A 57671-nucleotide genomic window follows, 5' to 3' on the forward strand; every position below is an offset into this window, starting at 1 on the left:
CCAGCTTTGCGAAGCTCGCGTTAAACGCCAGCGCCCTTTGATTTTTTGAATGATAAAATAAGTTTTGTGCGATGGCTAGCAATGTGGCAGCTTAAGACTGCTTTTTGGTGATGTAACTCACAAAAAATGAGGTTTTAATTTGCGATACGAAATAATTTTTTTACACTCCGCATGAAGAGACTGTATCCCAGCATTCAGCTCAGTGGGATACCATCTGTTACGTGCCAGGCGTTATTTAATTTCTAAAAGGTAGTGAGTTATTCTCAATAAACTACCAATAGGGTCCGTCCGCGGACGAATAGGGGGAAAAGGTGAACATTCTTAGTTATTTGCAAAAGGTAGGCCGGGCCTTGATGGTTCCGGTCGCCACGTTACCTGCCGCCGCCATCTTGATGGGCGTCGGGTACTGGATTGATCCTGTGAGTTGGGGCGGAGATAACGCTCTGGCAGCATTGTTTATCAAATCCGGTGCGGCCATCATCGACAACATGGCAGTGCTGTTCGCCGTGGGTGTGGCCTATGGTATGTCAAAAGACAAAGACGGTGCCGCTGCGCTGACCGGTTTTGTTGGTTTCCTAGTGTTAACTACCCTCTGTTCGCCGGGTGCGGTGGCCATGATCCAGAAAATCCCGGTCGATCAGGTGCCTGCTGCGTTCGGCAAAATTCAGAACCAGTTCGTCGGTATTCTGGTCGGTATCATCTCAGCTGAGGTTTACAACCGTTTCAGCGGCGTTGAGCTGCCGAAGGCGCTGTCGTTCTTCAGTGGCCGTCGCCTGGTGCCGATCCTGATCTCCTTCCTGATGATTCTGGTGGCTTTCATCATGATGTACATCTGGCCGGTAGTCTTCAGCGGCCTGGTGAACTTTGGTGAGCACATCCAGAAACTGGGTTCCGTTGGCGCGGGTATCTACGCGTTTTTCAACCGTTTGTTAATTCCGGTGGGCCTGCACCACGCGCTGAACTCCGTATTCTGGTTCGACGTTGCCGGTATCAACGACATCCCTAACTTCCTGGGTGGGCAGCAGTCCATCGAATCTGGTAAGGGCATCGTCGGTATCACCGGGCGTTATCAGGCTGGTTTCTTCCCAATCATGATGTTCGGCTTGCCGGGGGCGGCACTGGCGATTTATCACTGCGCTCGTCCAGAGAACAAAGCTAAAGTGCTGGGGATTATGCTGGCAGGGGCCTTTGCGGCCTTCTTTACCGGTATCACCGAGCCGCTGGAGTTCTCCTTCATGTTCGTGGCTCCGGTACTGTACGTGATCCACGCCGTGCTGACCGGTATTTCCGTCTTCATCGCCGCCAGTATGCAGTGGATTGCCGGTTTTGGCTTCAGTGCCGGTCTGGTGGATATGGTGCTTTCAACGCGTAACCCGTTGGCCACCCAGTGGTATATGCTGATCCTGCAAGGCCTGGTGTTCTTCGTTATCTACTACGTGGTGTTCCGTTTCATCATCAGCAAATTCAACCTGATGACTCCAGGCCGTGAACTGGCGGTTGCCGGTGACGAAACCGACGGTTATGACGTGAATGTGAACAGCGACTCAGGTAAAGAAGAAAGCGAAACCACAACGCTGGCTCGTCGCTATATCGGCGCTATCGGTGGTTCCGACAACCTGACCGGTATTGATGCCTGTATTACCCGCCTGCGCCTGAACGTGAAGGACTCTGCGTTGGTTAACGATGCCGTTGCCAAACGTCTGGGTGCTTCCGGTGTGATCCGTCTGAACAAGCAAAGCGTGCAGGTTATCGTCGGCACCCGTGCCGAACTGATTGCCAGCGCAATGCGTAACATCGTGGCTGCAGGCCCGGTTGCTGCCACGGCTGCTCCTGCCGCAGTTGCTGCTGCAGAAGTGAAGCCGCAGGCCGTGCCTAATGCACCGAAAGCGTCTTTCCAAGTGCTGGTGGCACCAGTAACCGGTGACGTCGTCGCGTTGGATCAGGTACCGGACGAAGCCTTTGCCAGCAAGGCGGTGGGTGACGGTGTGGCGATTCGCCCAACCGACAAGACTGTTGTTGCGCCAGCCGATGGCACCGTGGTGAAAATTTTCAACACCAACCATGCTTTCTGCCTGGAAACGGACAAAGGTGCGGAAATTGTGGTGCACATGGGTATCGACACCGTTGCGCTGAATGGCCAGGGCTTTAAACGCCTGGTGGAAGAGGGGGCAGAAGTGAAAGCAGGTCAGCCGATTCTGGAAATGGATCTGGAATACCTGAATGCCAATGCACGCTCAATGATTAGCCCGGTTGTGGTCAGTAATGCCGATGATTATGCAGGTCTGACGGCGTTGGCAACCGGCCACGTGGTGGCTGGCCAGACCAAGCTGTTCGAGATTCAAAAGTAAGCCTGTTTCCCCCGAGTTATTTCGGGGGGTAAACGAGCCGTAACCTTGGCGGGAAAAGAGCGATCTTTTCCCGCTTTTTTGTTTTTGTACGGTGCGGCTTATTTTCGTGAAACTAACGGTTGTTTCCGGACGTGGCTTGTTGGAACATAGGCGGTTATGTGTAGCGCTTTGCATTAGAGGAATAATGACATGAGTGAGGCAGAAGCCCGCCCAACCAATTTTATCCGCCAGATCATTGATGAAGATCTGGCATCTGGGAAGCATACGTCAGTACAGACCCGCTTCCCTCCAGAGCCGAACGGCTATCTGCACATCGGCCATGCGAAATCCATCTGCCTGAACTTTGGCATTGCGCAGGATTACCAAGGTAAGTGTAACCTGCGTTTTGATGATACCAACCCGGCAAAAGAAGACATCGAATATGTTGATTCGATCAAACACGACGTGGAGTGGTTGGGGTTCAAGTGGAGTGGCAACGTTCGTTACTCTTCGGATTATTTTGATCAACTGTACCAGTATGCGGTTGAACTGATCGGCAAAGGCTTGGCCTATGTCGATGAACTGACGCCTGAGCAGATCCGTGAATATCGCGGCACCCTGACCGCGCCAGGTAAGGACAGCCCTTACCGTAACCGCTCGGTGGAAGAGAACCTGGCGTTGTTTGAAAAGATGCGTAACGGCGAGTTTGCCGAGGGCAGCATGTGTCTGCGTGCCAAAATCGACATGGCTTCACCGTTCATCGTGATGCGCGATCCGGTGATCTACCGTATCAAGTTTGCTGAGCACCATCAGACCGGCAACAAATGGTGCATCTACCCGATGTACGATTTCACCCACTGCATTTCCGATGCGCTGGAAGGGATCACCCATTCGCTGTGTACGCTGGAGTTCCAGGACAACCGCCGCCTGTATGACTGGGTGTTGGATAACATCACTATTGCTTGCCATCCACGCCAGTATGAGTTCTCGCGTCTCAACCTTGAGTACGCCATCATGTCAAAGCGTAAGCTGAGCCTGCTGGTGAGCGAGAAAGTGGTGGAAGGCTGGGACGATCCGCGTATGCCGACCGTTTCCGGTCTGCGTCGCCGCGGTTATACCGCAGCCTCTATCCGCGAGTTCTGCCAGCGTATTGGTGTGACCAAACAAGACAATAACGTTGAGATGATGGCGTTGGAGTCCTGCATTCGTGACGATCTCAATGAGAATGCCCCACGGGCCATGGCCGTGCTGGATCCGGTGAAAGTCATCATTGAAAACATGACGGATGATGTACAGAGGGTCACCATGCCTAATCATCCGAACAAGCCGGAAATGGGCAGCCGCGAAGTGCCATTCAGCCGTGAAGTGTACATCGATCGTGCCGATTTCCGTGAAGAGGCGAACAAGCAGTACAAGCGCCTGGTGCTGGGTAAAGAAGTGCGTCTGCGTAATGCCTATGTGATTAAGGCCGAGCGCATTGAGAAAGATGCAGCGGGGGAAATCACCACCATCTTCTGTACTTACGATCCTGAGACACTGAGCAAGGATCCGGCCGACGGCCGCAAGGTGAAGGGCGTGATCCACTGGGTGTCTGTAGCACATGCACTGCCTGCGGAAATCCGCCTGTACGATCGCCTGTTCAGCGTGGCGAACCCGGCAGCGGCAGAAGACTTCCTGTCGACCATCAACCCGGAATCGTTGGTGATTAAGCACGGCTTTGTCGAGCCGAGCCTGGCGGCAGCACAGCCAGAGAAAGCCTATCAGTTTGAGCGTGAAGGCTATTTCTGCGCAGATAACCGCTACTCTTCATCTGAGAAACTGGTGTTTAACCGCACCGTAGGCCTGCGCGATACCTGGGCTAAAACGGGCGAGTAAACGCTCATTCACGCTTCGGCGTGGAGCGCAGCTCAGGCTGTAATGCTTGTTAGTTAAGACTAACCAGTTCCCTCTCCTTAGGGAGAGGGAGCGACTCCTTTGGCAAGGGCGGCGGGATTATGCAGTTTTGCGCTTAACCGATTGGTATTACAGCTCAAGTTGCGCTTTTTTTATTTTTTAACTGATCCGACTTTTCATCTCCGACACCTCCTTTTGCAACCTTTCTTTTTTGCCTATAACGTGGCTTTTTTTCTCGTTTCTCTCTGCAAATCATTCCTGTATTGATATTTTGTACTGCCGAAATAACTTTTTGTTATATATTCGCGATGCGAATTAATATCATTTATAGAGCGCTCTCATTTTTTCTATAAGTAATTGTTTTTTTCAGGCTGAAACCTTTCTTGTCTCGAGGGATTTACTGAGATATCGACAATTATTCTGATTTTATTGAATTTTTTATTCAAAAAAGGAAGATTGCTGATTCATGTAACAAAATCTCATCGATATGTGCTCTTTGTCATACTTTGACAATTCTCTCTCACTTTTCATTTGATAATTCGCGTCGCGAAAAATAGTCTAGCGATAGCAATAAAGCTGAATGGAATTTTCTCCTACCAGCAGAATTTTTACCCGATTGGGTTTTTATTAGCGTTCGCGCAGGGCTGTGGTGAATACCGGCGGACGCACTTTTAAAGTCAAGTCAAAGAGGAATTTTCATATGGGTACGCATGGTGCTCAGCGTAAAACGCTGGTACTCGCTATCGCGGGTGCTTTGTTAGGAACCGGGTTTGCTATGGCGCCTGAAGCGCAAGCGGCAGGGTTTATCGATGATTCAACGATGACCGGTGGGGTTTATTACTGGCAACGTCAACGCGATCGCAAAGATCTCAACGAAACGAAAGAAGAAACCTTACCCGATGGCACGAAAGTGACGGTGAAGAACCCTAACTACAACTCTTATACTACCAACTTGTCGCACGCCACAGCCAACCTGAGCCTGGATTTTACCTCCGGCTATGCCATGGATATGTTCGGCCTGGATGTTGGGGCCTTCAGCGCCATTGAAATCGCCGAATCCAAAGAAAGTGGTCACCCTAATGAAATCGCCTTCTCTAGCCGTAACCGTACCTATGATGAAGACTACTCAGGTGATAAAAGCGGCATCAGTCTGTATAAAGCCGCCGGTAAATTCAAATACGGCCCGATGTGGGCTCGTGCGGGTTACATCCAGCCAAGTGGGCAAACGCTGCTTGCACCACACTGGAGCTTTATGCCGGGCACTTACCAAGGGGCTGAAGCGGGGGCTCACTTTGACTACGGTGATTCCGGTGCTCTGAGCTTCTCCTACATGTGGACTGACAAGTACAAAGCGCCTTGGCACCTGGAGATGGATGATTTCCGTCAGAATGACAGAAAAACCAGCGTTTCCTACCTGCACTCGCTGGGCGCTAAATACGACTTCAAAAACGATCTGGTGCTGGAAGCCGCTTTCGGTCAGGCACAAGGCTACGTGAATCAGTATTTCACCAAGGCTTCCTACAAATTTGATGTGGCGGGCAGCCCGTTGACCACCAGCTATCAGTTCTACGGAGCTGAAGATCGTATCAGCAACCAGAACGATCCAAACAGCATCTACGACGGCCTGGCATGGTTGCAAGCGTTGACCTTCGGTTATACCACCGGCCAGTTCAACTGGCGTCTCGAAGGCACCATGGTTAAAGCGGAGGGTAACCAGGGTTATTTCCTGCAGCGTATGACCCCGACTTACGCCTCTTCTAACGGCCGTCTCGATATCTGGTGGGATAACCGTTCCGACTTCAACGCCAACGGCGAAAAAGCGGTTTACGGCGGCGTGGTGTATGACCTGAGCAAATGGGATCTGGCTGGTATGTCTGTCGGTGCCTCTTATGTTTATGCCTGGGATGCGAAGCCAAGCTCCAACCCGATTTACGATCAGAGCCAGCGTCTGCGTGAGAGCGCTTACAGCCTGGATGCCATGTATACCCTGCAGGACGGCCGTGCTAAAGGCACATCCTTCAAGCTGCACTTCACGCAATACAACAACCATTCCGATCTGCCTAGCTGGAGTGGTGGCTTCGGTAACGTTTTCCAGGATGAAAAAGACGTTAAGTTCATCGTTATTGCGCCATTCACGATCTTCTAATGCTTTCCCCGGCGGCAATGCTGCCGGGGAAATAACGCTTTAACGCGAGTCTCATTATTGGCTGCTGTGGCCTGATCCAGCGCCCATTGTTACTCGTCGTAGCCAGAGCAGAAATGCTTTCAGACGGCGCGCAGCGGCAAACTCTGCATAGAGATTCGCGATAATAATGACTGATAACCGAAGAGGTTGAAGATGAACAAGTTCAAGATGAGTGCTCTTGCAGCCCTGACCGCTACCGTCGGGCTATTTGGTAGTGTGGGCTCAGCTATGGCTAACCAGCAGGTGGTTGATCAACTTAGCCAGTTAAAAGTGAATTTGAAGATGCAGGACAATCGTGCTGCGGATAATGGCGTCGATTGCGCCAAGTTGGGGGCTGATTGGGCATCATGTAATAAGGTGTTGATTACCCTGACCAACGCAGGGCAGGAAATCAAGGATAAAGACTGGGCGATTTATTTCCACAGCCCACGCCAGACGCTGAAAGTGGATAATGAGCAGTTCAAGATTACCCATATCACCGGCGATCTGTACAAGCTGGAACCTACCGATAAATTTAACAGCTTCCCGGCTAATCAGGCGGTTGAAATTCCGATTATTGCTGAATACTGGCAAGTGTTCCGCACTGACTTCCTGCCGCGCTGGTATGCCACTTCTGGCGATGCCAAGCCGAAGATTCTGGCGAATACCGATACCGAAGATGTGCACCAGTTTGTTGCGCCATTTACCGGTGACCAGTGGAAACGCACCAAGGATGACCATAATATTCTGATGGTGCCTGAAAGCCGTTTCACCAAGAACCAGGATCTGAAAGTGCTGCCAGCGGCGGCATTGCGCGGCCAGATCATCCCTACGCCGATGGAGGTTAACGTTCATAAACAGGATGTTGATCTGAGCAAAGGCGTGGCGCTGGATCTGAGCGCTTTGACCAAACCGGTGGCTGATGCGGCAACCCAGCGTTTTGAACTGTTGGGTGTGGCAAACCATGCTGGCGGTTATCCGATCAAAACCGATATTCAGCCGGGGGCATTTAAAGGCGATCTGGCCGTTTCTGGCGCTTACCAACTGAAGATTGGTGAGAAAGGGGCGGTGGTTACCGGTTTCGATCAGGCAGGGGTGTTCTATGGCCTGCAATCTATCCTGTCGCTGATCCCGTCTGATGGCAGCAAGAAGATCGCCACATTGGATGCCAAAGATGCACCGCGCTTCCAGTACCGCGGCATCTTCTTGGATGTGGCGCGTAACTTCCACCATAAAGATGCGGTGCTGCGCCTGCTGGATCAGATGGCGGCCTATAAGCTGAACAAATTCCACTTCCACCTGACGGACGATGAAGGCTGGCGTATCGAGATCCCAGGCTTACCGGAACTGACCGCGGTGGGGGGGCAGCGCTGCCACGATCTGAGTGAAACCACCTGTCTGCTGCCGCAATACGGTTCAGGCCCAGAGCCGCACGGTGGGTTCTTCTCCCGTCAGGATTATATCGACATCGTTAAATATGCTCAGGCACGCCAGATTGAAGTGATCCCTGAGATCGACATGCCTGCGCACGCCCGTGCAGCGATTGTTTCCATGGAAGCGCGCTACAAGAAACTGCTGGCTGAAGGCAAAGAGAAAGAGGCGAATGAGTTCCGTCTGGTGGATCCGACCGATACCTCTAATACCACCTCGGTGCAGTATTTTAACCGCCAAAGCTATCTGAACCCGTGTCTGGATTCATCCAAGAACTTTGTAGATAAGGTGATTGGCGAAGTTGCCCAGATGCACAAAGAAGCCGGTCAGCCGCTGCAAACCTGGCATTTTGGTGGCGATGAAGCGAAAAACATCCGCTTAGGTGCCGGTTATACCGACGTGAAGAAGCCGGAAGCGGGCAAGGGCATTCTTGATCTGAGCAAAGAAGACAAACCATGGGCCAAGTCTCAGGTTTGTCAGGCGATCGTTAAAGAAGGCAAAGTGGAAGATATGGAACACTTGCCAAGCTACTTCGGCCTGGAGGTCAGCCAACTGGTGAAAGCGCACGGCATTGACAGAATGCAGGCGTGGCAGGATGGCCTGAAAGATGCCAAAGACTCAAAAGCCTTCGCCACCAAGAATGTTGCGGTGAACTTCTGGGATACCCTGTACTGGGGCGGTTTCGACTCGGCTAACGACTGGGCGAACAAAGGCTATGACGTGGTGATCTCTAACCCGGACTATGTCTATATGGACTTCCCGTATGAAGTGACCCCAGACGAGCATGGTTACTACTGGGGCACGCGTTTCAGCGATGAGCAGAAGATCTTCAGCTTTGCGCCAAACAACCTGCCGCAAAATGCTGAAACTTCGGTTGACCGAGATGGCAACCACTTCAGCGCCAAGAGCGACAAACCGTGGCCGGGTGCCTATGGTCTCTCCGCCCAGCTGTGGAGTGAGGTTGTGCGTACCGATCCGCAAATGGAATACATGATCTTCCCACGTGCGCTGTCTGTCGCAGAACGTGCCTGGCACCGTGCGAGTTGGGAGCAGGATTATAAAGCGGGTCGTGAGTATAAAGGCGGCGAAACCCACCAGGTCGATACCAAGACCTTGGAGAAGGATTGGCTGCGTTTTGCCAACCTGATCGGGCAACGTGAACTGGCCAAGCTGGATAAAGGTGGCGTGAGCTACCGTCTGCCAGTCCCAGGGGCACGCATTGTCGATGGTAAGCTGGAGGCCAATATCGCCCTGCCAGGCCTAGGGATTGAATATTCTACCGACGGTGGCAAACAGTGGCAGCGTTACGACGATCGTGCACGCCCGGCCGTAGCGGATGATGTTCAAGTTCGTGCAATCAGCCCAGATGGTAAACGCTTCAGCCGTGCTGAGCCAGTAAAAGCCTAAGCTAAAAAACAGCCCATCTGTGTGTCGGCGGATGGGCTGTAAATGTGTCCTGTGTCTGAAAGAAGTGTTGCTAGTGAGTTATATTTAGCCGTTGTTTTTCCCCGGCAGGTCCGGGGATTTTTTTGCTCGTAAATTACGGGTATAAAAAAACCGCCTTTGCGCGGGCGGTTTCTCCATTCAGATCGGCCAGAGTTATCTTTTGTCGTGCAGCGTATCGTTCTCGCGGCAGTCACCCACGTCACAATGGCCATACAGATACAGGCTGTGATTGGTGAGTTTGATGCCGTGCTGCTTGGCGATATCGCGCTGGCGTGCTTCGATAGATTCATCGCTGAATTCGATCACTTTGCCGCAATCCAGGCAAATCAGGTGATCGTGGTGATGCTGTTGGGTGAGTTCGAACACGGATTTCCCGCCTTCAAAATTGTGACGTGTCACAATGCCCGCATCATCAAATTGGTTCAGCACGCGGTAAACCGTTGCCAAGCCGATTTCTTCACCCATATCTATCAGTTTTTTGTACAGATCTTCCGCACTGACGTGATGGCATGCCGGATCTTGCAAGACCTCCAGGATTTTGAGTCGCGGAAGCGTGACTTTTAAGCCAGCCTTCTTCAATGCGTTATTGTTGTCAGTCATGCGGATTCAGTCCTGTTACTATGCTAATCAAGTTGAGGCGTTTTCGCCTATGGCATCGGTCGGCACAAAAAGAGTTAATTGCGTCTCATTATAGAACCGCTTGCCCTAAATAGAAACCGTCGGTTGTTAACAAAGGTATATCTGCACTGTTGCATAGGGTACATGCAACGTCTTGATGGATGGGATAAACCGATGCCTCAGTCTACCGTGATGGTGCGGGAAGTTACAGACTTGTAGCTTCTATTGCTCTAATACGTGATGCCAATGGCAGCCCTGCTGCCAATACTATGCGCTTTGCAGGGCTTTGTACAATATCTGGAGGGCTTAGCCGACGATATCGGCCAGGCTCAGCTCTTCACTGATTTGTTTGACCCAGGCATCTACGCGGTCATTGGTCAGTTCTGGCTGACGATCTTCGTCAATCGCCAGGCCGACGAAGTGATTGTCATCTGCCAAACCTTTAGAGGCTTCGAAGTGGTAGCCTTTTGTTGGCCAGTGGCCGACGATCGCGGCACCACGTGGTTCAATGATGTCACGGATGGTACCCATCGCATCGCAGAAATACTCTGCATAGTCTTCTTGGTCACCACAACCAAACAGAGCGACCAACTTACCGTTGAAGTCAATGTCTTCCAGGGTTGGGAAAAAATCATCCCAGTCACACTGTGCTTCACCGTAGTACCAGGTTGGGATGCCGAGCAGCAGGATGTCGAAAGCTTCCAGATCTTCTTTGCTGCTTTTGGCAATGTCGTGAACTTCAGCCACCTCTTTGCCATACTTTTGCTGAAGATTTTTCTGGATCATCTTGGCAATGTTTTCGGTATTGCCAGTATCGCTGCCAAAGAAAATGCCTACATGAGCCATAGTACAAATAACCTTTTAATTCAATGAAATGCCTGGATTTCGCCGGTTGCTTACCTGCAACAACGAACTCTTTGGGGATCGTATTACGTAAGATCAAGGCAAGAGTTCAACCTGGGGACTCTCTCTTACCAGTAAATGTCTATCATGCCAGAAATTTGCTCTGGGGTTTTATCGCATTTATGCGATGCCTGGGGAATGACTGCAAGCGGTGTTGATCTGGCGTCATCCTCGACGCCGCGCCGCGCGTGCGGCTGCCAAGATCATCGTTCTGGTTGTTCTTCCGCCAGTTTTGCCAGCAGCATTTGTTCAATCAATTCGCTGCGGCTGATGTTGCGCTGGTCCGCCAGCCTGTTCAAAGCATCTACGGCGTCTGCGTTGATTTTCAGCTCCACGCGCCGCAATCCACGCACTTTGTCACGCCGTAGCTGATTGCGCTTATTGATTCTAAGCTGCTCATCACGGGAAAGCGGGTTGGTTTTTGGGCGCCCCGGACGGCGTTCATCTGCGAACAGATCCAGCGTCGTGCGATCCGTTTGTTCTTTTGCCATTGTTGCGGACTACTGCAAGGGAGTTTGTATCCAAAAGCGCGTTTGCGCTTCAAGACGCTTCAGTTAACACCATTCGGGCTAATAAACCCTAAGCCAAATTTACCCCCAGCCAAGCACAGATTTGCTCGTTGGACAGGGTGGCAAAATTATATCCCACAGGATTTCAGGCCATATGCAGCCCACGAGGTTGCAGCCTGAAAGGCGTCGGAAATAGCGCGCCATATTACCCCAGCAGATGGAGCAACGACAATGCCTAACTTAGGCAGAAACGTGCTAACTCATTCTCTTTAGCACGTTTTTTCACCATTCTGACTCAGGCATCATCCAGGAAGCGATGGATAGCCCGCAACACAGCGTCCGGTTTTTCCGCATGCACCCAATGGCCGGTGCCCGCAACGACGTAAGCCCGGGCCTGAGGGAATTGACGGGCAATGCTTTCGCGGTATTGATCCTGCACATAAGGCGAAAGCCCACCGCGGATAAAAAGCGTTGGATGTGGCCAGGCAGGGACCTCTTGCCAGCCGATAATGTTTTCGTATTGTGCGATCAAGGCTGGCAGGTTGAAGCGCCAGGTTCCAGAATTGAAAGACTTCAACAGGAACTGGATTACGCCTTCTTCGTCCAGATATTCGCGCATGAGCTGCGCTGCCGCTTGCCGCCGGGTAATACCGGCAGCGGTGACCGCCTGCAAAGCGGCAAAAATCTTGTCGTGGCGGCGAACGTCATACGCCACCGGGGCGATATCGATGACGATCAGCTGTGCAATGCGCCCCGGCGCTATCGCGGTCAGCGCCATAGCGGCCTTGCCCCCCATGGAGTGGCCGATAACGATGGCCTTATCCACCTGCAGGTCGTCCAGCAGCTTCAGCAGATCTTGCGCCATTGCCGGGTAGGTCATCTCTTCAGCGCGCGGCGAAAGGCCATGATTGCGCAGATCGACTTTGATGACCCGATGCTGTTGATTCAGGTCGCGAGCCAGTACGCCAAGGTTATCCAGATTGCCGAACATGCCGTGGATCAACACCACCGGGAGCGTGGGAGCGTCAGAAGCTAATAGTTGATAATGTAGTTTCATGGTGAGTTCGTGACTTAAAGACATCTCGCTAGAATATCATGATTAAGCAGAGCTCGGCCTGTCTGATGAATGTCATGGTGATCTTGCAAGCCGCGCGTTATTGAGGCTAATCATTGATTTTGTTCAGGGGAAAGCCACTGTGAAAGCAATGCATGCAGCTGCGAGGGTTCCAAGGGCTTGGATAACACCAGGTAGCCTTCTTTTTCCGCTTGTTGCAATATCTCCGAATTAAACTCGCCGCTGACCATGGCGCCACAGGCCTGTGGGAAGCGGTGGAGTAACTCCTGCAAAATATCGAACCCACTCTCACCCGAGCGCAGGCGCTGATCGCACAAAATCGCCTGTGGAGAGAAGCCACTTTCAAGCAGGGTAAAAGCTTCGTTGGCAGAAGCAACGCAGCGTACCGTTACCCCCCAAGCCTGCATCAAGCTGGCCCAGGCGGCGGTGACCAGCGGATCATCGTCGACGACCAGACAGGTTCCGGTAAGCGATCGCTGTGGTACGGATAACGATTTCTGCGGTACGGCTAATGGAGCCCGGGCCGTCACGGTGTCGCTGGCCGGCAGGCGCATCCAAAAACGTGAGCCTTTTCCCTCTATCGAGCTCATTCCGCACTGTACTTTCATCAGTTTCGCGCATCTTGCTACCACCGCCAGGCCAAGTCCATGCCCGGCACTGTCTATACGCCAGGCAAGCTCGGGGCGATAGAACGGGGAGAAAATCTGGCTTTTTTCAGCGTCCGCAACGCCGATCCCTGTGTCCCAGACCTCGATCAACCACTCTTTACCACGTGGGCGAACAGAGAGCAGCACTCCACCTTTGGGAGTGTACCTGAGTGCATTATGCGCCAGGTTAATTAACGATTGTTTAAGTAACGAGAGGTCGCCTAGCGCCACGCAGCGCCGTTGTGGGAATCGGGCACGCAGCGTCAACCCCCTGTTATTCGCCTCTTCACGAAACAGAGTGACGATAGAGTTGATTAATGGCACTAATTCCACTTCTGTTGCCGGAACATTGACAGCATTATTTTCTATGATTGTCAGGTCTAACAGTGAGTTGAACATTAAGTGTAATGAACGCACACTTTCTTGCAGATCATGGAGTTGCGGATTCAGCAGGGGATCGCGATTCTTGTGTACGATCGCTGCAATCAAAAATCCCATCGCGTGAATCGGTTGGCGAAGATCGTGGCTGGCCGTGGTGAGGAACAGGTTTTTATCATGTAATGCTTGTTCCGCTTCTTCCTTTGCCACGCGGAATTTCTCAGCCAATAAGATGCTGTCCTCTTCCAGCCTCACCTGCTGAAGGAAGAAGGCATGTGAGGTCAAGGCATGACGATAAATAGCAAAGGCATACAGCAGATTAAGCAAGAAAGTGATTGGCCAGATCTCACCGTATCGCCAAGGGAGCAGAATAACTAACATTCCCCAACAACTGATAAAGAAACGCTGGAATGCGCCCAGTAATGGCGTTAGGTGTGTCGCGTTGGCGGCGATGATAGCGGCAATGCTGATATTGAGCAGCAGAGTGAAATCAAAAGATTGGCTCATGGCTGTCACGATCATCAGCGAAGACAGGCCGATACCGTGCAGCAAAGCTACCCGATTCACCCAAGGTAACCACTGAGCCAGCATAGCGGTGTCAGCCGTTGTACTCAGTTTCTGGCGATAGCGGTAATGCCAAATCCTGACGAGTACGGCGGCAATAAGGTAGAGCACAATCCAACAGATGATAGGGGTTAAAGGGAGTTGTAGTTTATAGAGCCAAATAGCAAACACTATTCCGACAAAAGGCACAGCATTGATGCTAAAAACCAATCTTGCTAGGACATTGTTTAATAAACGGAGCTGCGAGTGCGGCTTGATGCCCTGAGGAGCTTTATCACTGAGGATATTTATCATACTGTGAAGCGTCGTCCCTGAAGTAACGTGATAGCCTCGACCCTGTTGCTGACGCCAAGCTTGCTGAGAATACCGGTAATGTGTTCTTTGATCGTCTGTTCAGACACGGCCAAGGTCATGGCGATCCTTTTGTTTGAAAATCCCCGGAGCATCATTGTCAGTACTTCTGCCTGCCGTTGGGTCAGCCCAAACTCCTGATAATTAAAGGTTGATGAGGATAATGACGATGGTTCTGAGGTATCAGGGAACCAGAGTTGCCCGTTTTGCAACGCAGTAACGGCTTGGTTGAAGATCTGTGGTGAGTCGTGCTTATGAAAAAAGCCGTGTGCTCCCATTTCACGGGCTTTGTGTTGAACATTGTTATTTTCATCCCCGCTGATCACCAGTAGACGAATATTAGGATTTTCCTGCGGAAGTTTTCTGATTAATTGAAGAGCTGTCCCATCCGCTAACCAGAAATCCAAGACCAGCAATTGTGGGGGACCCTTCTGTTCGATCAAATCATCACACTCCTGGCGGCTGGTGGCGACGTAAACATGTTGGTAACCACAATGTGTGCCTAAAAATGCCGCTATGCCCCCAGCCACCAACGGATGGTCGTCAACGACTAAAGCGTAAGGTTTACTCACGTCACTCTCCTTTTGTCACCAATGTAACGTTCGCGTTGACTTAGGCATGTCATGGTTCACTTTTATCTGAGGCATGCCGACTCGTTACGATACACGAGTGGCAGCATTTTGTGTGTTTAATAAGCAGAACAAATAACAGGCCCGTCCAACAGGCTCAGCGCAGATAAAACCTACGCCAGTACCCTAGTAAATTCAAATTGCAGGTAAGAGTGCGACGCAGTGAGTCTTCAGTAACTGATTCCAGCCAGTACTGAATAAATCAAGGAAGGCTCACATGTAACTTGAAGTAAGTGGGTATAGGATGGCACAGATATTCAGGCTAAAGTTGCAGCTAGATTAAAGGTACTCTTGCTTCAAACAAACCCTACTTCAGTAGGGTTGTACTTTTGGGATTATGTTCGTACCATTTCAACGCGTTAATAATAGCCTGCTCTAATAAGCGAGTATTTGCTCATATTATTGAAATAAAATGGCTGTATATGGCGATTCTATTCTGTTGATGTTATCCGTTCAGTGCATTTGGGTTTTTATACATAAATATAGATTTGCTAGCTTACAGTCATTAATGCAAAGAAAACAGCTGATGACTTCGGTTATTAGCATTAATAAATAGTTTATCAAATGGATTAAGATATGCGCATGTATTTATGGAGTGTGATGGTGGTCTTGCTGCTTGTTGGCTGCAGTTCCATGGGGGAAGATAAATTTAGTGCTTCGTATGTAAAGGCACATGTTATAGCCAAGCAGACAACCAAGGCGCAAGTACAGGCAATTTACGGTGTACCCGATGATCAGACCGTTCGTTCTGATGGTACTGTGTCATGGGAATACGAAGTGAGGGGCAATCTGAGCACTGCCTCTTCGATTGTCGGTTATATCCCTGGGGCAAATGCAGTCTCCAGCGCTCTGGGCATGGCTAACACGGCATCGAATGCTTCAGATAGCGCCACCAAGGCATCCGCAAAAATGTCAGGAAGTACGGAATACCATGCAAATCGTCTTTATATTGATTTCGATAGCGCTGGTGTGGTTAAACATTGGTTTATGTAGCTCAGAAAATTACGCTCTCATTATAACACCAGGTATTAAAAATAGCGGATTTCGTGAATGATTATATTGAGGAAAGATTGCTTGTTGTTAATGCCCTCGATAAGTAATATGAGCGAGTATGAAAACGAACTCCGCTTCCTATAAAAAGCACTTAGGCAATAGTGGCGCGCAGACGCATAAATTGCTTAAAAGTTAAGGGCATTGAGTGAAGGCTTCCTTATTGGGAGCTTTTGTATTTCTGTGGTTGTAAAAATAATTAATCTAATAACATCTGAACATTTTATTAAACTCATTGGAGGAGTTGTTCTGTATGAATAAAGTTTATCGTCTGGTACGCCACCGCCGCACGGGTTCTCTGGTGCCCGTTTCTGAACTCTCCCGCAGTGGCGGAAAATCCCCTCAAAACCGCAAAGTCGCTATTGCCCCCGGCCTGCTTCTGGCCATGGCCGGTATGGTCGGTTCCGTAGGCTGCGCCAGTGCAGCAGAAATCGTGATTGACGGCGGTATAGAAGAAACCGTACCGGGCACTAAGCCAGACGGTTGGAAAACAGGTAATCGAGTTGATCTGGTTATTGGTGACTCTAGCTCAGGCAAGCTCACCATCAGTGAAGGGGCCAAAGCGACTACGGTCGGTGCTGGCTATCTGGCAAGGCAAGCCGGTTCTGTAGGGGAGGCTTCCATTTCAGGAGCGAACTCCCGTTGGACTCTCTACAACTACGATCCTCTTTATGGTCAGAATCTTAAAGTTGGTGTCGCCGGAGAGGGCAAGGTTTCGGTGTTTGATGCCGCGACGCTGGACGTTTCATTTATTGAATTGGGGGTAAATGAAGGCGCCAAAGGCACTCTGAATATCATGGGGGCTAATTCCCAGCTCCTGGGCCATCAGGTAATGGTTGGTAACCAAGGAGTCGGTGAATTCAACATTTCTGACGGCGGTAAGTTTGTACTGGATACCTTCGACAAGGTGATTGTAGGCAATGGCGCCACTGGTCAGGGGACGGTTAATGTTGACGGCGCGGGGAGCCAGCTTTATTACAACAAGTACGGTTCCTCGAGCATGTATGTAGGCTACGGTGGCAAGGGGGTGATGAATGTGTCCAACGGTGCCAAGGCTGGCGCAGCCGAGATACATTTGGGAACCCAGGCCGGTGCCTATGGCGAACTGAATATTTCCGGCGTGGGATCGGTGGTGTCTTCCCCTAGTGGAGTGGTTATTCGGGCGGGTGAACAAGGAGAGGGCAAGGTCAGTATTACCGACGGTGCCGTGTTTGACGGCGGTTCTTACAGAAATTATCTGGGGGACAGTGCGGGCGGAAAAGGGACGCTGCTGGTTTCTGGTACCGGTTCTACCTGGAAGTCCTCAGTGTTGACGGTGGGTAATGGAGGGGAAGGGCAACTACAGGTCATCAATGGCGGAAGCCTTGAGGCCGCAGGGCTTGATATCGCTTCGAGGGTTAACAGCCAAGGCAGCGCCGTGGTAAGCGGTGCAACCTCTTCAATTAAGGTTGGTGTACTGAATGTCGGCGTATATGGTATCGGCAGCCTGACCATCGCTGATGGTGCTCAGGTGACCAGCACGGGTTCAGATAAATACAGTGGCGTTTCCATTGGCACTTCGCCTGCCAGCGGTAGCATTCTGGTCAAGGATCAAGGGTCGTTACTATCGGCCGGATATATCAATATTGGTGGGGCTAACGGTGACGGCACCTTGACCATCGCCGACGGTGGTTTGGTGAAGGTAAACAGTGCTGGGGAAGTTCGAATCGGTGACGGTTCGATTAAGCAGGCTGTGCTCAACATCGGTACGGGCGGCAAAGCGGGCACTCTGGAAGCCCCCAGCGTTTTTCTTCACAGCCGCGGTATTTTAAATTTCAACTACTCGGATAATCAGGATTTCGCCCCCAAGCTAAGCGGCATGGGCACCATCAATCATCTAGGAACCGGGGTTACACGCCTGATGTCCAAAGATAATATGATCGGTGGTCAAGTGAACGTTGTGGCGGGAACTCTGCAGGCGGGGGTAGCAAATGGTTTTGGTGCCAACCTTTTTAGCCCCGCCGTTTTCAGCGTTGGGCAGGCAGGAACGCTGGATCTGGCGGGTTTCAGCGCCTATTTCAGTGGGCTGAATAATGCGGGGGTGGTCAATCTGGGCAGGGCTGACAAAGCTGGGATGACACTGACTCTGTCTAATGCCACTTTCTTTAGCGGCGGCGACGGCAGCTATAAAGGCGAAGGAGGCACGCTGAGGCTGAATACGGTACTTGGGGGCGATGACTCGGTTACCGATCGTCTGGTGATCACCGGCAGCAGCAGTGGTCAATCTTGGTTACAGGTCAATAACGTCGGGGGGCAAGGCGCTAAAACGGTTGAGGGGATTGAGGTTATCAGCGTCGCTAAAGAGTCCAACGGCGTATTTAACCTGCAAAAACCGGTTGTAGCGGGCGCTTACGAATATCTGCTGCATAAAGGGGGGACGCAGGATCCTGCCAACGGTAACTGGTACTTGCGTTCAGAGGCCGTGAGTACGCCACAACCGCCTAAGCCTATAGTTCCTAAACCTGAAGTACCCACACCAGAAGCACCCGTTCCCTTGGTGCCACCTCAGCCTGAAACTCCTGCGCCTGGGGCTACAGATCCATTGGCTCCACAGTCAGGAAACTCGCCCTCTTTACTACGCGTTGATGCAGCTGCCTATCTGAATAACCAGAATGCAGCGGTGCATATGTTCGATCATACTCGTTCCGATCGTATGGGTGAGCCTGGGTTGGGCGCTGTAGGGAAAGAGGGCAACGGGGCGGTTTGGATCCGTGGGCATCGTAATAATCTGGATGTAGGCAGGGTTGGCGAGCAACTGTCGGTTGAGACGGATCTGGATGTGATGCAGATTGGTGGTGAATTGCAGCATGCTCTTGGCACAAGCCGGTTGCACACCGGGATCATGTTAGGTTATGGCAGCGCCGATACCCAAGCGATTTCCGAACTGAGCGGGCGTAATGCTAAAGGCAAAGTTACGGGAACCAGCTTTGGTGCTTACGGTACCTGGTACCAGAATGCCTCATCGCCAGTTGGGCTCTATCTGGATAGCTGGTTGCAGTATGGTCGCTACGACAACGACGTCCAAGGCAGTGGACTGGCTCGCGAAGAGTATAAGTCCAACACCTGGAGCGGATCGTTGGAACTGGGCTATGCATTGCCATTGTATGAGGGCATGAGCCGCGGTCTGTATCTGGAACCACAGGGGCAGGTGATTTTTACCCGCTACAATGGTGATGGTCATACAGAGGAAAACGGTACCCGGATTGCGGAACAGCGTAAAAATCAGACCACTACCCGTCTTGGCGTGCGGTTGTTCAGCAATGCACTGGCTCCCAAGGCTAATCAGATTCAACCGTTCTTACAGTTGAATTGGTGGTCAGGGGGTAACGACGCGACCGTTGAGATGAATGATACGCAAGTTAACCATAAACTGGCTAACAATGTGTATGAAGCTAAAGCTGGCGTTCAGTTTGTGCTGGGCAAAGGTTGGAGCGCTGCGGGTAATATTGGGGTCCAGCGGGGCAGTAATGACTTCCGTGACGTTAATGGTCAACTGGGCCTGAGGTACAGCTTCTGATCAATAACCAGCCCTGAAATCAGGGCGGTTAACGCTAACAGAGTCTTTTAGCCCTGAGCTGAGTATGCCGGGGCTATAATGGGGCACCCACTGGTGCCCCATTTTTCGATCTGTACAGCGTTGCGGCAACGTTATCAAAGCGCATCCTGCCCCTATCTTCAGCCAGCACAAAGAAGAGTTCATTTTGTGGTAGTGCGATATGCCAGATAAGAGCAGAACAGTGATATTTTTTACTGCCGCGGGTTAGCACTCGTATTCTTGTGTGGAAACGTGTGCTGACCACCCAATGTCGCAGCGGGGGAAGTTGGCTGGCCCTCTAGAGTCTGTTAATCTACGCCAAAGCAGTGAAATATCGTAAAACCAGATGGTTGGAAAAATGTAGGTCAGCATTGAGATTTTCTTTAATGACCGTCAAACATTATAAAAATCAATTGAATTATTGTTTTGGATAAAGATGAAAACTATAGAAGTCGACGAGGAACTTTACCGCTATATTGCCAGCCACACGCAGCATATAGGTGAAAGTGCGTCCGATATTTTACGGCGTATGTTGAAGTTTACCGCTGGTCAGCCGTCGGTGCGCGTTGCTCCCGCTGCTGCGGGTGCCAAGGCGCTGGAGCCTGCCGCTGTGGGGCAACCTCCGCGCGATCGCGTACGTGCCGTGCGTGAACTGTTGCTGTCCGATGAATACGCCGAACAGAGCAAAGCTGTAAATCGTTTTATGCTGGTACTTTCCACACTGTATACGCTTGATGCAGAGGGCTTTACCGCAGCGACCGATGCATTGCATGGCCGTACCCGTACTTATTTTGCCGGCGATCAGCAAACCCTGCTGGCGAATGGAACGCATACTAAACCGAAACACGTTCCGGGCACGCCTTACTGGGTAATTACCAATACCAATACCGGCCGCAAGCGCAGCATGATCGAAAATATCATGCAGGCGATGCAGTTCCCGGCGGAACTGATCGAGAAAGTTTGCGGTACTGTCTAATTTAGCAAACAGCCCGTAACGGTGGCCGTCAGCGACACATTGCCCGGCTGCAGTTCGGGCATTAGGGAGAGAGTCGATGGCGAATGACCCACGTGCCGGGCAACCTGCTCAGCAAAGTGATTTGATCAACGTAGCCCAGCTAACATCACAATACTACGTGCTGCAGCCGGAAGCAGGCAATGCAGCTCATGCGGTAAAATTCGGCACCTCAGGCCATCGCGGCAGTGCGATGCGCCAAAGCTTCAATGAAGCCCATATTCTGGCCATCGCTCAGGCGATTGCTGAAGTGCGCCGCCAGCAGGGCACCACTGGCCCATGCTATGTTGGTAAAGATACCCATGCCTTGTCTGAGCCTGCGTTCATCTCTGTGCTGGAAGTGCTGACGGCCAACGGTGTAGATGTAGTAGTTCAAGAGAACAACGGTTTTACCCCAACGCCAGCGGTGTCACACGCAATCCTGTGTTACAACCGCAAGGGCGGTGCACATGCCGATGGCATCGTCATTACCCCTTCACACAACCCGCCAGAAGACGGCGGCATCAAATATAACCCGCCTAACGGCGGCCCGGCCGACACCAATCTGACGTCGGTGATTGAAAAGCGTGCCAACGAGCTGTTGGAGCTTAAGCTGCAGGGAGTGCAACGCCAGACGCTTGCGCAAGCCTGGAGTAGTGGTCATTTGCATGCGCAGGACCTGGTGCAGCCGTACGTTGAAGGTTTGGTTGAAGTGGTTGATATGCCTGCCATTCAGCGTGCTGGCCTGAAACTGGGGGTCGATCCGCTCGGGGGTTCCGGGATTGCTTACTGGCAGCGCATTGCTGAGCATTACAAGCTGGATCTGACGCTGGTGAATGATGCCATCGATCAGACCTTCCGTTTTATGCACCTCGATCACGACGGCATTATCCGTATGGACTGTTCGTCGGAGTCAGCCATGGCTGGCCTACTGGCGCTGCGCGATAAGTTTGATCTGGCGTTTGCCAACGATCCTGACTACGACCGCCACGGTATCGTCACGCCAAGAGGCCTGATGAACCCGAACCACTATCTGGCCGTTGCCATCAATTACCTGTTCCAGCATCGTCCACGCTGGGGTGCGGACGTTGCCGTGGGCAAAACGCTGGTTTCCAGCGCGATGATTGACCGCGTGGTGGCGGATCTGGGCCGTAAGCTGGTGGAAGTGCCGGTCGGCTTCAAATGGTTCGTTGATGGTCTGTTCGACGGCAGCTTCGGCTTTGGTGGTGAAGAAAGCGCTGGTGCATCGTTCCTGCGGTTCGACGGTACGCCGTGGTCCACCGATAAAGACGGGATTATCATGTGCTTGCTGGCGGCAGAAATTACCGCCGTAACCGGTGATAACCCGCAACACCACTATGATGGGTTGGCCGAGCGTTTTGGGGCACCAAGTTACAACCGCCTGCAGGCACCGGCCACTTCTGCACAGAAAGCGGCATTGTCCAAGTTGTCACCCGAGATGGTCAAAGCCAGCATGCTGGCTGGCGATCCGATCACTGCGCGTTTGACCGCGGCACCGGGTAACGGCGCTTCGATCGGCGGGCTGAAAGTGATGACTGACAACGGTTGGTTTGCTGCCCGCCCTTCAGGCACTGAAGAAGCTTATAAGATCTACTGCGAAAGCTTCCTCGGCGCTGCGCACCGCGAGAAGATCGAACATGAAGCGGTTGAGATCGTCAGTGCGGTATTAGCTTCAGCCAAATAATCTCTTGCCCTGATGCTGAAAGGCGCTGTTGTTACAGCGCTTTTTTCATGCATGTGGTTTCAGGGCATAAAGCGATAACCGACGCCGGTTTCAGTCAGCAAATGTCTGGGCCGCGCCGGATCGGCCTCCAGTTTCTGCCGCAGGTGGCCCATATAGATACGCAGATAATGGCTGTGCTCAACGTAATTAGGCCCCCAAACGTGGCTCAATAACTGGCGCTGGGTGATCACTTTGCCTGAGTTGGCCAGCAGTTCGGCCAATAAACGGAATTCGATGGGCGTCAGGTGCAGGTCTTCATCGTTGCGCAGCACGCGGCGGTTGATCAGATCGACGGTAATCTCAGAGAAAGTCACCAGCGGGCTCTCCTGCTGGCTGCTGGAGTGGCGGCGCAATGCCACTCGCACCCGGGCCAGCAGTTCACCAATCCCGAAAGGCTTGCTGAGATAATCATCGGCCCCGGCATCCAGCGCGGCGATCTTGTCTTCTTCCGCATGGCGGGCTGAAAGTACGATCACCGGAATAGCGCTCCATTGCCGCAGATCGCGGATATAGTTCAACCCGTCACCGTCTGGCAACCCCAAATCGAGGATAATCAGATCCGGTTTGCGCGTGCCGGCCTCGATCAGCCCCCGCTGCAAGGTCTCGCTTTCAAATACCCGCCACCCCTCACTTTCCAGCGCAGTACGCACGAAACGACGGATCTCTTTCTCATCTTCAACAATCAGAATATTAGTTGGCGTTGTGGTCACAGTGCCTCATCATCTATAAGTCAAAGCCTTCACCTTCCAGCTCGGGTGGGGTTTCCAGCGGTAGCACAAAGTGGAAACTGGCACCGCCATTCTCGCCGTTTTCCGCCCAAATACGGCCGCCGTGCACTTCAATAATGGCACGGCAAATTGCTAACCCCAAACCGACACCCGGAATAGCAGATTCTTTATTACCTCGGGAGAACTTATCAAAAATAAGCTGCTTCTGCTCTGGTAGGATGCCTGGGCCATTGTCCCACACTTCCACTTCCAGCCATTCTGGCAGAGTTCGGGCGCGAATACCGATAGTCGCATTCGCCCCCGCGTATTTATTGGCATTTTCCAATAGGTTAGTGAATACCCGCTCCAATAGGCTGCCATCGCAATTGATCAGCACCATGTCTGCTGGCAGCTCAACTTTGATTTCGTGCAGGGTCAGCAGCGGCTCCAGCATATGCAGCGATGCGCCGACGATCTCTTCTAACGACTGCCACTCTTTGCGCAGGTTAAAACCACCGGACTGAATACGCGCCATATCCAGCAGGTTATTCACCAGCCGGGTGGTGCTCAATACCTGCTGGCGGATTTGGCTGGCCTGTGATGCGTGGCTGGAACCTTCGGCGGCGAGATCCAGCGTCAGGATTTCTGCCTGGCCGAACAGCACGGTGAGTGGCGTACGCAAGTCGTGCGAGAGCGCGGCCAATAGTGAATTACGCAGTTGCTCGCGTTCGGCATCCAGCTTGGCCGCTTCGGCACTGCGCGCCAGATGCAGGCGTTCCAGTGCGCTGGCGATCAGCACGGCAAAGGTTTGCAGCAGGCGCTGTTGCTCCGGCACCATCAGTTGGCGCAGGTTGGTGGGTTCGATCGCCAGCAGGCCGAAGGTCTGCTTTGACGTCCTGAGCGGTATCAACTGGTAAGGCACGCCGGGCAGCGTATCGGTACCGGCACCCGCTGGCAGGCCTTTGTCGTAGCTCCAGCGGGCGATGGCCTCGTCTACCGACAGCGTGCCGCCTTCTTTTCCCACCATTTGTTTCAATGAGCCGTCCTCCTGCGGCAATAGCAGCAGGGTTTTTGCCTGGAAACTGCTGGAAAGGAAATGGCTGCTGGTTTTGGCGACATCTTCACTGTTCAGCGCCTGGCTGAGCCCGCGAGACATCTCATACAAATGTCGGGCCCGCTGTTCCCGATAGCGCGCTACCCGGGCCTGATAGCGCACTCCGGCGGTTAGATTACCGATGGTGATACCCACGCTCAGCATCACGGCAAACGTTAGCAGGTATTGCACATCGCTAACGGCGAGTGACCATCTTGGTTGCACAAAGAACAGATCGAAACTGGCGACGTTGATTATCGCCGCAAACACCGATGGCCAGCGGCCAAAGAACAGGGCGATGATGGCAACACCCAGCAGATAGACCATCACCAGGTTGGCTGAGTCAAAACGTGGCAAGAGACACTGGGAAAGCAGCGTAATGGTGGCACATAGCGCCACGGCGACTGCGCAGCCACGCAATTGGAAGCGCCATTTATCACTAAAGGTGCGGTTATCATGTTCTTTGCTTGACGGCAGTGGGGCATCGTTTTCCAAGGCGACGATCACCAGATCGAGATCGGGGCCGAGGTGCCCCAGGCGATCGGCAAAGCTGCTGCGTATTTTCCAGCGTTGCTCACTGCGGCGGCCAATAATGATCTTGCCCAGGTTATGTTCACGGGCATAGCGCAGCACGGCACGTTCCTCTGAGGGATCGGAGAGGGTGGCGGTTTCTGCCCCGAGTTCCTGCGCTAACCGTAACGCACGCAGAATCGCCCGACGTTGGTTTTCCGGTAAGCGGTGTAACTTGGGGGTTTCCACATACACCGCATGCCAGTGACAGCCGAGCCGGGCAGCCAGCCGTGCGGCGATGCGCACCAGCTTTTCGCTGCCACTGTTATGGCCGACGCACAGCAGGATGTTATCGCGGGTATGCCAGACTTTTTCCTGCCCTTGGCTGTCGCGAAAGGCACGCATCTGATCGTCAACGCGATCGGCCGTGCGGCGCAGTGCCAATTCGCGCAGGGCGATCAGGTTACCTTTACGGAAGAAGTGCTCAATGGCCCGTTCGGCCTGGCCAGGAATATAGACTTTGCCCTCTTTCAGGCGCTGGCGTAGATCGTCCGGTGGCAAGTCGACCAGCACCACTTCGGTGGCTTCATCAAAGACGTGATCGGGCACCGTTTCTCTGACGTGCACTCCGGTCACGCCGCCCACGATGTCGTTAAGGCTTTCCAGATGCTGCACGTTAACTGTGGTCAGCACATCAATACCGGCATCCAGCAACTCTTCCACATCCTGCCAACGTTTCGGGTGGCGTGAACCATGCGCATTACTGTGCGCAAGTTCATCCATCAGGATCAGGGCCGGATGGCGAGCCAGCGCTGCATCGAGATCGAACTCATGTATTAACCGGCCCCGGTGCTGGATACGCTTTTGCGGCAGTGTAGCCAGCCCCTCCAGCAACACGGCGGTTTCGCTGCGGCCGTGTGTTTCCACCACTCCAATCAGCACATCCAGCCCCTGGGCGCGTTGGCGCTGCGCTTCTTGCAGCATCGCATAGGTTTTACCTACCCCGGCGCAGGCCCCGAAAAAAACTTTCAGCTTACCGCGCGGTTTTTCATTGGCTAACGCTAATAGGCTGTCGGGATCGGGGCGTTGCTGTTCTTCATCCACCATCAGAGTTTCCTTGTATACCGACGCAAAGCGGGTTCGGCATGCCGAACCCTGACAGGAAGTTTTTACACGCCTGCGGTTATTTCAGCGCATCCAGTGCCAGATTCAGCTTCAGCACGTTAACCACCGATTCCCCCATAAAATTGGGGGTGGCGCGTTCGGTGGTTTCCTCAATCAACTTGGCGATCTGCGCTTCTGTTAATTGGCGGGCGCTGGCTACGCGAGTTAACTGATACCGCGCGGCGGCCACGGAGATCTGCGGATCCAGCCCGCTCCCGGAAGCGGTTAACAGATCGACCGGAATAGGGCCACTCATGGCCGGGTTCGCCTGACGCAGTTGTTTCACCCGCTCGGCAATGGCTTTATCCAGCGCCGGATTGGTCGTCGCCAGGTTGCTGCCACCGGATGCCATGGCATTATAGGCCGAATCGGCAGTCGCTGAAGGGCGGCCCCAGAAATACTCCGGTTTGGCGAAGTTCTGGCCGATCAAGGCTGAGCCGACCACTTTGTCACCTTGGTATAACAGCGAGCCGTTGGCAGTACTGCTGAACAACAGCTGTGACAGCCCGGTGGTCAGCAACGGGTAAGCGATGCCGGTGATCAGCGTCAGCAGGATCAGCATTACCAGTGAAGGGCGTAAGTAAGACATTATCATTTCCTCATTATCTTAACCGGCCATGTGCAGCGCGGTTAGCAGCAGATCGATCAGCTTAATGCCTACAAACGGCACCAGCAGGCCGCCCAAGCCATACAGCCACAGGTTGCGCCGCAGCAGTGCCGCTGCGTTCATCGCTTTATAACTCACCCCTTTCAGCGCCAGTGGGATCAGGAACACGATCACCAGCGCGTTGAAAATTACCGCCGACATAATGGCGGATGACGGTGAATGCAGGTTCATGATGTTCAGCGCATTCAGTTGTGGATAGGTGGCGGCAAATGCTGCCGGAATAATGGCAAAGTACTTTGCCACGTCGTTGGCGATACTGAAGGTGGTCAGCGAACCGCGCGTCATCAGCATCTGTTTGCCGATATGCACCACTTCGATCAGCTTGGTGGGGTTGGAGTCCAAATCCACCATATTACCTGCCTCTTTGGCCGCCTGGGTGCCGGAGTTCATGGCCACCGCCACGTCGGCCTGTGCCAGCGCTGGGGCATCGTTGGTGCCGTCACCGGTCATGGCAACCAGGCGTCCTTCGGCCTGATATTGACGGATCAGCGCCAGTTTGGCTTCAGGGGTGGCTTCTGACAGAAAATCGTCCACGCCTGCTTCGGCGGCAATGGCGGCGGCGGTCAGGCGGTTATCCCCGGTGATCATCACCGTTTTGATGCCCATCTTGCGCATTTCAACAAAGCGTTCTTTGATCCCGCCTTTGACGATATCTTTCAGCGCCACAACGCCCAGCACGCGCGGCCCTTCGGCCACCACCAGCGGTGTGCCGCCGGTGCGTGCCACGCTTTCCACCAGATCGTCAACGGCGCGCGGGAAGTGGCCGTTATTCGATTCCACATGGCGGCGAATGGCGTCGACGGCACCTTTACGGATCATCCGATCCTGTACGTTGACACCGCTCATGCGGGTTTGCGCAGAGAAGGGCACGAAGGTGGCGTTCAGCGCCTGTAAATCGCGCTCACGCAGGTTGAAGCGCTGCTTCGCCAGCACCACAATGCTGCGGCCTTCCGGGGTTTCATCCGCCAGTGAAGAGAGCTGCGCGGCATCCGCCAACTCCTGCTCTTTAACGCCCGGCGCAGGCAGGAATTCGGAGGCCTGGCGGTTACCCAGCGTGATGGTGCCGGTTTTATCCAACAGCAACACATCGACGTCACCCGCCGCTTCTACCGCCCGGCCGCTGGTGGCGATCACGTTTGCCCCAAGCATGCGGCTCATCCCGGCCACGCCGATGGCGGACAGCAAGCCACCAATGGTGGTAGGGATCAGGCAAACCAGCAACGCCACCAGTACCGTGATGGAGACCACGGTGCCGCTACCTGCCGCTTCCACGCTGTATTGTGAGTAAGGGAACAGGGTGGCGGTTGCCAACACGAAGACGATGGTCAAGGCAATCAGCAGAATAGTCAGCGCCACCTCATTGGGGGTTTTACGGCGTTTAGCCCCCTCTACCATGGCGATCATACGATCGAGGAAGGTCTCACCCGGGTTCACGCTGCACTGTACCACCAGCCAGTCAGACAGCACGCGTGTCCCACCGGTGACCGAAGAGAAGTCGCCGCCGGATTCGCGGATCACCGGTGCGGATTCGCCGGTAATGGCGCTTTCATCCACCGAGGCCCCGCCCTCCAGCACTTCACCGTCGCATGGGATGGTGTCACCGGCTTCTACCAGCACAATATCCCCTTTACGCAGGCTTTCGGCAGACACCTTCTCGCTGGCAGAATCGCGTTTCGCGCTGGCAAGTTTCTTCGCCCAACTGGTTTTTTTAGTGCCTTTCAGGCTTTCGGCCTGATCTTTGCTGCGCCCTTCGGCCAAGGCTTCGGCAAAGTTGGCAAACAGCACGGTAAACCACAGCCACAGTGAGATACTGCCGGTGAAAGCCGCGCTCCCGTCGGTTTTCCCGGCCAGAATCGTCAACCAGATGGCGCTGGTCAGGATACTGCCGATGTACACCACGAACATTACCGGGTTGCGCCATTGCACACGCGGATCCAGCTTTTTCGCTGCATCAATCAGCGCGGTTCGCACCAATGCTGGCTCAAACAGCGCACGTTGTTTACGAGTCATCGTTTTATTCTCTCTATGACTGTGAGTTTGCCAACCAAAGCTGCAAATGCTCGGCTACCGGGCCCAGCGCCAGCGCTGGAACAAAGGTCAATGCACCGACCAGCAGGATGGTGCCGATCAGCAGGCCGATAAACAACGGCCCGTAAGTGGGCAACGTACCGTTACCCGCAGGTTGGCGTTTTTTGACGCACAGCGAACCGGCAATGGCCAACACCGGCAGGATCACCCCAAAACGGCCGACGAACATGGCGAAGGCCAGCAGCAGGTTATAGAACGGTGTATTGACGCTTAAGCCTGCAAAGGCGCTACCGTTGTTGTTGGCGGCAGAAGACAGGGCATACAGCACTTCGCTGAAACCATGTGCGCCAGGGTTGAGAATACCGGCACGGCCTGCGTCGGTAGCAATCGCCAGTGCGGTTCCCAGGAGTACCAGCGTCGGAGTGACCAGGATCGCCAGCGCGGTCATCTTCATGTCATAGACATCGATCTTCTTGCCCAGGTATTCCGGGGTGCGGCCAATCATTAATCCGGCAATAAACACCGTCAGCAGCACGAACAGCAGCATGCCATACAGGCCAGAACCGACACCGCCAAATACCACTTCACCGATCTGCATTAACCACATCGGCACCAAGCCGCCCAGCGGGGTGAAAGAGTCATGCATGGCGTTAACGGCACCGCAGGACGCTGCCGTGGTGACCACCGAGAACATGCTGGTGGCAAGAATACCGAAGCGTGACTCCTTACCTTCCATGTTGATGTCACTGGCGCTGCCGAGTGCACTCAGATGCGGATTACCTGCCAGTTCGGCGTTCATTACTACGATCACCGCCAGCACGAAGATCAGCGCCATTGCCCAAATCAGCGCATGGCCCTGGCGGTTTTCACCGGCCACCTGACCAAAGGCAAAGCACAGTGCGCAAGGGATCAGGAAGATCGCCAGCATCTGCACGAAGTTGGTCAACACCGTCGGGTTTTCGAACGGATGTGCGGAGTTGGCGCCGAAGAAACCACCGCCGTTGGTGCCGAGCATTTTGATCGCTTCTTGCGAAGCCACCGGCCCCATTGGCAGCGTTTGCTGCGCGCCTTCCAACGTGTGCAGATGCAGATAAGGCGAGAGGTTCTGTAGTGAGCCTTGGCTGACAAAAAATAGCGCGATGAGCAGCGCCAGCGGCAACAGCACGTACAGGGTAATGCGCAAGATATCGATCCAGGCGTTACCGATAGTGGTGCTGGAGCGGCGGGCAAAGGCGCGGATCAAGGCAAAGGCCACGGCAATGCCGGTAGCCGCAGACAGGAAGTTTTGCACCGTCAGCCCAGCCATCTGGCTGAGATAGCTGAGGGTGTTTTCACCGCTATAGGCTTGCCAGTTAGTATTGGTGACGAAACTGACGGCGGTATTGAGCGCCAGATCCCAAGACAGCCCGGCGAACCCTTGCGGGTTAAGCGGCAATGAGCCCTGAGCCATCAGCAACGCAAATAGCAGCACCAAACCCAGCAGGTTGAACCACAGAATAGCCAAGGCATATTGCCACCAGTTCATTTCTGCCGTGTCATTACCACAACAGCGCCAGACGGCATGTTCAACGTGACGCAGCACCGGCAGCGGTTCACCTTCGATCAGGCGTGCGATAAAGCCGCCCAGAGGGCGAGCTAACAATAGAAGCACCAGCATAAAGCTGGCGATCAGTAAGAAGGCTGAAGCTGCCATTAGAAATCCTCCGCATTAAACAGGGCATAAATCAGATAGCCCAACAGCAGCAGAACCAGCAGCGCACCACCAATAACGCTGAAACTCACGGGACACCTCCAGAGGTGTGGTTTTTGATAGCCTGAGTGTAGGGAGTAGGGTGGAAAGAAGATGAAAAAATAGCGCCGGGCGGTGTAAAAAAAGTATAAAAATGGCTGAAATTAAAGCAAAAAAGCAGAGGGTAATGCAGGTTACGATCGCCATCGTCCGCTTTGCGGTTGTTCTTTTCGAGGGGAAAACCCGTTATCGAGAGGTAACCATTAAGTAACCGGCTTTGAGTTTGTGATTAACCTTCATGTAACAAAATTACGCTGCAGCGTAATTTTTGCGATTTTTTTGAGCAAAATAGTGGTCGGATGAGTAGTAAAGTTACAAAAATTGCGCTAAAATTTTGTCCAACTTTCAAATTGTCTTATTTAACGTTATACGCCCGTACGGTTTCCTGATAGTTCCGCCGCAGGTGTTGCCAAGGAGGTTCGCATGTCTAACTATCACGCTTATCCATTACATCGGATCTTCCTGCGCCGCAGTGCTGTGCTTCTGGCGTTACTGGTGACTCTACCAGTGATGCTGTTCCGTACCGATCGCGCCCGTTTTTACAGCTATCTGCACCGCGTCTGGGCCAAAACCAGTGATAAACCGGTCTGGCTGCAGCAGGCAGAAGCCGCGTCTGGCGATTTTTATTGATTACTTTCGGCGTACCGCACTAAAAACCCTCGTCAATGTTGGCGGGGGTTTTTTGTTTATGCGTTATTGAGTCGTACTAACGCGCGAATTCCTCTACACTTTTTGCATCATCCACCATTCTGGGGCGTAAAAATATGAGTGATAAAATTCCAGTAGGGATCAGCGCTTGCCTATTAGGCGGCAGAGTACGTTTTGATGGTGGCCATAAACGGCTGGAGTTTGCCGTGGAACAACTGGCCCCTTATGTGCGCTTTGAACCCATCTGCCCAGAAATGGCGATTGGCTTACCCGCGCCACGGCCTGCTCTGCGGTTGATGAAAAAACAGCAAGAGACGGTGTTGTGCAACAGTAATGACAGCACGATAGATGTTACCGACAAGATGCAGCAGTTCTCCGAGCAGCGTGTCGCTACCCTACAGGATTTATGTGGCTATATCGTCTGCGCCAAGTCGCCCAGTTGCGGAATGGAACGGGTCAAGGTGTACGGTGAGAATGGCGAAGGCGCGCGTAAAAGCGGCGTTGGGCTGTTTACCGCCGAACTGATGCGCCAGATGCCGTGGCTGCCGGTAGAGGAAGATGGCCGCCTGAACGATCCGGTGCTGCGGGAGAACTTTGTCGAGCGGGTGTTTGCGCTCTATGAACTGAACATGCTGTGGCGTAAAGGCCTGACGCGCGGCGGGCTGATCGCTTTCCACAGCCGTTATAAACTTTTACTATTGGCGCACTCACAGCCCGAGTACCGCGAATTGGGGCGTTTTGTCGCAGGCATTGAAAAGTGGGCGTCGCTGGAGGCGTTTGCCGTGGAGTACCGCAGCCGCCTGATGGCGTTGCTCAAGCACAAAGCCACCCGCCGTAACCACACTAACGTGCTGATGCATGTGCAGGGGTATTTCCGCCGTCAGCTCAGTTCCGCCCAGCGTCAGGAACTGGCGCAACTCATCGATCGCTACCGTCAAGGGATGCAGCCCTTGCTGGCCCCTATCACCCTGTTAAAGCATTATATGGCTGAATATCCTGACAGTTATCTGGCGCAGCAGCGCTATTTTGAGCCATACCCAGAAGCGCTGCGTTTACGTTATGGCCATTAATCGACAAGGAATGTTATGACCACCCATGTGATCTGGTTGCGTAACGATTTGCGTATTACCGACAATAAAGCGCTGCATGCGGCCTGTAGCGATGCCGATGCCAAGGTAGTGGCGGTGTTCATTGCCACCCCAGGGCAGTGGCGCCAGCATGAGATGGCCCCGCGCCAGGCGGCCTTTATTCACGCCAACCTGTTACAGGTGCAACAGGCGCTGGCGGCACGCGGCATTGAACTGGTTTACCATCAGTGCAACGACTTTGCCGATTCGCTCACCTGGCTGGTGGATTTCTGCCAGCAGCGGCAGGTCACCGCACTGTTTTATAACCGCCAGTATGAAATCAATGAGCGCCAGCGTGATGCCCAGCTTGAGCAACAGCTGGCGGGCAAGGTGGTTTGCCACAGTTTTGACGACAGTCTGCTGTTGCCACCGGGCAGTGTGCTGACCGGCAATGGTGAGATGTTCAAGGTCTATACCCCGTTTCGCCGGGCATTTATCCAGCGGCTGATGGAGTCTGATGTCCGTTCATTGCCTGCTCCGCCCGCACGTGGTGACGTGCTGCCGTTGGCTGAACCCGAGAAGTTCAACTATCCCCAGGCGGAGGTAGGGGCCGCATACCCGGCGGGTGAAGAGGCGGCGCTGCAGCGGCTGCGCGCGTTTTGCCGCGAGCAGGTACAGGATTATGCCAAGCAACGCGATCTGCCTGCGATTGCCGGTACCAGTAGCCTTTCACCCTACCTGGCTATCGGCGTGTTGTCGCCGCGCCAGTGCTTCAACCGGCTGCGCGCCGAATGCCCAGAAGTGTTGGAGAACCCGGAGAGTGGCGCTTTCTGCTGGCTGAACGAACTGATCTGGCGCGAGTTTTATCGCCATCTGATGGTGGCACATCCTGCGTTATGCAAGCACCGTCCCTTTATTGAGTGGACCGATAGGGTAACCTGGAAAGCCGATGACAAGGCGCTATTAGCCTGGCAGCAGGGGCGGACCGGTTACCCGATTGTTGATGCCGCTATGCGTCAGCTCAATCAAACCGGCTGGATGCATAACCGCTTACGGATGATCAGCGCCAGCTTCTTGGTGAAGGATTTATTGATCGACTGGCGTGCCGGCGAGCGCTATTTCATGTCACAACTGCTGGATGGCGATCTGGCGGCCAATAACGGTGGCTGGCAGTGGGCCGCTTCAACCGGTACCGACGCCGCACCTTATTTCCGTATTTTCAATCCGACCACCCAGGGTGAACGTTTTGATCCGCAAGGCACTTTTATCCGTAAATGGTTGCCTGAACTGGCGGGTGTACCGGACAATGACATTCACCAACCTCATCGCTGGGCAGAAAAACAGCAACGCGCGCTGGATTATCCACAGCCGATTGTCGATCACAAGCAGGCCCGGCTGGATACGCTAGCGGCCTTCGAAGCGGCCAAGCGAGGGGGTAATTAAGGCAACAGCAAGGAGCTTCCTGATGATGAAAAAAATGCTGGCTTTGTGCCTGAGCGGCTATTCCGCCCTGGCGATGGCCGGCTTTGACGTAGTGGCGCTGGGCGTCGACGGCGGCGTCAGCGATGGCAATCTGACCTCTTACCTGATCCGTAGCGATAACCAAACGCGCTATCTGGCACTGGATGCCGGTTCGCTGCTGCCGGGGATCGCCAAGGGGCTGCAAAAGGGCAGCTTCCCGCAGGTGACGCCTGAACTGGCGGCCCCTTATACGCCGCAAGGGTACGTGTTCCGCCAACTGATCGACAGCTACTTTATCAGCCACGCGCACTTGGACCATGTCGCCGGGCTGATTATCGGCTCGCCGCAAGACAGCAAGAAAACCCTTTATGCGCAGGCGGATACCGTCCTGACGTTGCGTAACCACTATTTTAACTGGAAGGCCTGGCCCAACTTCACCGATGCGGGCAATGGCGCACGGCTGGGAACCTACCGCCTGCAAACGGTACGCCCGCAACAACGTTTTACCCTGGGGCTGACCGGTTTGAGCGGGGTGATGTATCCACTCAGCCACGATCGTTACCCTTCTTCAATGCTATTGGTTTCTGATCGTGAAGGCTCATTCGCCTATTTTGGCGATACCGGCCCGGACGCGCTCGAACAGTCACGCAATTTAGACAGCATCTGGCGCGTGCTGGGGCCGCTGATTGAGCAGAAGCAGCTGAAAGGCATGATTATTGAGGCTTCTTACCCTAACGGCGTGGAAGATAAATCGCTCTATGGCCATCTAACGCCCGCCTGGCTGCTGAAAGAGCTGAAAAACCTGCAGCAATACAGCGGGGGAGATGGCTCGCTGAAAGATCTGCCGGTGGTGATCGGTCATATCAAGCCCAGCCTGAAGCAGGGCGAGGATGTGCGTGCCACCATCAAACAGCAACTGGAGCAGGGCAACGAACTGGGGGTGAGGTTTATATTGATGGAGCAGGGCGATCGGCAACAATTTTGAATATACCCGTCGTCTTTCAAGTTGCAGGGGTGTTAGCTGCGTTACTCGGCCCATGCTGGGCCTCGTCCCTTCGGGACCGCTGCAAGCAGCGTTCAAATCTGTTTTCGCAGATTTGTCACTCACCCCAGCCACTTGACTTCTGTAAGCTCCTAGGGATGATGAGCCTCATGGCTGAGGCTCCCCCATATGGGCCAGCGCAAGCGCTGTTCAAATCGGTCTCTGACCGATTTGTCACTCAGTTGCCGCCTACCTGCATCTTGAAATCCATAGGGTATAAAAAGTGAGATAATGATGAACAACCTCGATCTGGAAAATCTGATCAACACCGAATTGAACTGTGCTGCTTTTCAGGACTATGCGCCAAACGGCCTGCAGGTGGAAGGGCGCGCGCAGGTGCAGCGCATTGTCACTGGGGTGACGGCGTGTCAGGCGCTGCTTGATGCCGCCGTGGAACACCAGGCCGATGCCATCGTGGTGCATCATGGCTATTTCTGGAAAAACGAAGCGCCGTCGGTGCGCGGCATGAAGCGTAACCGGCTGAAAACGCTGCTGAGCAACGATATCAACCTGTATGGCTATCACTTGCCGCTGGATGCGCATCCGGTGTTGGGCAATAACGCCCAACTGGCCCAGATGCTGGGGATCCGCGTGCAGGGTGAGGTTGAGTCTTTGCTGCCTTACGGTGAGCTTGAGCAACCGCTAAGTGGCAGCGAGCTGCAACAGCGTATCGAAAGCCGCCTGGGGCGAGCGGTGCTGCATTGTGGTGATAATGCGCCTGAGCATATTCGCAACGTGGCCTGGTGCACCGGTGGTGGCCAGAGCTTTATCGACAGCGCCGCACGATTCGGCGTTGATGCCTTTATCAGCGGTGAGGTTTCTGAACAAACCATCCATACGGCACGGGAAATGGGTGTGCACTTCTTTGCCGCTGGCCACCATGCTACCGAACGCGGCGGTATCAAGGCGCTTGGTGAGTGGCTGGCGCAGCATCATGGCTTTGACGTGACCTTTATCGATATCCCGAATCCTGCCTGATTTCCTTCCTCGGGTTCGCTTGACCGAACCCGAAAAATAACCCTAATCCCTTATTTTAACAAGGGTTGTTCTATTGACAGCCGGGCTGCCGTCACGCATAACTGATACGTTTTGTAATCAGTTAAGGAGAGCAGGGTGCAGCGAGCACGATATTATCTGTTAGGGGAAAGAGCAGTAGTGCTTGAATTGGCGCCCCCGGTAACATTGCAAAGTCAGCAACGTATTTGGGCATTGGCGGAAAAATTAAACCACCATGCTGACGTGCGTGAAGTGGTGCCGGGTATGAATAACCTGACACTGCTGCTGTATACGCCGCAGGCCGATGCAGAAGCCATGCTGGCGCTGCTGCAACAGGGTTGGGAAGGTAACGAGAGCCTGGTGCCGGAATCCCGCGATGTGGATATACCGGTGATCTACGGCGGGGTGGATGGCCCCGATCTGCACGAAGTGGCACAGTACACCGGGATGACGCCGCAGCAGGTGGTGGAATGCCATTCCTCTGTGGCCTATGTGGTGTATTTTCTCGGTTTCCAGCCTGGGTTCACCTATTTGGGGGGCATGCCGGAACGTTTGGCGATGCCGCGTCGTGCAGAGCCACGCTTGTCGGTTGCCGCCGGTTCGGTGGGGATTGGTGGCGGCCAGACGGGAATTTATCCGCTCGTCACACCCGGCGGCTGGCAACTGATTGGCCGCACGCCGCTGGCCCTGTTTAATCCCAATGAAATGCCACCGACGCTATTGCGCCCTGGCGACAACGTGCGCTTTGTGCCGCAGAAGGAGGGGGTATGTTGAAGATTCTGCGTGCGGGTATTTACACCACGGTTCAGGACCTGGGGCGCAACGGCTTTCGCCGCTTGGGGATTAGCCAGGGCGGTGCGTTGGATGTCCCCGCGCTGAAAATTGCCAATCTGCTGGTGGGCAACACGCCAGATGCCGCTGGATTGGAGATCACGCTCGGGCAGTTCAGCGCCGAGTTTAGCCAACATGGCTGGATCGCCCTGACCGGTGCCGGTTGTGATGCACAGCTAGATGGGAAACCTCTGTGGACCGGGTGGCGTTATCCGGTCAAAAAAGGCCAAAAGCTGACGCTGAAAATGCCGAAACACGGCATGCGCAGTTACCTGGCGCTGTCGGGTGGGATTGCGGTGCCCGAAATGCTGGGGTCGCGCAGTACCGATCTGAAAGCAGGCTTCGGTGGGTTTGATGGGCGGCCACTGAAAGAGGGTGACGTTTTACCTTTGGGGAGCAGCCGCAAATTACCGATCAACAGCCTGGGCGTGAAGCAACTGCTGTTCAACAACCGGATCCGCGCGTTACCAGGGCCTGAGTACGGCGAGTTCAGCAAAGAGGCACAGGATGCCTTTTGGCGCAAGGCTTGGCAGCTTAGCCCGCAGAGTAACCGGATGGGATATCGTCTGCATGGCAACATCGCCCTGACAAGAACGACCGAGCGTGAAATGCTCTCCCATGGGTTATTGCCGGGAGTGATTCAGGTGCCACATAACGGCCTGCCGATCGTGCTGATGGCCGATGCGCAGACCACTGGCGGTTACCCGCGTATTGCCTGCGTGATCGAGGCCGATCTCTACCATCTGGCGCAGATTCGCCTCGGCGAAGTTATCCACTTTATCCCTTGTACGTTGGCTGAGGCGCAGCGTGCCAAGGCTGAGCAGGATCACTTTATTCAACAGATAGCCTGGGGGTTAAATGATCGTTGATTTAAACGCCGATCTCGGCGAAGGCTGTGCCAATGATGAGGCGTTGCTGCAACTGGTCAGCTCCGCCAATATCGCCTGTGGTTTCCATGCCGGTGATGCGCAAACCATGCGTCAATCGGTGCGTTGGGCGCTGCAATACGGGGTGGCTATCGGTGCACACCCAAGTTTCCCCGATCGGGAAAACTTTGGCCGGACCCGCATGCAGTTGCCTGCGGAAACGGTTTACGCACAGGTGGTTTATCAACTCGGTGCGCTGGCGGCGATCGCACGTGCCGAAGGCGGTGTGATGGTGCACGTGAAGCCCCATGGCATGCTGTATAACCAGGCTGCGGTGGAGCCCGAACTGGCTGATGCCATTGCTCGCGCCGTACTGGCGGTGGATCCAGCATTGCGTTTGGTTGGCTTGGCGGGCAGCGAGCTGATTCGTGCCGGGCAAAAACTGGGGCTGGCGACAAGGCAGGAAGTGTTTGCCGATCGCGGCTATCAGGCCGACGGTACCTTGGTACCGCGTGGTCAACAAGGCGCGCTGATCGCCAGTGATGAGCTGGCTCTGGAGCAAACGCTGGAGATGGTGCGCCATCACCGAGTACGTACGGTGACAGGAGCCTGGGCCGCCGTTCAGGCCGAAACGGTTTGCCTGCATGGTGATGGTGAACATGCGTTAGCGTATGCCCGTAAACTGCGTGAGAGCTTTGCCGAACAGCAGATCCGCGTCAGTGCGGGTTAGTGTGCCGTGGTAAAGGCCGTATTGAGATAAAAACAAGAAACACAGCAAACACAATCTATATCCACGTTACGCGCGTTGTTTGTAGGCGACAGGGCACAGCCAACACTCAAGCAGCTTGAAGTGTGAAGGATATATAAGGGATGAAAACTATGGAACAGACAGTAAACCTCTGGCCACTGATTGGTATTGCCGCCATCGTGGTTGGCTTCATTTTACGCTTTAACCCGGTGCTGGTAGTGATCGTCGCCGGGATTATCACCGGGCTGGCGGCACTGATGCCGCTAGACGTGATTCTGGAAAAACTGGGTGAGGGCTTTATCAACACCCGCAATCTGCCGCTGATCCTGCTGTTGCCGCTGGCGGTTATCGGCCTGTTGGAGCGCCACGGGTTGAAAGAACGTGCGCAAGCGTGGATCGCCAAAATCAAAAGTGCTACTGCCGGGCGCTTGCTGATCGTCTATCTGTTCGTGCGTGAAGCCACTGCAGCGATGGGGTTGACTAGCCTAGGCGGCCATCCGCAGATGGTGCGCCCGCTGCTGGCACCGATGGCCGAAGGGGCCACGGAGAGCCGCTACGGCGAACTGCCTGAACGCGTACGCCATCGGCTGCGTGCAATGTCTGCGGCAACGGATAACGTCGGTTTGTTCTTTGGTGAGGATATCTTCGTTGCTTTTGGGGCGATTATCTTCATGCATAACTTTATGTTGGAGTCTGGTGGTATCCAGACTGAGCCGCTGCATATTGCGCTGTGGGGGATCCCGACGGCGATCTTTGCCTTCCTGATCCACGCCTTCCGCCTGTATCGCATGGATAAGCAACTTACCGCAGAACTGAGCAAACTCAATCAGGCGGCGCTGCAGGCGAAAGGAGCTGGCAAATGAATTTCCAACAACAATATCTCTACTGGCTGGCCGGTGTCGTCTTACTGATCGTCGCAGTGATGTCGTTCCGCGATCGCGCCAACCCACGTCGTGTGACTACCGGCCTGTTCTGGATGTTGTACGGCCTGATCTTCCTGGTGGGTGACTGGACCTACGGATTGTTCGGCAGCGGTGCTGATGCTAAACGCCAGTTGCACATTGTGGTAGGTGTGCTGGTGGTGGTGATGGCATTGATCGCCGGTTTTGGCGGTGTTCGCTTGGGCCGTTACCATCAGCGTAGCCCGCAGGAGCGCGAAGCCAGCGCTGAAAGGTTGGGTAATCGCCTGTTTGTCCCCGCGCTTGCCATTCCGGTGGTGACGGTGATCGGCGTGCTGCTGTTCAACAATATTCCGGCATTGCAAAGCGCGGTGTTTGGCAGTGGTAACCACGCCACGCTGATTACGTTATTCTCAATGATGGTCGGCTGCGTGTTGGGCTTGCTCATTGCCGTGAAGATGACCCATGAAAAAGCCCTACAGCCGGTTCACGAAGCGCGTCGCCTGCTGGATTCAATCGGCTGGGCGTTTATTTTGCCGCAGATTCTGGCTACGTTGGGGTTGTTGTTCACCACTGCCGGTGTCGGAACGGCGATTTCTCATCTGACGCAGGAGTATCTGGCGGTAGATAACCGTTTCATCGCCGTGGCGGTGTACGCTATTGGTATGGCAGTGCTGACCATGGTGATGGGCAACGCGTTTGCCGCGTTCCCGATCGTCACTGCCGGTATTGGTATCCCGATCCTGGTGCTGCAGCACGGCGGTAACCCGGCGGTGATGGCGGCAATCGGCATGTTTTCTGGCTACTGCGGTACGCTAATGACGCCAATGGCGGCTAACTTCAACATTGTGCCTGCGGCATTACTGGAGTTGCCAGACAAGAACGCGGTGATCAAGGCTCAGATCCCAACCGGGGTAACCTTGCTGTTGGTGAACGTTTTCCTGCTTTATTTCCTGATGTTCCTGTAGGAGCGGATATGCAAAAAGTACTGATTACTGGCTTTGAACCCTTTGGCGGCGAACGTGTGAATCCTTCCTGGGAAGTGGTGAAGCAGCTTGACCAGCGGGAGGTGGCCGGAGCACGCGTGGTTGCGCGTCAGTTGCCTTGCGTATTTGGTGAAGCGTTAACGGTGCTGAACGCAGCCATTGATGAATCGCAGCCGGTGTTGGTGCTGGCGGTCGGTCAAGCGGGTGGGCGCGTTGATATTACCCTGGAGCGGGTCGCGATTAACGTCGACGATGCGCGTATACCCGATAACCAAGGGCAACAGCCAATCGATCGAACTATTGTTGAACAAGGGCCGGCGGCTTATTTCAGCACTTTGCCCATCAAGGCGATGGTGAATGCGCTGCGTGAAGCTGGTATTCCTGCTTCAGTTTCGCAGACCGCCGGAACCTATGTGTGCAATCACGTGATGTACGGTTTGTTGCACCGTTTAGCCGGGCAGCAGGCGGTGAAGGGCGGTTTTATTCATATCCCGTATCTGCCGGAACAGGCTGCGTTCCACCCCGGTGCACCGAGTATGGCCGCCCAAACCCTGTTGATTGCATTGGAGCTGGCTATTTTGGTTGCGCTGCAGGTTGAACAGGATTTGAAAGTGGCGGGGGGAGCAACGCATTAAGGCGTTTCCCATGCGTTGAAATATCAGGGCTCTGTACGCAGGGCCCTTTTCAATCAAGGAGTAGGGTATGCCGGAAGGACCGGAGATTCGCCGGGCAGCAGATAAACTGGCGGCGGTGATGATTGGCCAACCGCTGACGGAGGTCTGGTTTGCTTTTCCCCAACTGAAACACTATCAGGCTGATTTGATTGGCGCATGTATTACCGCTATCGAACCGCGGGGAAAGGCTCTGTTAACCGATTTCTCTAATGGGGTGACGATGTATAGCCATAACCAGCTCTATGGCGTGTGGAAAGTGGTGAAAGCTGGGGAGACGCCAGAAACCAAACGCGATCTGCGCGTGCGGCTGCAAACCGCCGATTGGGCGATTTTACTGTACAGCGCTTCCGATATTACGCTCGCACCGCGCGGTGAAATTGAACAGCATCCGTTCTTAAACCGCATCGGGCCAGACGTGCTGGATATGGCATTAACGATGGAGCAGGTTGAAAAACGGCTGTTATCTGCCAAATTCTGCAAGCGGCAATTGGGGGGAATGTTGCTCGATCAAACCTTTTTGGCGGGGCTGGGGAACTATCTGCGTGCTGAAATCTTGTGGCAGGCGCAATTGGCACCCAAGCATAAACCGTGTGACTTAAGCGCAGAAGAGGTGCACCGATTGGCGCAGGCGTTGCTGGATATTCCCCGGTTGTCTTATCAAACCCGAGGCCAGGCGGATGATAACCGCCATCATGGCAGTTTGTTCCGCTTCAATGTGTTTCACCGTAGTGGTGAGCCTTGCCCAAGATGCGGGGTGATGATCGAGAAAACGGTTCTGTCATCGCGGCCATTTTATTGGTGCCCAGGGTGCCAGAAATAGCCAATAAAAAGCCGCCCAGGTTGAGATGGGCGGCATGGTATGCAAGGAACAATGAACTTATTTATTGTTCTGCGATTTGAACTCACGCTCGGCATAACCGGTATACAACTGGCGCGGACGGGCGATCTTGATGCCTTCGTCGTGCATTTCGTTCCAGTGGGCGATCCAGCCGATAGTGCGGGCAATAGCGAAGATAACGGTAAACATGGAAGACGGAATACCCATGGCTTTCAGGATGATGCCAGAGTAGAAATCCACGTTCGGATACAGTTTCTTCTCAATGAAGTACGGGTCGTTCAACGCGATGTGTTCCAGCTCCATCGCCACTTCCAGCAGGTTATCGTCTTTCTTATTCAGTTCTTTCAGCACTTCATGGCAGGTTTCACGCATCACGGTAGCACGCGGATCGTAGTTCTTGTACACGCGGTGACCGAAGCCCATCAGGCGGAAAGAATCGTTCTTGTCTTTAGCGCGCTTGATGAATTCTGGAATGTGCTCAACCGTTTTGATCTCTTCCAGCATTTTCAGGGCGGCTTCGTTGGCACCGCCGTGCGCTGGCCCCCACAGAGAGGCGATACCGGCCGCGATACAGGCAAACGGGTTGGCACCAGAGGAACCGGCGGTACGGACGGTCGACGTTGAGGCGTTCTGCTCGTGATCGGCATGCAGGATCAGAATACGATCCATCGCACGTTCCAGCACCGGGTTCACCACATATTCTTCGCACGGCGTGGCAAACATCATGCGCAGGAAGTTGCCGGCGTAAGAGAGATCGTTACGCGGATAGACGAAAGGTTGGCCGATAGAGTACTTGTAACACATTGCTGCCACGGTCGGCATTTTGGACAGCAGGCGGAACGCGGTAATTTCGCGGTGACGCTCGTTGTTAACATCCAGCGCGTCGTGATAGAACGCGGCCAGCGCACCGGTTACGCCGCACAGCACCGCCATCGGGTGTGAGTCACGGCGGAAACCACGGAACAGATGGGTAATCTGATCGTGGATCATGGTGTGGCGGGTAACGGTGGTTTTGAAGGTCTCAAATTCTGCTTTGGTCGGGGCTTCGCCGTACAACAGGATGTAGCACACTTCCAGATAGGAGGATTCTTTTGCCAACTGCTCGATAGGGAAGCCGCGGTGCAACAGAATACCTTTGTCACCATCAATAAAGGTGATTTTGGATTCGCAGGAAGCGGTAGAAGTAAAGCCGGGATCAAATGTGAAATAACCTTTGGAGCCCAAGGTGCGCACGTCAAGGACATCAGGGCCTAGTGTTGGGGTGAGCACGCCTAGTTCGATCGGAGCTTCGCCATTGTTGATACTTAGCGTCGCTTTCTTATCAGTCATTTACAGTCTCCTTAGCGCCTTATTTTAAAAACCTCTAACAACTGAAATACCTTAAATCTCGGCAGGTTGCCCGCAATAATATAGCGCGGAAGCTAACTCTGTGAGCGACTGCGCAAATGCGCGAGTAGGGAACAGAGTGCTAACCGGTGAGCGAGATAGGTTGCCAATTGCTAACGATTCTTCGGGATTCGTTATTTTCTATTAATCATTACCTACAACATGTTCGGAGTACTAGCTAGATACACTGTTGCATAACTTAATCATGGGGGGAAGTGTATCTGTTGACCGGTAGCGCATCATAGGGCTGATTGCTACCCTATTTGTAATGGAAATGTTGATCTCTTGTCAAATCAGATAATTAATTTAGTGTGAAATGTGAAAATCGTGATCTTAATCACTGTTCGAGGGAAATGTCCCCAAAGGGATTGTATGGGAATTGTAATAAGAATGTGATCCTCCTATACTGCCGCCAGGTCTCCGGATTACCCTGAAGTAGGAGCACCCAGCGTTATAACTACGCGCCGTTTGAGCACATTGGAAGTCGATGTTTGAGCGCGTGACGTGTAAGGGTTTTGGCTCTTAACGCTGTCTGATCCCCACCCAGGCCCGGAGGAAGGAAAATAATAAGAGCTGTGTGGGCAAAACCGTGAAAAAACAAAGACCTGTCAACCTGGATCTGCAAACGATCCGGTTTCCCGTAACTGCGATAGCGTCCATCTTACACCGAGTCTCTGGCGTAATTACCTTCGTTGCCGTGGGTATCCTTCTCTGGCTGTTGGGCTTGTCTCTCTCTTCTCAAGAGGGCTTCCTGCACGCTGCCTCCATCATGAATAGCTTCTTCGTGAAATTCATCTTCTGGGGGATTCTCACTGCGCTGGCCTATCACATTTGCGGTGGCGTTCGTCACTTGTTAATGGATTTTGGCTATATCGAAGAGAGTTTAGCCGCAGGTACCCGTTCTGCCCAAGTGGCGTTCGGTCTGACCGTCGTGCTGTCAATTCTGGCTGGAGTCCTCGTATGGTAAGCAACGTTTCCGCATTAGGGCGTAACGGTGTACACGATTGGTTGTTACTGCGTGCTTCCGCTATCGTCATTACCCTGTACGTTTTGTATATCCTGGGCTTTGTCGTCACCGCTCCAGGCATCACCTATGAAATATGGCGCGGTTTCTTCGCCACCTCAATTACGAAAGTATTCACCTTGCTGACATTGCTGTCGATTCTGGTTCACGCCTGGGTCGGGATGTGGCAGGTGCTGACGGACTATATCAAACCATTGGCTTTACGCCTGGTGCTGCAACTGGCGATCGTGATCGCGTTGCTGGTCTATTTACTGTACGGAACAATCGTAGTGTGGGGTGCTTAAATGAAACTGCCAGTCAGAGAGTTTGATGCAGTTGTTATCGGTGCAGGTGGCGCAGGTATGCGTGCCGCACTGCAGATTTCCCAAGCGGGGTCGACTTGCGCCCTGCTTTCCAAAGTATTCCCGACCCGTTCCCATACCGTGTCTGCACAAGGTGGTATCACCGTTGCGCTGGGTAACAGCCATGAAGATAACTGGGAATGGCACATGTACGACACGGTGAAAGGTTCCGACTATATCGGTGACCAGGATGCGATCGAATATATGTGTAAAACCGGCCCGGAAGCGATTCTGGAACTGGAACATATGGGTTTGCCATTCTCCCGTCTGGATGATGGCCGTATTTATCAGCGTCCGTTTGGCGGCCAGTCACTGAATTTTGGTGGCGAACAGGCGGCACGTACCGCCGCAGCGGCTGACCGTACTGGCCACGCCTTGCTGCATACCCTGTATCAGCAGAACCTGAAAAACCACACCACCATCTTCTCTGAGTGGTATGCGCTGGATCTGGTGAAAAACCAGGACGGTACGGTAGTGGGTACTACTGCCATCTGTATTGAAACCGGTGAAGTGGTGTATTTCAAAGCCAAGGCAACCATATTGGCTACCGGCGGTGCGGGCCGTATCTATCAGTCCACCACCAATGCCCACATCAACACCGGTGACGGCGTGGGGATGGCCCTGCGTGCCGGTGTGCCGGTGCAGGATATGGAGATGTGGCAGTTCCACCCAACGGGTATTGCCGGTGCGGGTGTCTTGGTCACCGAAGGTTGCCGTGGTGAAGGTGGTTACCTGCTGAACAAACATGGTGAGCGTTTCATGGAACGCTATGCGCCTAACGCGAAAGATCTGGCGGGCCGTGATGTGGTTGCTCGTTCGATCATGATTGAAATCCGTGAAGGCCGCGGCTGCGACGGCCCATGGGGCCCACACGCCAAGCTGAAGCTGGACCATCTGGGCAAAGACGTTTTGGAATCCCGTCTGCCGGGTATTCTGGAATTATCCCGCACCTTTGCTCACGTCGATCCGGTCAAAGAGCCGATCCCGGTTATCCCAACCTGCCACTATATGATGGGCGGTATCCCGACTAAGGTGACCGGTCAGGCATTAACCGTGAACGAGAAAGGTGAAGATGTGGTGATCCCAGGGTTGTTCGCCGTGGGGGAGATCGCCTGCGTGTCGGTACATGGTGCCAACCGCTTGGGCGGTAACTCGCTTCTGGATCTGGTGGTGTTTGGCCGTTCTGCCGGGCTGCACCTGCAGGAATCATTGGCCGAGCAGGGTGAAAGCCGTGATGCCAGCGATTCTGATGTAGAGGCCTCGTTGGATCGTCTAAACCGCTGGAATAACACCCGTTCAGGTGAAGATCCGGTTGAGATTCGTAAGGCGCTGCAATCCTGCATGCAGAACAACTTCTCGGTGTTCCGTGAAGGTGATGCAATGGCGAAAGGGTTGGAAGAGCTGAAAGTGATCCGCGAACGTCTGAAGAACGCACGTCTGGATGATACCTCGAGCGAATTCAACACCCAGCGTATCGAATGCCTGGAGTTGGATAACCTGATGGAGACTGCGTATTCCACCGCTGTGTCGGCCAACTTCCGTACCGAGAGCCGTGGTGCCCATAGTCGCTTCGACTACCCGGATCGTGATGATGCCAACTGGCTGTGCCATTCGCTGTATCTGCCGCAATCGGAAAGCATGACGCGTCGTGAAGTGAATATGCAACCGAAACTGCGCGCGGCATTCCCGCCGAAAGTGCGTTCTTACTAATTGCGGAGCCTGATTGATGAAACTCGAATTTTCTATCTATCGCTACAATCCGGATGTCGACGACGCCCCGCATATGCAGGATTACACCCTGGACGCGGAAGAAGGGCGCGACATGATGCTGTTGGATGCGTTAATCCAACTGAAAGAAAAAGATCCGACTCTGTCGTTCCGCCGTTCCTGCCGTGAAGGGGTATGCGGTTCAGACGGTATCAACATGAACGGTAAGAATGGCTTGGCCTGCATCACGCCTGTCTCGTCATTACGTAAAGGCAATAACAAGATTGTAATCCGTCCATTGCCGGGGTTGCCGGTAGTGCGTGACCTGGTCGTCGATATGGGGCAGTTTTATGCCCAATATGAAAAGATTAAGCCGTTCTTATTGAACGATGGCAAAAATCCGCCGGCGCGTGAGCACCTGCAGTCGCCAGAAAGCCGGGCTAAACTGGATGGTTTGTACGAATGCATCCTGTGCGCCTGTTGTTCAACCTCTTGCCCGTCGTTCTGGTGGAACCCTGACAAGTTTGTTGGCCCGGCAGGTCTGTTGGCAGCGTACCGCTTCCTGATCGATAGCCGTGATACGGAAACTGAAGCACGTTTGGATGATCTGAACGACGCTTTTAGTGTTTTCCGCTGCCATAGCATTATGAATTGTGTCAGTGTATGCCCTAAGAGCTTGAATCCGACGCGTGCCATCGGCCATATTAAGTCTATGCTGCTGCAACGCGGCGCATAAATGGAATGAGATGCTGCGCCGGGCATTATTCCGGCGCACATTCTAAGAGAGGGAGCCTCTAAAAACTGACGCAGGATTGTCGTGTTAGGCAATCAGGGCGATCGTCAGGTTTTAGAGGTTCCTTGTAAGGGGCCGCAAGGTCCAAAACAGAACGTGCATTTAAGCTGTATCAGGCTATTTGCCCTATGGATTTCAAATTGCAGCTAGGCGGCAAGCATAGGAATCCCCAGGAGCTTACTCAAGTAAGTGACTGGGGGGACTAGGTGAAGCCAACAACGCTGCAACTTGAAAGACGACGGGTATAAGCACGTCGAGTGAACCGTTTTTACGGCAAACCGTACCATCACGGTAATTATGTTAACCACGGCGAAAACTGAAGCTTTAAAGCTTAAGGGATCATAATGCAGAACGGCGCAATGAAGGCCTGGCTGGATTCCTCCTATCTGGCGGGCGCGAACCAGTCCTACATAGAGCAGCTCTATGAAGACTTTTTAACCGATCCGAGTTCCGTTGAAGATAGCTGGCGTTCCATTTTTCAACAGCTACCAACCACGGGTGTTAAACCCGATCAGCTCCATTCCCAAACGCGAGATTATTTCCGCCGCCTGGCGAAAGATTCTGCGCGTTACAACACCTCCATCAACGATCCTGAAACCGATGCCAAACAGGTCAAGGTATTGCAACTGATCAACGCCTTCCGTTTCCGTGGGCATCAGCATGCAAACCTCGATCCACTCGGCCTGTGGAAACAGGAGCGTGTTCCCGATCTGAGTCTTGCTTATCACAACCTGAGTGAAGCCGACTTCCAGGAAACCTTCAACGTGGGTTCTTTTGCCATTGGCAAAGAAACCATGAAGTTAGGCGAACTGTATACCGCGCTGAAGCAGACCTATTGTGGCTCGATCGGTGCGGAGTATATGCACATTACCAATACCGAAGAAAAACGCTGGATCCAGCAGCGCATTGAGTCGGTAGTGGGGAAGGCCAGTTTCTCTGTCGAAGAGAAGCGTCGCTTCTTGAGCGAACTGACCGCAGCCGAAGGCCTGGAACGTTATCTCGGTGCTAAATTCCCAGGGGCGAAGCGCTTCTCGCTGGAAGGTGGCGACGCTCTGGTGCCAATGCTGAAAGAGATGATACGCCATGCGGGTAAAAACGGTACTCGTGAGGTGGTGTTGGGTATGGCTCACCGTGGTCGTCTGAACGTGCTGATCAACGTGCTGGGTAAAAAACCAGCCGATCTGTTCGACGAGTTTGCCGGTAAGCATAAAGAACACCTGGGCACCGGTGACGTGAAATATCACCAGGGCTTCTCTTCCGACGTGGAAACGGAAGGCGGCATGGTTCACCTGGCGCTGGCGTTCAACCCGTCACACCTGGAGATCGTCAGCCCGGTGGTGATGGGCTCTGTGCGTGCCCGTCGCGATCGTCTTGATGAAGCACGCAGCAATATGGTGCTGCCAATTACCATCCACGGTGATGCAGCCATTACCGGCCAGGGCGTGGTTCAGGAAACGCTGAACATGTCTCAGGCGCGTGGTTATGAAGTCGGTGGTACGGTGCGTATCGTCATCAACAACCAGGTTGGTTTCACCACCTCCAACCCGTTGGATGCGCGTTCGACCCAATACTGTACCGATATCGCCAAGATGGTACAGGCTCCGATCTTCCACGTGAATGCTGACGATCCTGAAGCGGTAGCCTTTGTTACCCGCCTGGCATTGGACTTCCGTAATACCTTTAAACGTGACGTCATGATCGATCTGGTCTGCTACCGTCGCCACGGGCATAACGAGGCCGATGAGCCAAGTGCAACCCAGCCGGTGATGTACCAGAAGATCAAAAAACACCCGACGCCACGCAAAATTTATGCCGACGTTTTGACCGAGCAAAGGGTTGCTACCCTTGAAGACGCCACCGAAATGGTCAACCTGTATCGCGATGCACTCGATCGTGGTGATTGTGTGGTTGAAGAATGGCGTCCGATGAACCTGCACTCCTTTACCTGGTCGCCGTATCTGAACCATGAGTGGGACGAAGAGTTTCCGAGCAAGGTTGATATGAAGCGCCTGCAGGAACTGGGGCGTCGTATCAGCACTATACCTGAAGCGATCGAAATGCAGTCACGCGTAGCGAAAATCTACGGTGACCGTGCCGAGATGGCGGCAGGTAATAAAGCATTTGACTGGGGCGCGGCGGAAACGCTGGCCTATGCCACTTTGGCCGATGAAGGCATCCCGATCCGTATCTCTGGTGAAGATGCCGGTCGTGGCACCTTCTTCCACCGCCATGCCGTGGTGCACAACCAGAAAAATGGTTCGGTTTATGTTCCATTAGCTAACATTCACAGCGGGCAGGGGGAGTTCAAAGTCTGGGACTCCGTACTGTCTGAAGAAGCCGTTTTGGCGTTTGAATACGGTTATGCCACTGCGGAGCCTCGTACCCTGACCATCTGGGAAGCACAGTTTGGCGACTTCGCCAACGGTGCGCAGGTGGTTATCGACCAGTTCATCAGTTCTGGCGAGCAGAAGTGGGGGCGGATGTGTGGCCTGGTGATGCTGTTACCTCACGGTTACGAAGGTCAAGGGCCAGAGCACTCCTCTGCGCGCTTGGAGCGTTACCTGCAACTGTGCGCAGAACAGAATATGCAGGTGTGCATCCCATCTACCCCGGCGCAGGTCTACCATATGCTGCGTCGTCAGGCGCTGCGTGGAATGCGCCGTCCGTTGGTGGTGATGTCACCGAAATCGCTGTTGCGTCATCCGTTGGCGACTTCTTCTCTAGAAGAACTGGCAAACGGCACTTTCCAACCCGCTATCGGTGAAATCGACGAGTTGGATCCGCAGGCGGTGAAACGCGTCGTGCTGTGTTCCGGTAAGGTTTATTACGATCTGCTGGAACAGCGCCGCAAGAATGACCAGAAAGACGTTGCGATCGTGCGCATTGAGCAACTGTATCCATTCCCGCACCAGGCTGTTCAGGCGGTGCTGGAACAGTATGCTCATGTGCATGACTTCGTCTGGTGCCAGGAAGAGCCGCTGAACCAGGGCGCTTGGTATTGTAGCCAGCACAACTTCCGTGAAGTGATCCCATTTGGGGCTTCTTTGCGTTACGCCGGACGCCCGGCCTCCGCTTCTCCTGCGGTTGGCTATCTGTCCGTACACCAGAAGCAGCAGCAGGCTCTGGTGAATGATGCGCTGAATATTGATTAATATCCCTCGATTTCAGAGGGCTGCAAGGTGGTAATTGTATGACTCTCCAGGCGCTTGGATAGCTAAGGGCCTGGGGACAAAACGCAACCAACCCCGCTGCGGCAACTTGAAAGATGAAGGGTAAAAAACTTAAGGGAAAGCTTAATGAGTAGCGTAGATATTCTGGTTCCTGATCTTCCTGAATCGGTTGCTGATGCGGCCGTAGCCACGTGGCATAAAAAGCCCGGCGATGCGGTAAACCGTGATGAAGTTTTGGTCGAGATCGAAACTGATAAAGTGGTGTTGGAAGTACCGGCGAGTGAAGCAGGATTCCTTGATGCGATTCTGGAAGATGAGGGCGCGACCGTCACTTCCCGTCAACTTCTTGGTCGTATCCGTCCAGGCGATAGCTCTGGCAAACCGACTGTAGAGAAAACGCAGAGCAAAGAAGCGACTCCGGCACAGCGCGCAACCGCGAGCCTGGAAGAAGAGAACAACGATTCACTTAGCCCGGCGATCCGCCGTCTGATTGCTGAACACGATCTCGATGCTGCGGCGATCAAAGGCAGCGGTGTCGGTGGGCGTATCACCCGTGAAGACGTGGAAGCCTATTTGGCGAGCCACAAGAAAGCAGATAAGCCAGCCGTTGCCGCACCAGAAGCTGCACCGCAGCCTGCGTTGAGCGGCCGTAGTGAAAAACGTGTGCCGATGACCCGCCTGCGTAAGCGTGTGGCCGAGCGTCTGTTGGAAGCGAAGAACAGCACCGCAATGCTGACCACTTTCAATGAAATCAACATGCAGCCGATCATGGATCTGCGCAAGCAGTACGGTGAAGCTTTCGAGAAACGCCACGGGGTACGTTTGGGCTTTATGTCCTTCTACATCAAAGCGGTAGTCGAAGCTCTGAAGCGCTTCCCTGAAGTGAATGCTTCTATCGATGGTTCGGATGTGGTTTACCATAACTACTTCGATATCAGCATCGCGGTATCTACCCCTCGTGGGCTGGTGACCCCAGTATTGCGCGACGTAGACACCATGGGCATGGCGGATATCGAGAAGAAAATCAAAGAGCTGGCGGTCAAAGGCCGTGACGGTAAATTGACGGTGGAAGAGCTGACCGGCGGTAATTTCACCATTACCAACGGCGGCGTATTCGGTTCACTGATGTCCACCCCGATCATCAACCCACCGCAGAGCGCTATCCTGGGCATGCACGCCATTAAAGATCGCCCGATGGCGGTCAATGGTCAGGTTGTGATTCAGCCGATGATGTATCTGGCTCTGTCTTACGATCATCGTCTGATCGATGGCCGTGAGTCTGTGGGATATCTGGTGACTGTTAAAGAGATGCTGGAAGATCCTGCTCGCCTGCTGTTAGACGTTTAATCCCTGCCTGGGTGCGGTAATTGCCGCACCCACACTCTGTGCTATGTGGCCTGTACTCAGTCGCTTGAAGGTAACAGGCTAAAACTTTTCAGACCTGAATGGATAGAACATCATGAATTTACACGAATATCAGGCAAAACAACTGTTTGCTCGGTATGGCATGCCAGCACCAACCGGTTACGCCTGTACCACACCGCGTGAAGCAGAAGAAGCCGCATCTAAAATCGGCTCCGGCCCGTGGGTGGTTAAATGTCAGGTTCATGCTGGCGGCCGTGGTAAAGCTGGCGGTGTTAAAGTTGTTAACAGCAAAGAAGATATCCGCGCTTTTGCTGAAGCCTGGTTGGGTAAGCGCCTGGTGACTTACCAGACGGATGCATTGGGGCAGCCGGTTCACCAGATCCTGGTGGAAGCAGCAACCGATATCGACAAAGAATTGTATCTGGGCGCAGTAGTTGACCGTGGTACGCGTCGCGTGGTGTTTATGGCGTCCACTGAAGGTGGCGTTGAGATCGAAAAAGTTGCGGAAGAAACCCCGGAACTGATCCACAAAATGACCATCGACCCACTGGCGGGGCCACAGCCTTATCAGGGGCGTGAACTGGCGTTCAAACTGGGTCTGACGGGTAAGCAAGTCAGCCAGTTTGCCAAGATCTTTATGGGGTTGGCAACGCTGTTCCTGGAGCGCGATCTGGCGATGGTTGAGATCAACCCGCTAGTGATTACCAAACAGGGCGATCTGATTTGCCTGGACGGCAAACTGGGTGCTGATGGTAACGCCTTGTTCCGCCAGCCTGAACTGCGTGAAATGCGCGACCCTTCTCAGGAAGATGAGCGTGAATCCCGTGCGGCTCAGTGGGAGCTTAACTATGTAGCTCTGGACGGTAACATCGGTTGCATGGTTAACGGTGCCGGTCTGGCGATGGGGACCATGGACATCGTGAAACTGCACGGTGGTGAACCTGCCAACTTCCTCGACGTAGGTGGTGGTGCAACCAAAGAGCGCGTGACTGAAGCGTTCAAAATCATCCTGTCTGACGACAAGGTGAAAGCGGTTCTGGTGAACATTTTCGGTGGCATCGTGCGTTGCGACCTGATCGCTGACGGTATCATTGGCGCGGTTGCTGAAGTTGGGGTTAACGTCCCGGTAGTCGTACGTCTGGAAGGGAACAACGCCGAACTGGGCGCCAAAAAACTGGCGGACAGCGGTCTGAATATCATTGCTGCAACCAGCCTGACTGATGCGGCTCAGCAAGTTGTTGCGGCAGTGGAGGGTAAATAATGTCCATTTTGATTGATAAGAATACTAAAGTCATTTGCCAGGGTTTCACCGGTAGCCAAGGCTCTTTCCACTCCGAACAGGCTATTGCCTATGGCACCAAAATGGTCGGCGGTGTTACGCCGGGCAAAGGCGGCACAGTGCATCTGGGCCTGCCGGTGTTCAACACCGTGCGTGAAGCGGTTGAAGCGACCGGTGCAACGGCCTCGGTTATCTATGTTCCAGCCCCGTTCTGTAAAGATTCTATCCTGGAGGCGATCGACGCTGGCATTAAGCTGATCATCACTATCACCGAAGGTATTCCAACGCTGGATATGCTGACGGTGAAAGTGAAGCTGGATGAAGCGGGTGTGCGCATGATCGGCCCGAACTGCCCTGGTGTGATTACGCCTGGCGAATGTAAAATTGGTATCATGCCGGGCCATATCCACCTGCCAGGTAAAGTCGGCATCGTTTCCCGCTCAGGTACACTGACCTATGAAGCGGTGAAGCAAACTACCGATGCGGGTCTGGGCCAATCAACCTGCGTAGGCATTGGTGGTGACCCGATCCCTGGTTCCAACTTTATCGATATCCTGAAGATGTTCCAGCAAGATCCGCAGACTGAAGCGATCGTGATGATCGGCGAGATCGGCGGTAGTGCGGAAGAAGAAGCTGCAGCTTACATCAAAGATCACGTGACCAAGCCGGTTGTTGGCTACATCGCCGGTGTTACCGCGCCTAAAGGCAAGCGCATGGGCCACGCGGGTGCCATCATTGCCGGCGGTAAAGGCACTGCGGATGAGAAGTTCGCGGCGCTTGAAGCGGCAGGAGTCAAAACCGTACGCAGCCTGGCTGACATCGGTGATGCAGTGAAAGCCGTATTGAATCGCTAATATTTCACGATAAAAACAGTATCTCGACATGTTTGGCCACCCAATGGGTGGCCTTTTTTATCTTTAAACATTATTACTGTGTGCTTAAAAGAGCGATTTCTCATGGGGATCCAAGCAGTTAACATGGCCATAATCTTATATTTACGTGATTTGGGATCTCGCTCCCAACAATGGTCTATGATTAATAAACCTAAAGCTTATTTGTGATTTGAATCACTGCAATTAATTATTGGAAATAAAAAGTTAATATATATCGAGTAAATATCTTCAGTTAACACAATGATGGTTGCTTTAAATTACATTTATTTAACACAATTACATCAATAAAAAACAATTAAACTATTATGCAACATACTGCCAAGAAAATTACGTGAAACCATGCAATAGAATCTGGAAATAATATGCAGATAGGCTTAAATTGTTCCAGATCAAAATAAGCTGGAATACCTCTTTTGGCTTCTTTTTGACCTGTCGCCAAAAGTCTAAGCCAGGTCACGTAAAAACCTATTTATTGTATGGGATTTGGCGAGTATCATGCCATTGTGTAATTAGGGATGGTTGATCTTGTTGCATTTGTTACCCGCTGTCGGTTTTCATAGGTGCGTTTTGCTCCAAGCCTTTCTGGCTTGGTGACGAATGTGCGGTTGAAAGCGGGCAAGTGGGATCAAATTTGTTGTTTTTTTAAGGGCATTCACTGCGGGGCGTTACCGGTTACTCTTTCACAGAGCTATACCGATAACCGCAAGTCGGAGTCTTCCTGCGAGGAGCAAGGAGTCAAGATGTTTGATATTGTCGAACTGTCGCGCTTACAGTTTGCTTTAACGGCGATGTACCATTTTCTATTTGTTCCATTAACGCTGGGTATGGCGTTTTTGTTAGCAATTATGGAAACGGTATATGTCCTGTCCGGCAAACAAATTTATAAAGACATGACCAAATTCTGGGGTAAGTTATTTGCAATTAACTTCGCCCTGGGTGTGGCCACCGGGTTGACCATGGAGTTCCAGTTTGGGACCAACTGGTCATATTTCTCTCACTACGTCGGTGATATCTTCGGGGCTCCGCTAGCCATCGAAGGTCTGATGGCGTTCTTCCTAGAATCAACGCTGGTCGGGCTGTTCTTCTTCGGCTGGGATCGCCTTAGCAAAATACAGCACCTGACGGTGACCTGGTTTGTGGCTCTTGGCTCAAACCTGTCTGCGTTGTGGATACTGGTTGCTAACGGCTGGATGCAGAACCCGATTGCATCTGATTTCAACTTTGAAACCATGCGTATGGAGATGGTCAGCTTCTCCCAACTGGTACTCAACCCGGTTGCACAGGTGAAGTTTGTTCACACCGTGGCGTCAGGTTACACCACCGGTGCCATGTTCATTCTGGGGATCAGCTCTTACTATCTGCTGAAAGGGCGTGATATCGCGTTTGCCAAGCGTTCCTTTGCTATTGCTGCGAGCTTTGGTATGGCTGCAATCCTTTCCGTTATCGTACTGGGTGATGAGTCTGGCTACGAAATGGGTGACGTGCAGAGAACCAAACTGGCTGCGATTGAAGCAGAATGGGATACTCAACCGGCACCGGCGGCATTCACCCTGTTCGGTATTCCGAACCAGGAGCGAATGGAGAACTCCTTTGCTATCCAGATCCCATGGGCACTTGGCCTGATTGCGACTCGCTCCTTTGATACCCCGGTTATCGGTTTGCGGGATTTGATGGCTCAGCACCAGGTTCGTATCCGTAACGGTATGAAGGCATACCAGTTGCTGGAAAGCCTGCGTGGTGGCAATACCGATCCTGCAGTGCGTACGGAGTTCAATAATATCAAGCAGGACTTGGGTTATGGTCTGCTGTTGAAGCGCTACACTGAAAACGTCACCGACGCGACAGAAGCACAGATTCAGCAAGCAACCAACGATTCGATCCCACGTGTTGCTCCGTTATATTTCGCATTCCGCATCATGGTGGCCTGTGGCGTGATCATGCTGTTCATTATCGGTATGGCGTTTTGGAGCGTATTGCGTGGCCGTATCGGTGAGAAGAAATGGCTGCATCGTGCAGCGCTGTATGGCATTCCATTGCCTTGGATTGCAGTAGAAGCAGGCTGGTTCGTGGCAGAGTATGGTCGTCAGCCGTGGGCGATAGGTGAGGTGCTGCCAACCGCAGTGGCCACTTCTTCGCTGACCGCGGGCGATATACTGTTCTCTATGGGGCTGATTTGCGGCTTGTACACCCTGTTCCTGGTGGCTGAAATGTACCTGATGTTCAAGTTTGCACGTCTGGGTCCAAGCAGCCTGAAAACTGGCCGCTATCATTTTGAACAACCGACTGCCACCGTGCAGGAAGCGCGCTAAACAGGAGTCCACTTATGTTTGATTATGAAGTACTACGATTTATCTGGTGGGTTCTGGTTGGCGTATTGCTGATCGGCTTCGCGGTAACGGATGGTTTTGATATGGGCGTCGGTATCCTGATGCCTGTACTCACCAAAAGCGATACTGAACGCCGGGTAATGATTAACTCAATCGCTCCACACTGGGACGGTAACCAAGTGTGGCTGATCACCGCAGGGGGGGCGCTGTTTGCCGCTTGGCCAATGGTTTACGCCGCTGCGTTCTCGGGTTTTTACATAGCGATGATCCTGGTGTTGGCCGCGTTGTTCTTCCGCCCGGTCGGTTTTGACTACCGCTCTAAGCTGGAAAACAGCCGTTGGCGTAACCTGTGGGATTGGGGCATCTTTATCGGCAGCTTTGTGCCTGCCGTGGTATTCGGTGTGGCATTCGGTAACCTGCTGCAAGGGGTTCCGTTCCACGTTAACGAATATCTGCGCCTGTTCTACACCGGCAACTTCTTCCAACTGCTTAACCCGTTTGCTCTGTTGGCAGGGATTGTCAGCCTGATGATGCTGGTAACCCAGGGTGCAACCTATCTGCAGATGCGTACCACAGGTGAACTCCACCTGCGATCACGCGCTGCGGCACAGATTGCCACTCTGGTGATGGCCGTGTGCTTCCTGCTCGCTGGGGTATGGCTGGTGAAAGGTATTGATGGTTTCGTGGTCACCTCAGTTCTGGATACTGCGGCGGAATCTAACCCGCTGCGCAAAGAAGTGGCTCATCAGGCTGGTGCCTGGCTGATCAACTACAACAAGTATCCGATTCTGTGGGCGCTACCGGCACTGGGCGTGGTCTTGCCATTGTTCACTATCCTGTTCTCCCGTCTGGAGAAAGGCGCTATGGCATTCCTGACTTCATCGCTGACGATTGCCTGTGTGATCTTGACGGCTGGGGTAACCATGTTCCCGTTCGTCATGCCTTCAAGCACCGTACCTAACGTTAGTCTAACCATGTGGGATGCGACTTCCAGCCTGCTGACGTTGAAAGTGATGACCATTGTGGCGATTATCTTCGTGCCAATCGTTCTGGCGTACACCTGCTGGTCGTACTACAAAATGTTTGGGCGCTTGGATAAGAAGTTCATCGAAAACAACAAGCATTCACTGTACTAAGCAAAAGGAGCTAAACCATGTGGTATTTTGCCTGGATCCTCGGAACGCTTCTTGCCTGTGCCTTCGGTATCATTACGGCTCTGGCGCTTGAGCACATTGAAGATTCACAAGTACAGCAAGACGGTAAGTAATGAGTTTATCGCTCATTGATAAACTGTACGCTATCACCGATAAGGGCCCAATTCGGGCCCTTTCAATGGTGCTGGCGTTGATTTTAGCGGGGTGCATATTCTGGGATCCCAGCCGCTTTGCGGCACGCACCAGTTCACTGGAGATTTGGCAGGGTATCCTGCTGATGTGGGCGGTGTGTGCGGGCATGGTACACGGTGTTGGTTTTCGGCCTCAGAATGCGTTCTGGCGTGCGTTTTTTACGCCGCTGCCTGCGATTGTGATCCTGGCCGCAGGATTACTTTACGTTTCTTTATAAACTGCAGTATATCCGCGTGTTATGGGCCATTCAGGCCCATAATTATTTTCATTCCCATCCGGTAACCCATTCCCAACCTGATCTCTCTTGCGTATAGTAGCAACGTTAAATTGCATTGGCTTGGAAGTATCGTGAGTAATACGTTGTTTCGATGGCCGGTCCGTGTCTATTACGAAGACACCGATGCCGGCGGTGTGGTTTACCATGCCCGCTACGTCGCCTTTTATGAAAGAGCGCGCACAGAGATGCTGCGTCAGCATAACTTTCATCAACAGCAGCTGCTCAGTGAACATGTCGCTTTTGCTGTCCGGCGCATGACGGTGGATTACCTGTTACCGGCTCGTCTTGATGACCTGTTGGAAGTGCAGAGTGAAATCACCTCAATGCGTGGGGCTTCTCTCACGTTTGCTCAACGCATTGTTAATTCTGACGGTACTCTTTTGAGTCAGGCCGATGTGTTGATTGCATGCATTGATCCACACCAAATGAAGCCAATAGCGCTTCCTAAGTCTATT

46 protein-coding genes (1 of these 46 cut by a window edge) are annotated in these 57671 nt (G+C 53.4%); 33 read left to right on the forward strand and 13 right to left on the reverse strand.

Features of this window, described 5'->3' with window-relative positions; all coding sequences use genetic code 11:
- Positions 1–311 precede the first annotated feature (311 nt).
- From nagE to BMI79_RS04535, 4 genes are all read left to right on the forward strand, one after another.
- Entirely contained in the window at positions 312–2348 is a 2037-nt protein-coding gene (gene nagE, locus BMI79_RS04520; protein WP_076940820.1) for an N-acetylglucosamine-specific PTS transporter subunit IIBC, read from the forward strand.
- Positions 2349–2537: 189 nt separating this feature from the next.
- A complete protein-coding gene (gene glnS / locus BMI79_RS04525; RefSeq protein WP_076940822.1) occupies positions 2538–4202 on the forward strand; it encodes a glutamine--tRNA ligase in 1665 nt (554 codons plus the stop codon).
- Positions 4203–4920: 718 nt separating this feature from the next.
- A complete protein-coding gene (gene chiP / locus BMI79_RS04530) occupies positions 4921–6366 on the forward strand; it encodes a chitoporin ChiP (protein ID WP_076940824.1) in 1446 nt (481 codons plus the stop codon).
- A gap of 192 nt (positions 6367–6558) precedes the next feature.
- Complete coding sequence (locus BMI79_RS04535; protein WP_076940826.1) at positions 6559–9222, forward strand: beta-N-acetylhexosaminidase; 2664 nt, start codon at positions 6559–6561, stop codon at positions 9220–9222.
- A gap of 192 nt (positions 9223–9414) precedes the next feature.
- On the opposite strand, the gene fur is transcribed toward BMI79_RS04535, so the two are convergent.
- From fur to BMI79_RS04565, 6 genes are all read right to left on the reverse strand, one after another.
- The gene (gene fur, locus BMI79_RS04540) at positions 9415–9861 is read right to left on the reverse strand and encodes a ferric iron uptake transcriptional regulator (RefSeq protein WP_076940827.1); all 447 of its coding nucleotides are present in this window, start codon (positions 9859–9861) and stop codon (positions 9415–9417) included.
- Positions 9862–10185: 324 nt separating this feature from the next.
- Positions 10186–10725: a flavodoxin FldA gene (gene fldA / locus BMI79_RS04545; RefSeq protein WP_076940829.1), complete on the reverse strand. Its 540-nt coding sequence runs from the start codon at positions 10723–10725 to the stop codon at positions 10186–10188.
- A 260-nt stretch (positions 10726–10985) separates the two neighbouring features.
- Positions 10986–11273, reverse strand: a complete 288-nt coding sequence (gene ybfE / locus BMI79_RS04550) for a LexA regulated protein (RefSeq protein WP_076940831.1) — start codon at positions 11271–11273, stop codon at positions 10986–10988.
- Positions 11274–11586: 313 nt separating this feature from the next.
- Positions 11587–12348: an esterase gene (ybfF, locus tag BMI79_RS04555; protein ID WP_076940833.1), complete on the reverse strand. Its 762-nt coding sequence runs from the start codon at positions 12346–12348 to the stop codon at positions 11587–11589.
- Between the two features lie 110 nt (positions 12349–12458).
- A complete protein-coding gene (locus BMI79_RS04560; protein WP_076940835.1) occupies positions 12459–14249 on the reverse strand; it encodes a hybrid sensor histidine kinase/response regulator in 1791 nt (596 codons plus the stop codon).
- Positions 14246–14878: a response regulator transcription factor gene (locus tag BMI79_RS04565; protein WP_076940837.1), complete on the reverse strand. Its 633-nt coding sequence runs from the start codon at positions 14876–14878 to the stop codon at positions 14246–14248. Before BMI79_RS04565 ends, BMI79_RS04560 begins: the two co-directional genes overlap by 4 nt.
- Before the next feature lie 633 nt (positions 14879–15511).
- Between BMI79_RS04565 and BMI79_RS04570 the strand changes: the two genes are divergently transcribed.
- The 4 genes from BMI79_RS04570 to pgm all read left to right on the forward strand — a co-directional run bounded on the left by BMI79_RS04570 (position 15512) and on the right by pgm (position 22255).
- Entirely contained in the window at positions 15512–15928 is a 417-nt protein-coding gene (locus BMI79_RS04570) for a hypothetical protein (RefSeq protein WP_076940838.1), read from the forward strand.
- Positions 15929–16238: 310 nt separating this feature from the next.
- A complete protein-coding gene (locus tag BMI79_RS04575; RefSeq protein WP_076940840.1) occupies positions 16239–19541 on the forward strand; it encodes an autotransporter outer membrane beta-barrel domain-containing protein in 3303 nt (1100 codons plus the stop codon).
- A 454-nt stretch (positions 19542–19995) separates the two neighbouring features.
- Positions 19996–20535, forward strand: a complete 540-nt coding sequence (seqA, locus tag BMI79_RS04580) for a replication initiation negative regulator SeqA (protein ID WP_076940842.1) — start codon at positions 19996–19998, stop codon at positions 20533–20535.
- A gap of 76 nt (positions 20536–20611) precedes the next feature.
- Positions 20612–22255, forward strand: coding sequence for a phosphoglucomutase (alpha-D-glucose-1,6-bisphosphate-dependent) (pgm, locus tag BMI79_RS04585; RefSeq protein ID WP_076940844.1), 1644 nt, complete (start codon positions 20612–20614; stop codon positions 22253–22255).
- Positions 22256–22314: 59 nt separating this feature from the next.
- Here the strand turns inward: pgm and kdpE are convergent, their stop codons facing one another.
- The 6 genes from kdpE to BMI79_RS23480 form a co-directional block, all read right to left on the reverse strand.
- A complete protein-coding gene (gene kdpE, locus BMI79_RS04590) occupies positions 22315–23004 on the reverse strand; it encodes a two-component system response regulator KdpE (protein WP_076940845.1) in 690 nt (229 codons plus the stop codon).
- A gap of 13 nt (positions 23005–23017) precedes the next feature.
- The gene (gene kdpD / locus BMI79_RS04595) at positions 23018–25711 is read right to left on the reverse strand and encodes a two-component system sensor histidine kinase KdpD (RefSeq protein WP_076940847.1); all 2694 of its coding nucleotides are present in this window, start codon (positions 25709–25711) and stop codon (positions 23018–23020) included.
- A gap of 76 nt (positions 25712–25787) precedes the next feature.
- Complete coding sequence (kdpC, locus tag BMI79_RS04600) at positions 25788–26357, reverse strand: potassium-transporting ATPase subunit KdpC (protein ID WP_076940848.1); 570 nt, start codon at positions 26355–26357, stop codon at positions 25788–25790.
- An 18-nt stretch (positions 26358–26375) separates the two neighbouring features.
- Positions 26376–28445 carry a potassium-transporting ATPase subunit KdpB gene (gene kdpB, locus BMI79_RS04605; protein ID WP_076940850.1) on the reverse strand — a complete coding sequence of 690 codons (2070 nt, stop codon included), beginning with the start codon at positions 28443–28445 and terminating at the stop codon, positions 26376–26378.
- 13 nt (positions 28446–28458) lie between these two features.
- The gene (gene kdpA, locus BMI79_RS04610; RefSeq protein WP_076940852.1) at positions 28459–30156 is read right to left on the reverse strand and encodes a potassium-transporting ATPase subunit KdpA; all 1698 of its coding nucleotides are present in this window, start codon (positions 30154–30156) and stop codon (positions 28459–28461) included.
- Positions 30156–30245, reverse strand: a complete 90-nt coding sequence (locus BMI79_RS23480) for a K(+)-transporting ATPase subunit F (RefSeq protein WP_037398280.1) — start codon at positions 30243–30245, stop codon at positions 30156–30158. The genes kdpA and BMI79_RS23480 overlap by 1 nt, the downstream gene beginning before the upstream one ends.
- Positions 30246–30675: 430 nt before the next feature.
- On the opposite strand from BMI79_RS23480, the gene BMI79_RS04620 reads away from it, so the two are divergent.
- The 12 genes from BMI79_RS04620 (at position 30676) to nei (ending at position 41290) form a co-directional block, all read left to right on the forward strand.
- Complete coding sequence (locus tag BMI79_RS04620; RefSeq protein WP_076940854.1) at positions 30676–30882, forward strand: DUF2517 family protein; 207 nt, start codon at positions 30676–30678, stop codon at positions 30880–30882.
- A 134-nt stretch (positions 30883–31016) separates the two neighbouring features.
- The gene (locus tag BMI79_RS04625) at positions 31017–31970 is read left to right on the forward strand and encodes a YbgA family protein (RefSeq protein WP_076940856.1); all 954 of its coding nucleotides are present in this window, start codon (positions 31017–31019) and stop codon (positions 31968–31970) included.
- 15 nt (positions 31971–31985) lie between these two features.
- Positions 31986–33410, forward strand: a complete 1425-nt coding sequence (gene phrB / locus BMI79_RS04630; protein WP_076940858.1) for a deoxyribodipyrimidine photo-lyase — start codon at positions 31986–31988, stop codon at positions 33408–33410.
- 22 nt (positions 33411–33432) lie between these two features.
- Positions 33433–34413 carry an MBL fold metallo-hydrolase gene (locus tag BMI79_RS04635; RefSeq protein WP_076940859.1) on the forward strand — a complete coding sequence of 327 codons (981 nt, stop codon included), beginning with the start codon at positions 33433–33435 and terminating at the stop codon, positions 34411–34413.
- Between the two features lie 291 nt (positions 34414–34704).
- Positions 34705–35448 (forward strand): type 2 GTP cyclohydrolase I, encoded by a 744-nt coding sequence (locus BMI79_RS04640; RefSeq protein WP_076941233.1) that lies wholly within the window; start codon positions 34705–34707, stop codon positions 35446–35448.
- A gap of 135 nt (positions 35449–35583) precedes the next feature.
- Positions 35584–36240, forward strand: a complete 657-nt coding sequence (pxpB, locus tag BMI79_RS04645) for a 5-oxoprolinase subunit PxpB (RefSeq protein ID WP_076940860.1) — start codon at positions 35584–35586, stop codon at positions 36238–36240.
- The gene (gene pxpC / locus BMI79_RS04650) at positions 36234–37166 is read left to right on the forward strand and encodes a 5-oxoprolinase subunit PxpC (protein ID WP_076940862.1); all 933 of its coding nucleotides are present in this window, start codon (positions 36234–36236) and stop codon (positions 37164–37166) included. The genes pxpB and pxpC overlap by 7 nt, the downstream gene beginning before the upstream one ends.
- Positions 37156–37893 (forward strand): 5-oxoprolinase subunit PxpA, encoded by a 738-nt coding sequence (pxpA, locus tag BMI79_RS04655; RefSeq protein ID WP_076940864.1) that lies wholly within the window; start codon positions 37156–37158, stop codon positions 37891–37893. The genes pxpC and pxpA overlap by 11 nt, the downstream gene beginning before the upstream one ends.
- 149 nt (positions 37894–38042) lie before the next feature.
- Positions 38043–38774 carry a DUF969 domain-containing protein gene (locus BMI79_RS04660; protein WP_076941234.1) on the forward strand — a complete coding sequence of 244 codons (732 nt, stop codon included), beginning with the start codon at positions 38043–38045 and terminating at the stop codon, positions 38772–38774.
- Complete coding sequence (locus BMI79_RS04665; protein WP_076940865.1) at positions 38771–39778, forward strand: DUF979 domain-containing protein; 1008 nt, start codon at positions 38771–38773, stop codon at positions 39776–39778. Before BMI79_RS04660 ends, BMI79_RS04665 begins: the two co-directional genes overlap by 4 nt.
- 8 nt (positions 39779–39786) lie before the next feature.
- Positions 39787–40431: a pyroglutamyl-peptidase I gene (gene pcp / locus BMI79_RS04670; RefSeq protein ID WP_076940867.1), complete on the forward strand. Its 645-nt coding sequence runs from the start codon at positions 39787–39789 to the stop codon at positions 40429–40431.
- 67 nt (positions 40432–40498) lie between these two features.
- Complete coding sequence (gene nei, locus BMI79_RS04675) at positions 40499–41290, forward strand: endonuclease VIII (RefSeq protein WP_076940869.1); 792 nt, start codon at positions 40499–40501, stop codon at positions 41288–41290.
- 57 nt (positions 41291–41347) lie between these two features.
- Here the strand turns inward: nei and BMI79_RS04680 are convergent, their stop codons facing one another.
- Positions 41348–42637, reverse strand: coding sequence for a citrate synthase (locus BMI79_RS04680; protein ID WP_076940871.1), 1290 nt, complete (start codon positions 42635–42637; stop codon positions 41348–41350).
- Between the two features lie 634 nt (positions 42638–43271).
- On the opposite strand from BMI79_RS04680, the gene sdhC reads away from it, so the two are divergent.
- The 13 genes from sdhC to ybgC form a co-directional block, all read left to right on the forward strand.
- On the forward strand, positions 43272–43661 hold the full coding sequence (gene sdhC / locus BMI79_RS04685) for a succinate dehydrogenase cytochrome b556 subunit (RefSeq protein WP_076940874.1): 390 nt from the start codon (positions 43272–43274) through the stop codon (positions 43659–43661).
- Positions 43655–44002, forward strand: a complete 348-nt coding sequence (sdhD, locus tag BMI79_RS04690; RefSeq protein ID WP_076940876.1) for a succinate dehydrogenase membrane anchor subunit — start codon at positions 43655–43657, stop codon at positions 44000–44002. The genes sdhC and sdhD overlap by 7 nt, the downstream gene beginning before the upstream one ends.
- Positions 44003–45769: a succinate dehydrogenase flavoprotein subunit gene (gene sdhA, locus BMI79_RS04695; RefSeq protein ID WP_076940878.1), complete on the forward strand. Its 1767-nt coding sequence runs from the start codon at positions 44003–44005 to the stop codon at positions 45767–45769. It begins immediately after the preceding gene.
- 16 nt (positions 45770–45785) lie between these two features.
- Positions 45786–46502 carry a succinate dehydrogenase iron-sulfur subunit gene (locus tag BMI79_RS04700; RefSeq protein WP_076940880.1) on the forward strand — a complete coding sequence of 239 codons (717 nt, stop codon included), beginning with the start codon at positions 45786–45788 and terminating at the stop codon, positions 46500–46502.
- A gap of 401 nt (positions 46503–46903) precedes the next feature.
- A complete protein-coding gene (gene sucA / locus BMI79_RS04705) occupies positions 46904–49711 on the forward strand; it encodes a 2-oxoglutarate dehydrogenase E1 component (RefSeq protein ID WP_076940881.1) in 2808 nt (935 codons plus the stop codon).
- Positions 49712–49855: 144 nt separating this feature from the next.
- A complete protein-coding gene (odhB, locus tag BMI79_RS04710; RefSeq protein WP_076940883.1) occupies positions 49856–51076 on the forward strand; it encodes a 2-oxoglutarate dehydrogenase complex dihydrolipoyllysine-residue succinyltransferase in 1221 nt (406 codons plus the stop codon).
- A 112-nt stretch (positions 51077–51188) separates the two neighbouring features.
- On the forward strand, positions 51189–52355 hold the full coding sequence (gene sucC / locus BMI79_RS04715) for an ADP-forming succinate--CoA ligase subunit beta (protein WP_076940885.1): 1167 nt from the start codon (positions 51189–51191) through the stop codon (positions 52353–52355).
- Entirely contained in the window at positions 52355–53227 is an 873-nt protein-coding gene (sucD, locus tag BMI79_RS04720; RefSeq protein ID WP_076940887.1) for a succinate--CoA ligase subunit alpha, read from the forward strand. Before sucC ends, sucD begins: the two co-directional genes overlap by 1 nt.
- A gap of 779 nt (positions 53228–54006) precedes the next feature.
- Entirely contained in the window at positions 54007–55575 is a 1569-nt protein-coding gene (gene cydA, locus BMI79_RS04725; RefSeq protein WP_076940889.1) for a cytochrome ubiquinol oxidase subunit I, read from the forward strand.
- A gap of 14 nt (positions 55576–55589) precedes the next feature.
- Positions 55590–56729: a cytochrome d ubiquinol oxidase subunit II gene (cydB, locus tag BMI79_RS04730; protein WP_076940890.1), complete on the forward strand. Its 1140-nt coding sequence runs from the start codon at positions 55590–55592 to the stop codon at positions 56727–56729.
- A 17-nt stretch (positions 56730–56746) separates the two neighbouring features.
- Positions 56747–56860, forward strand: a complete 114-nt coding sequence (gene cydX / locus BMI79_RS04735; protein WP_076940892.1) for a cytochrome bd-I oxidase subunit CydX — start codon at positions 56747–56749, stop codon at positions 56858–56860.
- The gene (ybgE, locus tag BMI79_RS04740) at positions 56860–57156 is read left to right on the forward strand and encodes a cyd operon protein YbgE (RefSeq protein ID WP_076940893.1); all 297 of its coding nucleotides are present in this window, start codon (positions 56860–56862) and stop codon (positions 57154–57156) included. The genes cydX and ybgE overlap by 1 nt, the downstream gene beginning before the upstream one ends.
- Before the next feature lie 131 nt (positions 57157–57287).
- A protein-coding gene (gene ybgC, locus BMI79_RS04745; protein WP_076940895.1) for a tol-pal system-associated acyl-CoA thioesterase crosses the window boundary here: on the forward strand, positions 57288–57671 show its 5' portion. It continues 21 nt past the right edge of the window; the window shows 384 of its 405 coding nt (coding positions 1–384); it begins with the start codon at positions 57288–57290; the stop codon falls past the right edge of the window.

It is taken from the genome of Serratia oryzae (assembly GCF_001976145.1).
GTDB classification, from domain to species: Bacteria; Pseudomonadota; Gammaproteobacteria; order Enterobacterales; family Enterobacteriaceae; genus Chania; species Chania oryzae.

What these genes read in the sequence shown, in the direction of transcription:
- glnS (WP_076940822.1), top strand. Translation starts at nt 2,538, where the DNA reads ATGAGTGAGGCAGAAGCCCGCCCAACCAATTTTATCCGCCAGATCATT.
- chiP (WP_076940824.1), top strand. Translation starts at nt 4,921, where the DNA reads ATGGGTACGCATGGTGCTCAGCGTAAAACGCTGGTACTCGCTATCGCG.
- BMI79_RS04535 (WP_076940826.1), top strand. Translation starts at nt 6,559, where the DNA reads ATGAACAAGTTCAAGATGAGTGCTCTTGCAGCCCTGACCGCTACCGTC.
- fur (WP_076940827.1), bottom strand. Translation starts at nt 9,861, where the DNA reads ATGACTGACAACAATAACGCATTGAAGAAGGCTGGCTTAAAAGTCACG.
- fldA (WP_076940829.1), bottom strand. Translation starts at nt 10,725, where the DNA reads ATGGCTCATGTAGGCATTTTCTTTGGCAGCGATACTGGCAATACCGAA.
- ybfE (WP_076940831.1), bottom strand. Translation starts at nt 11,273, where the DNA reads ATGGCAAAAGAACAAACGGATCGCACGACGCTGGATCTGTTCGCAGAT.
- ybfF (WP_076940833.1), bottom strand. Translation starts at nt 12,348, where the DNA reads ATGAAACTACATTATCAACTATTAGCTTCTGACGCTCCCACGCTCCCG.
- BMI79_RS04560 (WP_076940835.1), bottom strand. Translation starts at nt 14,249, where the DNA reads ATGATAAATATCCTCAGTGATAAAGCTCCTCAGGGCATCAAGCCGCAC.
- BMI79_RS04570 (WP_076940838.1), top strand. Translation starts at nt 15,512, where the DNA reads ATGCGCATGTATTTATGGAGTGTGATGGTGGTCTTGCTGCTTGTTGGC.
- BMI79_RS04575 (WP_076940840.1), top strand. Translation starts at nt 16,239, where the DNA reads ATGAATAAAGTTTATCGTCTGGTACGCCACCGCCGCACGGGTTCTCTG.
- seqA (WP_076940842.1), top strand. Translation starts at nt 19,996, where the DNA reads ATGAAAACTATAGAAGTCGACGAGGAACTTTACCGCTATATTGCCAGC.
- pgm (WP_076940844.1), top strand. Translation starts at nt 20,612, where the DNA reads ATGGCGAATGACCCACGTGCCGGGCAACCTGCTCAGCAAAGTGATTTG.
- kdpD (WP_076940847.1), bottom strand. Translation starts at nt 25,711, where the DNA reads ATGGTGGATGAAGAACAGCAACGCCCCGATCCCGACAGCCTATTAGCG.
- kdpC (WP_076940848.1), bottom strand. Translation starts at nt 26,357, where the DNA reads ATGTCTTACTTACGCCCTTCACTGGTAATGCTGATCCTGCTGACGCTG.
- kdpB (WP_076940850.1), bottom strand. Translation starts at nt 28,445, where the DNA reads ATGACTCGTAAACAACGTGCGCTGTTTGAGCCAGCATTGGTGCGAACC.
- kdpA (WP_076940852.1), bottom strand. Translation starts at nt 30,156, where the DNA reads ATGGCAGCTTCAGCCTTCTTACTGATCGCCAGCTTTATGCTGGTGCTT.
- BMI79_RS04620 (WP_076940854.1), top strand. Translation starts at nt 30,676, where the DNA reads ATGTCTAACTATCACGCTTATCCATTACATCGGATCTTCCTGCGCCGC.
- BMI79_RS04625 (WP_076940856.1), top strand. Translation starts at nt 31,017, where the DNA reads ATGAGTGATAAAATTCCAGTAGGGATCAGCGCTTGCCTATTAGGCGGC.
- phrB (WP_076940858.1), top strand. Translation starts at nt 31,986, where the DNA reads ATGACCACCCATGTGATCTGGTTGCGTAACGATTTGCGTATTACCGAC.
- BMI79_RS04635 (WP_076940859.1), top strand. Translation starts at nt 33,433, where the DNA reads ATGATGAAAAAAATGCTGGCTTTGTGCCTGAGCGGCTATTCCGCCCTG.
- BMI79_RS04640 (WP_076941233.1), top strand. Translation starts at nt 34,705, where the DNA reads ATGAACAACCTCGATCTGGAAAATCTGATCAACACCGAATTGAACTGT.
- pxpC (WP_076940862.1), top strand. Translation starts at nt 36,234, where the DNA reads ATGTTGAAGATTCTGCGTGCGGGTATTTACACCACGGTTCAGGACCTG.
- pxpA (WP_076940864.1), top strand. Translation starts at nt 37,156, where the DNA reads ATGATCGTTGATTTAAACGCCGATCTCGGCGAAGGCTGTGCCAATGAT.
- BMI79_RS04660 (WP_076941234.1), top strand. Translation starts at nt 38,043, where the DNA reads ATGGAACAGACAGTAAACCTCTGGCCACTGATTGGTATTGCCGCCATC.
- BMI79_RS04665 (WP_076940865.1), top strand. Translation starts at nt 38,771, where the DNA reads ATGAATTTCCAACAACAATATCTCTACTGGCTGGCCGGTGTCGTCTTA.
- pcp (WP_076940867.1), top strand. Translation starts at nt 39,787, where the DNA reads ATGCAAAAAGTACTGATTACTGGCTTTGAACCCTTTGGCGGCGAACGT.
- nei (WP_076940869.1), top strand. Translation starts at nt 40,499, where the DNA reads ATGCCGGAAGGACCGGAGATTCGCCGGGCAGCAGATAAACTGGCGGCG.
- BMI79_RS04680 (WP_076940871.1), bottom strand. Translation starts at nt 42,637, where the DNA reads ATGACTGATAAGAAAGCGACGCTAAGTATCAACAATGGCGAAGCTCCG.
- sdhD (WP_076940876.1), top strand. Translation starts at nt 43,655, where the DNA reads ATGGTAAGCAACGTTTCCGCATTAGGGCGTAACGGTGTACACGATTGG.
- sdhA (WP_076940878.1), top strand. Translation starts at nt 44,003, where the DNA reads ATGAAACTGCCAGTCAGAGAGTTTGATGCAGTTGTTATCGGTGCAGGT.
- BMI79_RS04700 (WP_076940880.1), top strand. Translation starts at nt 45,786, where the DNA reads ATGAAACTCGAATTTTCTATCTATCGCTACAATCCGGATGTCGACGAC.
- sucA (WP_076940881.1), top strand. Translation starts at nt 46,904, where the DNA reads ATGCAGAACGGCGCAATGAAGGCCTGGCTGGATTCCTCCTATCTGGCG.
- odhB (WP_076940883.1), top strand. Translation starts at nt 49,856, where the DNA reads ATGAGTAGCGTAGATATTCTGGTTCCTGATCTTCCTGAATCGGTTGCT.
- sucC (WP_076940885.1), top strand. Translation starts at nt 51,189, where the DNA reads ATGAATTTACACGAATATCAGGCAAAACAACTGTTTGCTCGGTATGGC.
- sucD (WP_076940887.1), top strand. Translation starts at nt 52,355, where the DNA reads ATGTCCATTTTGATTGATAAGAATACTAAAGTCATTTGCCAGGGTTTC.
- cydA (WP_076940889.1), top strand. Translation starts at nt 54,007, where the DNA reads ATGTTTGATATTGTCGAACTGTCGCGCTTACAGTTTGCTTTAACGGCG.
- cydB (WP_076940890.1), top strand. Translation starts at nt 55,590, where the DNA reads ATGTTTGATTATGAAGTACTACGATTTATCTGGTGGGTTCTGGTTGGC.
- cydX (WP_076940892.1), top strand. Translation starts at nt 56,747, where the DNA reads ATGTGGTATTTTGCCTGGATCCTCGGAACGCTTCTTGCCTGTGCCTTC.
- ybgE (WP_076940893.1), top strand. Translation starts at nt 56,860, where the DNA reads ATGAGTTTATCGCTCATTGATAAACTGTACGCTATCACCGATAAGGGC.